The sequence below is a fragment of the Streptomyces sp. LHD-70 genome (assembly GCF_031157275.1).
In the GTDB taxonomy this organism is placed as follows: Bacteria; Actinomycetota; Actinomycetes; order Streptomycetales; family Streptomycetaceae; genus Streptomyces.
Window position 1 is genome coordinate 1 of the sequence record NZ_JAVIFW010000006.1, and the last position, 57671, is coordinate 57671.

Annotated in this window: 43 protein-coding genes, 1 tRNA gene, 2 rRNA genes and 3 pseudogenes (1 of these 49 running past the window's edge); 25 read left to right on the forward strand and 24 right to left on the reverse strand. The window is 71.1% G+C overall.

The annotated features are described in order from the left end of the window. From RCO28_RS13090 to RCO28_RS13105, 4 genes are all read left to right on the forward strand, one after another. Positions 1-97: ribosomal RNA gene (locus RCO28_RS13090) — 23S ribosomal RNA — on the forward strand; the annotation flags it as partial. Positions 98-184: 87 nt separating this feature from the next. Then, positions 185-301 (forward strand): 5S ribosomal RNA (gene rrf / locus RCO28_RS13095). Between the two features lie 118 nt (positions 302-419). Further along, a complete protein-coding gene (locus RCO28_RS13100; protein WP_308941560.1) occupies positions 420-1082 on the forward strand; it encodes a DegT/DnrJ/EryC1/StrS family aminotransferase in 663 nt (220 codons plus the stop codon). A gap of 95 nt (positions 1083-1177) precedes the next feature. Next, positions 1178-1250: transfer RNA gene (locus tag RCO28_RS13105), tRNA-Thr, on the forward strand. A gap of 75 nt (positions 1251-1325) precedes the next feature. Here RCO28_RS13105 and RCO28_RS13110 read toward each other — a convergent pair. Continuing rightward, positions 1326-3995 carry a SpoIIE family protein phosphatase gene (locus RCO28_RS13110; RefSeq protein ID WP_308941248.1) on the reverse strand — a complete coding sequence of 890 codons (2670 nt, stop codon included), beginning with the start codon at positions 3993-3995 and terminating at the stop codon, positions 1326-1328. Positions 3996-4271: 276 nt separating this feature from the next. On the opposite strand from RCO28_RS13110, the gene RCO28_RS13115 reads away from it, so the two are divergent. The 10 genes from RCO28_RS13115 to RCO28_RS13160 all read left to right on the forward strand — a co-directional run bounded on the left by RCO28_RS13115 (position 4272) and on the right by RCO28_RS13160 (position 19322). Continuing rightward, positions 4272-9827: a HAMP domain-containing protein gene (locus RCO28_RS13115; RefSeq protein WP_308941249.1), complete on the forward strand. Its 5556-nt coding sequence runs from the start codon at positions 4272-4274 to the stop codon at positions 9825-9827. A 254-nt stretch (positions 9828-10081) separates the two neighbouring features. Next, on the forward strand, positions 10082-10765 hold the full coding sequence (locus tag RCO28_RS13120) for a response regulator (protein WP_308941250.1): 684 nt from the start codon (positions 10082-10084) through the stop codon (positions 10763-10765). A 117-nt stretch (positions 10766-10882) separates the two neighbouring features. Then, positions 10883-13618 (forward strand): DNA translocase FtsK, encoded by a 2736-nt coding sequence (locus tag RCO28_RS13125; RefSeq protein WP_308941251.1) that lies wholly within the window; start codon positions 10883-10885, stop codon positions 13616-13618. A gap of 248 nt (positions 13619-13866) precedes the next feature. Continuing rightward, positions 13867-14706: a RodZ domain-containing protein gene (locus tag RCO28_RS13130; RefSeq protein WP_308941561.1), complete on the forward strand. Its 840-nt coding sequence runs from the start codon at positions 13867-13869 to the stop codon at positions 14704-14706. Positions 14707-14833: 127 nt separating this feature from the next. Beyond that, positions 14834-16306: a 30S ribosomal protein S12 methylthiotransferase RimO gene (gene rimO, locus RCO28_RS13135; RefSeq protein WP_308941252.1), complete on the forward strand. Its 1473-nt coding sequence runs from the start codon at positions 14834-14836 to the stop codon at positions 16304-16306. Continuing rightward, positions 16303-16959 (forward strand): CDP-diacylglycerol--glycerol-3-phosphate 3-phosphatidyltransferase, encoded by a 657-nt coding sequence (gene pgsA / locus RCO28_RS13140; protein WP_308941253.1) that lies wholly within the window; start codon positions 16303-16305, stop codon positions 16957-16959. Before rimO ends, pgsA begins: the two co-directional genes overlap by 4 nt. Then, entirely contained in the window at positions 16956-17486 is a 531-nt protein-coding gene (locus tag RCO28_RS13145) for a CinA family protein (RefSeq protein ID WP_308941254.1), read from the forward strand. The genes pgsA and RCO28_RS13145 overlap by 4 nt, the downstream gene beginning before the upstream one ends. A gap of 109 nt (positions 17487-17595) precedes the next feature. Beyond that, on the forward strand, positions 17596-17997 hold the full coding sequence (locus tag RCO28_RS13150; RefSeq protein ID WP_308941255.1) for a helix-turn-helix transcriptional regulator: 402 nt from the start codon (positions 17596-17598) through the stop codon (positions 17995-17997). 271 nt (positions 17998-18268) lie between these two features. Further along, positions 18269-18739, forward strand: coding sequence for a DNA starvation/stationary phase protection protein (locus RCO28_RS13155; RefSeq protein ID WP_308941256.1), 471 nt, complete (start codon positions 18269-18271; stop codon positions 18737-18739). Between the two features lie 214 nt (positions 18740-18953). Then, positions 18954-19322: a hypothetical protein gene (locus tag RCO28_RS13160; protein WP_308941257.1), complete on the forward strand. Its 369-nt coding sequence runs from the start codon at positions 18954-18956 to the stop codon at positions 19320-19322. Here RCO28_RS13160 and RCO28_RS13165 read toward each other — a convergent pair. The 3 genes from RCO28_RS13165 to RCO28_RS13175 all read right to left on the reverse strand — a co-directional run bounded on the left by RCO28_RS13165 (position 19270) and on the right by RCO28_RS13175 (position 25660). After that, positions 19270-20055, reverse strand: coding sequence for an SDR family NAD(P)-dependent oxidoreductase (locus RCO28_RS13165; protein WP_308941258.1), 786 nt, complete (start codon positions 20053-20055; stop codon positions 19270-19272). The two genes, RCO28_RS13160 and RCO28_RS13165, sit on opposite strands and share 53 nt — an antisense overlap. Before the next feature lie 31 nt (positions 20056-20086). Continuing rightward, a complete protein-coding gene (locus RCO28_RS13170) occupies positions 20087-20923 on the reverse strand; it encodes a DNA-formamidopyrimidine glycosylase family protein (RefSeq protein WP_308941259.1) in 837 nt (278 codons plus the stop codon). Between the two features lie 78 nt (positions 20924-21001). Beyond that, the gene (locus RCO28_RS13175; RefSeq protein WP_308941260.1) at positions 21002-25660 is read right to left on the reverse strand and encodes an ATP-dependent helicase; all 4659 of its coding nucleotides are present in this window, start codon (positions 25658-25660) and stop codon (positions 21002-21004) included. Between the two features lie 119 nt (positions 25661-25779). On the opposite strand from RCO28_RS13175, the gene RCO28_RS13180 reads away from it, so the two are divergent. The 3 genes from RCO28_RS13180 to RCO28_RS13190 are packed head-to-tail and all read left to right on the forward strand — an operon-like array spanning position 25780 to position 27919. Then, entirely contained in the window at positions 25780-26841 is a 1062-nt protein-coding gene (locus RCO28_RS13180; RefSeq protein ID WP_308941261.1) for an AraC family transcriptional regulator, read from the forward strand. Between the two features lie 29 nt (positions 26842-26870). Beyond that, positions 26871-27617: an AzlC family ABC transporter permease gene (locus tag RCO28_RS13185; RefSeq protein WP_308941562.1), complete on the forward strand. Its 747-nt coding sequence runs from the start codon at positions 26871-26873 to the stop codon at positions 27615-27617. Then, complete coding sequence (locus RCO28_RS13190) at positions 27614-27919, forward strand: AzlD domain-containing protein (protein WP_308941262.1); 306 nt, start codon at positions 27614-27616, stop codon at positions 27917-27919. Before RCO28_RS13185 ends, RCO28_RS13190 begins: the two co-directional genes overlap by 4 nt. Positions 27920-28035: 116 nt before the next feature. Here RCO28_RS13190 and RCO28_RS13195 read toward each other — a convergent pair whose 3' ends face one another. Continuing rightward, positions 28036-29004, reverse strand: coding sequence for a hypothetical protein (locus tag RCO28_RS13195; protein ID WP_308941263.1), 969 nt, complete (start codon positions 29002-29004; stop codon positions 28036-28038). Positions 29005-29448: 444 nt separating this feature from the next. Here RCO28_RS13195 and RCO28_RS13200 point away from each other — a divergent pair, with 444 nt between their 5' ends. After that, positions 29449-30228: a LamG domain-containing protein gene (locus RCO28_RS13200; protein ID WP_308941264.1), complete on the forward strand. Its 780-nt coding sequence runs from the start codon at positions 29449-29451 to the stop codon at positions 30226-30228. A 354-nt stretch (positions 30229-30582) separates the two neighbouring features. Further along, the gene (locus tag RCO28_RS13205) at positions 30583-31221 is read left to right on the forward strand and encodes a sigma-70 family RNA polymerase sigma factor (protein ID WP_374991154.1); all 639 of its coding nucleotides are present in this window, start codon (positions 30583-30585) and stop codon (positions 31219-31221) included. Between the two features lie 3 nt (positions 31222-31224). On the opposite strand, the gene RCO28_RS13210 is transcribed toward RCO28_RS13205, so the two are convergent. Beyond that, positions 31225-32169: a hypothetical protein gene (locus RCO28_RS13210; RefSeq protein ID WP_308941265.1), complete on the reverse strand. Its 945-nt coding sequence runs from the start codon at positions 32167-32169 to the stop codon at positions 31225-31227. Between the two features lie 330 nt (positions 32170-32499). Here RCO28_RS13210 and RCO28_RS13215 point away from each other — a divergent pair, with 330 nt between their 5' ends. Continuing rightward, entirely contained in the window at positions 32500-36903 is a 4404-nt protein-coding gene (locus RCO28_RS13215) for an FtsK/SpoIIIE domain-containing protein (RefSeq protein WP_308941564.1), read from the forward strand. 89 nt (positions 36904-36992) lie between these two features. Here the strand turns inward: RCO28_RS13215 and RCO28_RS13220 are convergent, their stop codons facing one another. The 4 genes from RCO28_RS13220 to RCO28_RS13235 all read right to left on the reverse strand — a co-directional run bounded on the left by RCO28_RS13220 (position 36993) and on the right by RCO28_RS13235 (position 39569). Beyond that, on the reverse strand, positions 36993-38156 hold the full coding sequence (locus RCO28_RS13220) for a hypothetical protein (protein ID WP_308941266.1): 1164 nt from the start codon (positions 38154-38156) through the stop codon (positions 36993-36995). A gap of 9 nt (positions 38157-38165) precedes the next feature. Next, complete coding sequence (locus RCO28_RS13225; protein ID WP_308941267.1) at positions 38166-38903, reverse strand: hypothetical protein; 738 nt, start codon at positions 38901-38903, stop codon at positions 38166-38168. Next, positions 38890-39180 (reverse strand): hypothetical protein, encoded by a 291-nt coding sequence (locus tag RCO28_RS13230; protein WP_308941268.1) that lies wholly within the window; start codon positions 39178-39180, stop codon positions 38890-38892. The genes RCO28_RS13225 and RCO28_RS13230 overlap by 14 nt, the downstream gene beginning before the upstream one ends. Positions 39181-39269: 89 nt before the next feature. Further along, a complete protein-coding gene (locus tag RCO28_RS13235; RefSeq protein WP_308941269.1) occupies positions 39270-39569 on the reverse strand; it encodes a WXG100 family type VII secretion target in 300 nt (99 codons plus the stop codon). A 244-nt stretch (positions 39570-39813) separates the two neighbouring features. Between RCO28_RS13235 and RCO28_RS13240 the strand changes: the two genes are divergently transcribed. Both RCO28_RS13240 and RCO28_RS13245 read left to right on the forward strand, forming a co-directional pair. Next, positions 39814-40032 carry a DUF3046 domain-containing protein gene (locus RCO28_RS13240; protein WP_282538189.1) on the forward strand — a complete coding sequence of 73 codons (219 nt, stop codon included), beginning with the start codon at positions 39814-39816 and terminating at the stop codon, positions 40030-40032. Positions 40033-40506: 474 nt separating this feature from the next. After that, on the forward strand, positions 40507-41673 hold the full coding sequence (locus RCO28_RS13245) for an AI-2E family transporter (protein WP_308941565.1): 1167 nt from the start codon (positions 40507-40509) through the stop codon (positions 41671-41673). Between the two features lie 141 nt (positions 41674-41814). On the opposite strand, the gene RCO28_RS13250 is transcribed toward RCO28_RS13245, so the two are convergent. The 4 genes from RCO28_RS13250 to RCO28_RS13265 all read right to left on the reverse strand — a co-directional run bounded on the left by RCO28_RS13250 (position 41815) and on the right by RCO28_RS13265 (position 45996). Then, on the reverse strand, positions 41815-42609 hold the full coding sequence (locus RCO28_RS13250; RefSeq protein WP_308941270.1) for a cytochrome d ubiquinol oxidase subunit II: 795 nt from the start codon (positions 42607-42609) through the stop codon (positions 41815-41817). An 8-nt stretch (positions 42610-42617) separates the two neighbouring features. Then, on the reverse strand, positions 42618-43925 hold the full coding sequence (locus RCO28_RS13255) for a cytochrome ubiquinol oxidase subunit I (protein ID WP_308941271.1): 1308 nt from the start codon (positions 43923-43925) through the stop codon (positions 42618-42620). Positions 43926-44050: 125 nt separating this feature from the next. Continuing rightward, positions 44051-44770 (reverse strand): response regulator transcription factor, encoded by a 720-nt coding sequence (locus RCO28_RS13260; protein WP_308941272.1) that lies wholly within the window; start codon positions 44768-44770, stop codon positions 44051-44053. Then, entirely contained in the window at positions 44767-45996 is a 1230-nt protein-coding gene (locus RCO28_RS13265; RefSeq protein WP_308941273.1) for a sensor histidine kinase, read from the reverse strand. Before RCO28_RS13265 ends, RCO28_RS13260 begins: the two co-directional genes overlap by 4 nt. A 61-nt stretch (positions 45997-46057) precedes the next feature. Between RCO28_RS13265 and RCO28_RS13270 the strand changes: the two are divergent. Next, a pseudogene (locus tag RCO28_RS13270) lies at positions 46058-46606 on the forward strand (alpha/beta fold hydrolase); the annotation flags it as partial. Positions 46607-46655: 49 nt separating this feature from the next. Here RCO28_RS13270 and RCO28_RS13275 read toward each other — a convergent pair. After that, positions 46656-47165: pseudogene (locus RCO28_RS13275) on the reverse strand (class I SAM-dependent methyltransferase); the annotation flags it as partial. 18 nt (positions 47166-47183) lie between these two features. Further along, the gene (locus RCO28_RS13280) at positions 47184-47807 is read right to left on the reverse strand and encodes a LysE family translocator (protein ID WP_308941274.1); all 624 of its coding nucleotides are present in this window, start codon (positions 47805-47807) and stop codon (positions 47184-47186) included. 323 nt (positions 47808-48130) lie between these two features. On the opposite strand from RCO28_RS13280, the gene recA reads away from it, so the two are divergent. Both recA and recX read left to right on the forward strand, forming a co-directional pair. Then, complete coding sequence (gene recA, locus RCO28_RS13285; RefSeq protein WP_308941275.1) at positions 48131-49273, forward strand: recombinase RecA; 1143 nt, start codon at positions 48131-48133, stop codon at positions 49271-49273. 3 nt (positions 49274-49276) lie between these two features. After that, entirely contained in the window at positions 49277-50209 is a 933-nt protein-coding gene (recX, locus tag RCO28_RS13290; protein ID WP_308941276.1) for a recombination regulator RecX, read from the forward strand. Positions 50210-50341: 132 nt separating this feature from the next. Here the strand turns inward: recX and RCO28_RS13295 are convergent, their stop codons facing one another. The 8 genes and pseudogenes from RCO28_RS13295 to RCO28_RS13325 form a co-directional block, all read right to left on the reverse strand. Further along, a complete protein-coding gene (locus RCO28_RS13295; RefSeq protein WP_308941566.1) occupies positions 50342-50788 on the reverse strand; it encodes a rhodanese-like domain-containing protein in 447 nt (148 codons plus the stop codon). A gap of 20 nt (positions 50789-50808) precedes the next feature. Then, on the reverse strand, positions 50809-51348 hold the full coding sequence (locus RCO28_RS13300; RefSeq protein ID WP_308941567.1) for a cysteine dioxygenase: 540 nt from the start codon (positions 51346-51348) through the stop codon (positions 50809-50811). Between the two features lie 134 nt (positions 51349-51482). Continuing rightward, complete coding sequence (locus tag RCO28_RS39335) at positions 51483-52265, reverse strand: putative leader peptide (protein ID WP_374991162.1); 783 nt, start codon at positions 52263-52265, stop codon at positions 51483-51485. Between the two features lie 76 nt (positions 52266-52341). Continuing rightward, a pseudogene (locus RCO28_RS13305) lies at positions 52342-53928 on the reverse strand (FAD-dependent monooxygenase); the annotation flags it as partial. 175 nt (positions 53929-54103) lie between these two features. Next, the gene (locus RCO28_RS13310; RefSeq protein WP_308941277.1) at positions 54104-55060 is read right to left on the reverse strand and encodes an amino acid ABC transporter permease; all 957 of its coding nucleotides are present in this window, start codon (positions 55058-55060) and stop codon (positions 54104-54106) included. Beyond that, positions 55057-55704, reverse strand: a complete 648-nt coding sequence (locus RCO28_RS13315) for an amino acid ABC transporter permease (RefSeq protein WP_308941278.1) — start codon at positions 55702-55704, stop codon at positions 55057-55059. Before RCO28_RS13315 ends, RCO28_RS13310 begins: the two co-directional genes overlap by 4 nt. A gap of 142 nt (positions 55705-55846) precedes the next feature. Continuing rightward, complete coding sequence (locus tag RCO28_RS13320; RefSeq protein ID WP_308941279.1) at positions 55847-56767, reverse strand: glutamate ABC transporter substrate-binding protein; 921 nt, start codon at positions 56765-56767, stop codon at positions 55847-55849. 159 nt (positions 56768-56926) lie between these two features. Continuing rightward, a protein-coding gene (locus tag RCO28_RS13325) for an amino acid ABC transporter ATP-binding protein (RefSeq protein ID WP_282538203.1) crosses the window boundary here: on the reverse strand, positions 56927-57671 show its 3' portion. The gene runs 32 nt beyond the window's last position; 745 of the gene's 777 nt are visible here — the last part of the coding sequence; its start codon lies off the right edge, out of view — the gene reads right to left on this strand; the stop codon is at positions 56927-56929.

Genomic DNA, 57671 nt, shown 5'->3' on the forward strand with positions numbered 1-57671 from the left:
TTAAGGCTCCCAGTAGACGACTGGGTTGATAGGCCGGATGTGGAAGCACCGTAAGGTGTGGAGCTGACCGGTACTAATAGGCCGAGGGCTTGTCCTCAGTTGCTCGCGTCCACTGTGTTGGTTCTGAAACCACGAACAACCCCACCCATGGTCACGGGTGGTGCGGTTGACAGTTTCATAGTGTTTCGGTGGTCATAGCGTGAGGGAAACGCCCGGTTACATTCCGAACCCGGAAGCTAAGCCTCACAGCGCCGATGGTACTGCAGGGGGGACCCTGTGGGAGAGTAGGACGCCGCCGAACTAATTTTGATGAAGACGCTGGTCCCTGAACTTCGGTTCGGGGACCAGCGTCTTTTTGTTTTGCGTCACCTCGTGTTCACGTTGGGCCACCAACATCGCGAGGTATGGGGACAGTTGGAATGCTCAAGGCTGCCGGTGTCGGACTCGGTGACGAGGTCATCGTGCCGGCGTACGGGAACGCCGACGTGGCCGAAGCGGTCGTCCTGGCCGGAGGGATGCCCGTGTTCGCGGACATCGACCCGGCGACGTACTGCCTGGATGCAGCGGCAGTTGAAGCCGTAGCCACGGCTCGGACCGCTGCCGTGATCGTCGTTCATCGCTTCGGACGCCCCGCGGACATGGGGCAGTTGGGCGAAGTCGGGCGCCGGCGCGGGCTGCTCGTCCTCGAACAGGGCGAGAGCAGCGAGTCGTACGGCGAAGTGACGCGGAGGCAGGCGCACGCCAAGTACCTCGACGGGCGGCTCACCGGAGTGCGGACGCCCGAGCCTGCGCGCGGGCACACGTATCAGGAGTACGTCGTGCGCGTGCCCGGGAACGGGCGGCCCGACCGGGATGCCTTCGCACGGGCCATAAAGGGCAAGGGAGTTGACTGCCGTGTTCCGGTGAAGACACCTGTGCACCGGCTGCCGGAGTTCCGGCGGGATGTCGTACTGCCCGAGACCGAGCGGGCCGCCGACGAGACGCTCGCTCTGCCCATTCAGGGAAGCATGACGCGGCGGGAACTTCAGCGGCTCGTGTCCGCGTGCAATGCGCTCGGAGGACTGCTGCAGCCCGCGTTCTGAGCGTGATTAGCCGGTGCGTGCCGGTGGTTCGAGGCATCCTTCGAAACGGGGTATGATCTATTCCGTTGCCGCGCGGGAGACCGCGAGGACAACAGGCCCCTATAGCTCAGTCGGTAGAGCGTCTCCATGGTAAGGAGAAGGTCTGCGGTTCGATTCCGCATGGGGGCTCCGACAGAGAAGGCCCCGCCCGTTGATTCGGGCGGGGCCTTTTCGCGTTGTACGGGGGGAAGTTGAGCCCCCGGGTCAGTCCTGGTGGGGCTCCGGGACGCGCATCGCGAGGATCGCCATGTCGTCCGACGGGGCGTCCGAGGCGAAGCGTTCGACGGCGCGCATGATGCGGGCCGCGACGGCGCCGGCGGTCAGGCCCGTGCACGTGGTGAGGACGTCGGCGAGGCCGTCGTCGCCCAGCATGCGCGTGCCCTCGCGGCGCTCCGTGACGCCGTCGGTGACGCAGAGCAGGACGTCGCCTGGGTCGAGCGTCGTCGTCTGCTCGTACAGCTCCAGGTCGTCCATGACGCCGAGGAGCGGCTGGGGTTCCGCGTACGGCTCGACCGTGCCGTCCTGGCGGAGGCGGAGCGGGAGCGGGTGGCCCGCGCAGACGATCTTGAGGATGGCGGAGCCGTCCTCCTGCGGCCACAACTCGCCGTAGAGCAGCGTCAGGAAGCGGCTGCGGGCGCCCTCGTCGAGGATGGCGGCGTTGAGGCGCTCCAGGACGGCCGGGCCGCCGAAGCCCTCGCGGGCCAGGAGCCGGAGGGCGTGCCGGGCCAGGCCGGTGACGGCGGCGGCCTCCGGGCCCGTACCGCAGACGTCGCCGATGGCGAAGCCGTACGCGCCGTCGCGGATGGGGAACAGGTCGTAGAAGTCGCCGCCGACCTCGTTGCCCTCGCCGGCCGCGCGGTAGATGACCTCGACCTCGACGCCGGGGACCTCGGGGAGCTCCGGCGGCAGCAGGCTGCGCTGGAGGGACTGGCTGATGGCCATGCGCTCCGAGTACAGGCGGGCGTTGTCGAGGGCGAGGGCGGCCCTGCGGGAGAGGTCCTCGGCGAGTTCGAGGATCTCCTGGCGGAAGTGCTCCTCGGTGGGCTTGCCGAGCGTGAGCATGCCGATGACGCGGTTGCGGGCGACCAGGGGCAGGACGACGGTCTCGCCGCCGACCGCGGCCGCCGTGGCGAGGGACGTGCCGATGCCGGTGCCGAGGCGGGGCGGTTCGCCCAGGCCCAGGCTGCGCATGGAGGTGCGCAGGGCGGCCTGGTGCGCGGCGTCGGCGGGGGCGCTCCACACGCGGGCGCCCGGGGTCGGGACGGGGTCGGGCGGGGCGATGCGGGAGAGCAGGGCCTTGAGGCCGTCGATGCGCTCCTCGTCCTCGTGCAATACGTACGAGAGATACGGCTCGGAGGACTGGTCGGCGATCGTGTAGACCGCGCACCAGGTGGCGAGGGTGGGGACCGTCATCTGGGCCATGAGCGCCAGCGTCTGGTCGCGGTCGAGGGTGCCGGCCAGGAGGTCGGAGGCCTCGACGAGGAAGGAGAGGGAGCCTCTGCGGAGCCGCTCCAGCTCGCCGAGGCGGGCCGACTCGACGGCGAGGGCGATGCGGTCGGCGGCGAACTGGAGGCGCAGGGCCTCCTCGTTGGAGTACCGGCCGGGGGATTCCGCGGCGACGCCGAGGGAGCCGGTGAGGCGGCCCTCGACCTTCAGCGGGACCGTGACGACGGAGCGCATCCCGGTGCCGTTGAGGAGCGGGGAGGCGCCGGGGACGACGGTGAGGTCCTCGTGCACGGAGGGCATCCGGGCGGATCCGTACCGTCCCGTTCCGGCTTCGACGGGGACGCGGGCGAAGCGCTGGCGGGCGGAGGGGAGGCCGGTGGAGGCGCGGACCTCCAACTCCGTCTCGTCGTCCGTGGCGAGGAGCAGGAAGGCGGCGTCGCCGTCGAGCATGTCGCGGGCGCGTTCGACGGTGCGCTGGAGGAGGCCGTCGAGGTCGTCGGGCGCGGGGGAGCCGATGAACGCGTCGAAGGGGTCGGCGCCGGTCTGGCCGTCGGGGACGGAGGCGGCGTCGGGGGCGGGGCCGCGCAACGGCGTCTGCAGGACGGCGCGTTCGTGGTCGCGGACGAGGAGGCAGACCGTGGAGGGCTCGCCGTCGGTGTCGCGTACGCGGAGGTGGGAGGCGTAGACCGGCACGACGCGGCCGTCGGCGCCGCGGATGCCGTAACTGCCTTCCCAGCGGGAGAGTTGGAGGGCCTCGGCGATGCCGGTGCCGGTGCCGGGGGTGTGCGGCCAGGCGGCGAGGTCGGTCAGGGGCTTGCCGTTGACTTTTTCCGCCGGGTACCCGAAGAGTGTCTCGGCGTCCTCGTTCCAGGCGGAGACGTTGCCGGTGCGGTCGATCTGGACTACGGCCACGCGGACCCGGGTGTCGGCGAGCGGCAGGAGGTCGGTGGCGATCACGGGGCCTGCCGTGCGGGTGCCCACCATGCGTTCCGGGAGGTCGAGTTGGAACCAGACCTGCTTGTGGGTGGGGGTGTAGTCCACGCCCCAGCGGGCGGCGAGCGCTGCGCAGAGTTGCAGGCCGCGGCCGCCTTCGCGGTCGGGGCTGCCCATGGTGTGCACGGACTGCTGGAGCGGGATCTCGCGTTCCGGGTAGCGGTCGGCGACCTCGATGCGTACCGAGTCGTCGGAGCGCAGGCACAGGACGTCGGCGGTGGTGCCGGCGTGCACGACGGCGTTGGTGACGAGCTCGCTGGTGAGGACGACCGCGTCGTCGACGATGTCGGCGTGGCCCCAGCCCTGAAGGGTGTCGCGGACGAACGTCCTGGCGGATGCCACGGACCGTCCGAGGGGGTCGAAGGTGGCAGCCGCCCGCGCGGTGATCACACTGCTCCTAGTTCGAGTGTCGACGCCGAGATCTCCCATGCCCATGCTGCGGCCGCCCCTCCGATGCGCGTCTGCCCGCCGTTGTGCCTTCCGCCGCCCAGGCCGGGCGTACCGGGGTGGTTGGACAGCCGGATGCCAGGTTACTTACCTTCGCGGTCTATGCGGATGCCGGTCGACAGTGTTTCCGCCCGGAGGGTGCGGGGACGCTGTGCAAAGCTGCCGAACTGTTATGGCCTGGTTCAGGCATGGTGAAACACTGGGCAGGTTCCGAATGAAGGCGGAGCACCCCAGCAAGTGGTCGACCCCTGCGGGAGGGACACAGTGGAGTCTGGCGCGGCGGCGCGTGGTACTGGCACGCGCGCAAAAGGCGGCCCGTCCCGAAGCAAACAGCGAAGTGGGACCACCGCGGTCGACACCGCGGCTCTGAACCGGCTGCTCACGGCGCTCGTCGCGATGCGTGACGGCAATTTCCGGAAGCGTCTGACCGTCTCCAACGACGGTGTGATGGCCGAGATCGCGGCCGTGTTCAACGAGGTCGCGGACCGCAATCTGCACCTGACCGGCGAGCTGGCGCGGGTGCGGCGCGTGGTCGGGCGTGAGGGAAAGCTCACGGAGCGCCTGGAGCACGGTGCCGGCGAGGGCTCGTGGGTGGCGGCGATCGACGCGTCCAACGCGCTCGTGGACGATCTTGTACGTCCGGTCTCCGAGGTCGGCCGGGTGCTCTCCGCGGTTGCGGAGGGTGACCTGGAGCAGCGTATGGAGCTCAAGGCGCCCGCTCCCGACGGGGTGGCCCAGCATCCGCTGCGGGGTGAGTTCCTGAAGGTCGGCCGTACGGTCAACAACCTTGTCGACCAGCTGTCGCGGTTCACCGACGAGGTGACGCGGGTGGCCAGCGAGGTCGGTACGGAGGGCAAGCTCGGCGGTCAGGCCCGGGTGCGCGGTATGTCCGGTTCGTGGAAGGACCTCACGGATTCGGTCAACACCATGGCGTACCGGCTCACCGCGCAGGTACGTGACATTGCTCTCGTCACGACGGCCGTGGCCAAGGGTGATCTGTCACGCAAGGTGACCGTTCATGTCGCGGGCGAGATGCTCGAGCTGAAGAACACCGTGAACACGATGGTGGACCAGCTGTCGTCGTTCTCGTCCGAGGTGACCCGGGTCGCGCGCGAGGTCGGTACCGAGGGTGAGCTGGGCGGCCAGGCGAAGGTGCCGGGCGTGGCCGGTGTGTGGAAGGACCTCACCGACTCGGTGAACCTGATGGCCGGCAACCTCACGGCGCAGGTGCGCGGCATCGCGCAGGTGACGACGGCGGTGGCGAGCGGTGATCTGTCGCAGAAGGTGACGGTCAACGCACGCGGCGAAGTGGCCCAACTCGCCGAAACGATCAACCAGATGACGGAGACGCTGCGCACGTTCGCCGACGAGGTGACCCGTGTGGCGAACGAGGTCGGCGCCGACGGCCAGCTCGGCGGTCAGGCCAATGTGCCGGGCGCGGCGGGCACGTGGAAGGACCTCACCGACTCGGTGAACACGGTTTTCCGGAACCTGACGACGCAGGTGCGGGACATCGCGACGGTGACGACGGCGGTGGCCAACGGCGACCTGTCGCAGAAGGTCACCGTCGATGTCGCCGGTGAGATGCTGGAGTTGAAGAACACCGTCAACACGATGGTGGACCAGCTGTCGGCCTTCGGTTCCGAAGTCACGCGGGTGGCACGGGAGATCGGTGTCGAGGGTGAGCTGGGCGGCCAGGCGCAGGTGGTCGGCGCGGCCGGTACGTGGAAGGACCTGACGGACTCGGTCAACACGGCCTTCCGCAACCTGACGGGCCAGGTGCGCAACATCGCCCAGGTGACGACGGCGGTGGCCAACGGCGACCTGTCGCAGAAGGTCACCGTGGACGTGTCCGGCGAGATGCTCCAGCTGAAGAACACCGTGAACACGATGGTGGACCAGCTGTCGAGCTTCGCCGACCAGGTGACCCGTATGGCCCGTGACGTGGGTACGGAGGGCCGCCTCGGCGGTCAGGCGCGCGTGGACGGCGTCAGTGGTACGTGGAAGGAACTGACCGACTCCGTCAACTTCATGGCGGGGAACCTGACTTCACAGGTGCGGCAGATCGCGCAGGTCACGACGGCGGTGGCGCGGGGTGACCTGTCGCAGAAGATCGACGTGGACGCGCGCGGCGAGATCCTGGAGCTGAAGAACACCATCAACACGATGGTCGACCAGCTCTCCGCGTTCGCGGACCAGGTGACGCGGGTGGCCCGCGAGGTGGGTACGGAGGGCCGGCTCGGCGGTCAGGCGCAGGTGCCCGGTGTGGCCGGTGTGTGGCGTGACCTGACGGACTCCGTGAACGGCATGGCGGGCAACCTGACGGGCCAGGTGCGCAACATCGCGCAGGTGGCGACGGCGGTGGCCCGCGGTGACCTGTCGCAGAAGATCGACGTGGACGCGCGTGGCGAGATCCTGGAGCTGAAGAACACCCTCAACACGATGGTGGACCAGCTGTCGGCCTTCGCCGAGCAGGTCACGCGGGTGGCCCGCGAGGTGGGTACGGACGGCATCCTCGGCGGCCAGGCCGAGGTGCAGGGCGTGGCGGGTACGTGGAAGGACCTCACGCAGTCCGTGAACGGCATGGCCAACAACCTCACCTCGCAGGTGCGGAACATCGCCGAGGTCACGACGGCGGTCGCCAACGGTGACCTGTCGAAGAAGATCACCGTCGACGCGAAGGGCGAGATCCTCGAACTCGTCACCACGGTGAACACGATGGTGGACCAGCTGTCGTCGTTCGCCGAGCAGGTGACGCGGGTCGCCCGAGAGGTGGGCACGGAAGGCCAGTTGGGCGGTCAGGCGCGGGTGCCGGGTGTCATCGGCATCTGGAAGGACCTGAGCGACAACGTGAACCTGATGGCCAACAACCTGACCAGTCAGGTGCGGAACATCTCCCAGGTCGCCACGGCGGTCGCCAACGGTGACCTGACGAAGAAGGTCACGGTGGAGGCGCGCGGCGAGGTCGCGCAGCTCGCGGACACGGTCAACATCATGGTGACGACGCTGAGTTCGTTCGCCGACGAGGTGACCCGAGTCGCCCGCGAGGTGGGCACGGACGGCATCCTGGGCGGTCAGGCGCGGGTGCCGGGCGTCGCCGGTACGTGGAAGGACCTCACCGAGTCGGTGAACTCGATGGCGTCCAACCTGACCGGTCAGGTGCGCAACATCGCGATGGTCACGACGGCCATCGCCAAGGGTGACCTGACGAAGAAGATCGACATCGATGCGCGCGGCGAGATCCTGGAGCTGAAGACGACCATCAACACGATGGTCGACCAGCTCTCCAGTTTCGCCGAGCAGGTGACCCGGGTGGCCCGAGAGGTGGGCACCGAGGGCCAGTTGGGCGGTCAGGCGCGGGTGCGGGACGTGGACGGCACGTGGCGCGACCTGACGGAGTCCGTGAACGAGATGGCCGGGAACCTGACCCGGCAGGTGCGCGCCATCGCGGCGGTCGCGACAGCGGTGACCCGCGGCGACCTGAACCTGAAGATCGACGTGGACGCCTCGGGCGAGATCCAGGTGCTGCAGGACAACATCAACACGATGATCGCCAACCTGCGTGACACCACGATCGCGAACAAGGAGCAGGACTGGCTCAAGGGCAACCTGGCCCGTATCTCCGGTCTGATGCAGGGCCGCCGTGACCTGGAGGACGTCGCGGGCCTGATCATGAGCGAGCTGACGCCGGTGGTGTCGGCGCAGCACGGCGCGTTCTTCGTGGCCACGCCCACGGACGACGGCACGGAGCTGGCGGTCGAGGACGACGACGAGGCGTACGAGCTGCGGATGATGGGCAGTTACGGCTACTCGATGGGCTCGATGCCGACGTCCTTCAAGCCCGGCGAGACACTGATCGGCACGGCCGCCACGGAGCGGCGCACCATCCTGGTGGAGAACGCCCCGTCCGGCTATCTGAAGATCGCCTCCGGTCTGGGGGACGCGCCGCCGGCCCAGGTGATCGTGCTGCCGGTGCTGTTCGAGGCCAAGGTGCTCGGCGTGATCGAGCTGGCGTCGTTCCAGCCGTTCACGCAGATCCAGCGGGACTTCCTGAGCCAGATCGCCGAGATGATCGCGACGTCCGTGAACACCATCTCCGTCAATACGAAGACGGAGGTGCTGCTCAAGCAGTCGCAGGAGCTGACCGAGCAACTCCGGGAGCGTTCGGCCGAGTTGGAGAACCGGCAGAAGGCGCTGCAGGCCTCCAACGCGGAGCTGGAGGAGAAGGCCGAGCTGCTCGCCCAGCAGAACCGCGACATCGAGGTGAAGAACACCGAGATCGAGGAGGCGCGGCAGGTCCTGGAGGAGCGTGCCGAGCAGCTGGCGATCTCGATGCGCTACAAGTCGGAGTTCCTGGCGAACATGTCGCACGAGCTGCGCACGCCGCTGAACTCGCTGCTGATCCTCGCCAAGCTGCTCGCCGACAACGCGGAGGGCAACCTCTCGCCGAAGCAGGTGGAGTTCGCGGAGACCATTCACGGGGCGGGTTCGGACCTGCTGCAGCTGATCAACGACATCCTGGACCTGTCGAAGGTCGAGGCGGGCAAGATGGACGTCTCGCCGACGCGGATCGCCCTCGTACAGCTGGTGGACTATGTGGAGGCGACGTTCCGGCCGCTGACGGCGGAGAAGGGACTCGACTTCTCCGTACGGGTCTCGCCGGAGCTGCCCGCGACGCTGAACACGGACGAGCAGCGGCTGCTTCAGGTGCTGCGCAACCTCCTGGCGAACGCGGTGAAATTCACCGAGAGCGGTGCGGTCGAGCTGGTGATCCGGCCGGCCAACTCCGATGTGCCGGACGGCATTCGGGAGCAGCTGCTCGAGGCGGGCTCGCTGCGCGAGGCGGACGCGGACCTGATCGCGTTCTCGGTGACCGACACCGGGATCGGCATCGCGGGCAGCAAGATGCGCGTGATCTTCGAGGCGTTCAAGCAGGCGGACGGCACGACGAGCCGCAAGTACGGCGGTACGGGCCTCGGCCTGTCGATCAGCCGGGAGATCGCGCGGCTGCTCGGCGGCGAGATCCACGCGGCGAGCGAGCCGGGCCGTGGTTCGACGTTCACGCTGTACCTGCCGCTGCACCCGAGCGAGCTGCCGCCGCAGGGCTACTCGCAGCTGCCGCCGGTCCTGCCGGCCGGGATGGCGTCCATGGCTCAGGCGCTGCCCGCGGCGCCGGAGGAGGACGAGGCTCCCGTGGTGGAGGAGAGCGCGCCCGAGCCGGCCGTGCAGCCGCAGGCGCAGGCGCCGACGGCGACCTCCGGGACGTTGTTCCGGCGGCGCAGGCGCAGCGTGCAGGCCCCGGAGCAGCGCCCCGCACTGCCCGGCCAGCCGGCCCCCTCGGCGTCCTCCGCGTCCGCATCGTCCTCGGCCGCCGCACCGCAGTCCTCGCCCGAGCAGTGGCCCGCGGACGAGCCGGAGGAGAGCGCGCGCCCGACGTTCCACTTCGGCGGCGAGAAGGTCCTGATCGTCGACGACGACATCCGCAATGTGTTCGCGCTGACGAGCGTCCTCGAGCAGTACGGCCTGTCGGTGCTGTACGCGGAGAACGGCCGGGAGGGCATCGAGGTCCTGGAGCAGCACGACGACACGACGCTGGTCCTGATGGACATCATGATGCCGGAGATGGACGGCTACGCGACGACGACGGCGATCCGCAGGATGCCGCAGTTCGCCGGGCTGCCGATCATCGCGCTCACCGCGAAGGCGATGAAGGGCGACCGGGAGAAGGCCATCCAGTCCGGTGCGTCCGACTACGTGACGAAGCCGGTCGACCCGGATCATCTTCTTTCGGTCATGGAGCAGTGGATGAGCGGAGAGTGACATGTCATGACGTATTCGCGGACAGGCCAGGCGTAGTTGCTGACTGAACGTGGCCGATTCCGTGTAAGGCTGCGGGGATCGGGGAACTTTCCCGGTTCCCGCGCCGTTTCTGCTACGGGCACAGTGACATCGCGGTGACAGGGTGTGGCGACGAGTGGGGTGCAGTTACCATGACCGGCACAAGGACGGGCGGCGAGACGGAGTCGTCCCCTGGGGCGGCGACCGGTGCTCAGCCGGGACGAGGAGGACGGGCCATGGTGCAGAAGGCCAAGATCCTCCTGGTCGATGACCGGCCGGAGAATCTGCTTGCGCTGGAGGCCATCCTCTCCGCGCTCGATCAGACGCTGGTGCGGGCATCGTCCGGGGAGGAAGCGCTCAAGGCACTGCTCACGGACGACTTCGCGGTCATCCTGCTCGACGTCCAGATGCCGGGCATGGACGGCTTCGAGACCGCCGCGCACATCAAGCGCCGCGAGCGGACCCGGGACATCCCGATCATCTTCCTCACGGCCATCAACCACGGCCCCCACCACACCTTCCGCGGATACGCGGCGGGCGCGGTGGACTACATCTCGAAGCCCTTCGACCCGTGGGTGCTGCGCGCCAAGGTCTCGGTGTTCGTCGAGCTGTACATGAAGAACTGCCAACTCCGCGAGCAGGCCGCCCTGCTGCGCCTCCAGCTGGAGGGCGGCGGCAAGACCGCCGTCGGCGAGGCCCAGGAGTCCACCGGGCTCCTCGCAGAGCTCTCCGCCCGCCTCGCCGCGGTCGAGGAGCAGGCGGAGGCGCTCTCCAAGCAGCTCGACGACGACTCGGCGGATGCCGCCGCCGTCGCCACCGCCGCCCACCTGGAGCGCAAACTCACCGGCCTGCGCAGGGCACTTGACGCCCTCGAGCCCGGCGCCGACAGCGGTGCGCCCACGCTGCCCACGCAGAACTGACGGAAGCGGACCGGCCGCTGAGGACATGTCAGTCGCCGGACCCCGCAAGGGCGACACGGACGGGTGAAGCGGTGGGCACACGTGTCCGCCGTGGCCCGCGCAGGTAACCTCACCCTCATGGCCTCACGTCCGTCCGCAGCCAAGAAGGCGCCCGCGAAGAAGGCGGCCGCCCCCAAGAAGGCTCCGGCTAAGAAGGCCGTGGCGAAGAAGGCGCCCGCGAAGAAGGCTCCCGCCAGGAAGGCGGCGGCGAAGAAGCCCGCACCGAAGCCGGCCCCCAACCCCACCGGCGGCGTGTACAAGTTCGCGCGCGCCTGCTGGCTCGGCCTCGCCCACGCCGTCGGAGCCATGTTCCGCGGCATAGGGCGCGGAGCGAAGGGACTCGACCCGGCCCACCGCAAGGACGGGCTCGCGCTGCTGCTGCTCGGCCTCGCCCTGATCTGCGCGGCCGGCACCTGGTCGAACCTGCGCGGCCCCGTCGGCGACCTCGTCGAGATGCTCGTCACCGGCGCCTTCGGCCGGCTCGACCTGCTCGTACCGCTGCTGCTCGGCGCCATCGCCGTACGCCTCATCCGCCACCCCGAGAAGCCCGACGCCAACGGGCGGATCGTCATCGGCCTGTCCGCGCTCGTCATCGGCGTGCTCGGGCAGGTCCACATGGCCTGCGGGTCGCCGGGGCGCGGCGAGGGCATCGAGGCCATAAGGGACGCGGGCGGGCTGATCGGCTGGGGTGTCTCCCGGCCACTGGTCTTCGCGATGGGCGAGGTCCTCGCCGTACCGCTGCTCGTGCTGCTCACCGTCTTCGGCCTGCTCGTCGTCACCGCGACGCCCGTGAACGCCATTCCGCAGCGGCTGCGCCAGCTCGGCGAGACGCTGGGCATCGTCCAACCCGAGCCCGCCGCCGAGCAGTTCACCGCGGACGACGCGCGCTACGACGAGCAGTGGCGCGAGTCCCTGCCCGCCAAGTCGAAGCGCCGCGGCCGCCAGAGCCCGCCGGACGCGTACGACCCCGACCACGCCGAGGAAGAGGCGCTCAGCAAGCGCAGCCGACGGCCCCGACGCCCCAGCGCGCAGCCCGACTTCGACAAGCCGATGGACGCCGTGGACGTGGCCGCCGCTGCCGCCGCCGCACTCGACGGCGCGGTCCTGCACGGCATGCCGCCCTCGCCGCTCGTCGCCGACCTCACCCAGGGCGTCTCACCCGCCGAGCGCCCCGAGGAGACCACGCCGACGCCGGTCCCGACGGCCCGCCGCACGGAGCGGAAGCCCGTACCCGAGGACTCCGACACCGGCGAGCGCTCCGTCCCCGACCTCACCAAGTCGTCCCCCGCGGCGCCCCGCGATCTGCCGCCGCGCGCCGAGCAGTTGCAGCTCTCCGGCGACATCACGTACGCACTGCCCTCCCTCGACCTGCTGACCCGCGGCGGCCCCGGCAAGTCCCGCAGCGCCGCCAACGACGCGGTGGTGGAGTCGCTGTCCACGGTCTTCACCGAGTTCAAGGTCGACGCGGCCGTCACCGGCTTCACCCGCGGCCCGACCGTCACGCGGTACGAGGTCGAGCTCGGCCCCGCCGTGAAGGTCGAGAAGATCACGGCCCTGACGAAGAACATCGCGTACGCCGTGGCCTCGCCGGACGTGCGGATCATCAGCCCCATCCCCGGCAAGTCCGCCGTCGGTATCGAAATCCCCAACACCGACCGCGAGATGGTCAACCTCGGGGACGTGCTGCGCCTCGCCGACGCCGCCGAGGACGACCACCCGATGCTGGTCGCACTCGGCAAGGACGTCGAGGGCGGCTATGTCATGGCGAACATGGCGAAGATGCCGCACATCCTCGTCGCCGGCGCCACCGGCTCCGGAAAGTCCTCCTGCATCAACTGCCTGATCACCTCGATCATGGTCCGCGCGACGCCCGAGGACGTCCGGATGGTCCTGGTCGACCCCAAGCGCGTGGAGCTCACCGCGTACGAGGGCATCCCGCACCTGATCACCCCGATCATCACCAACCCGAAGCGGGCCGCCGAGGCGCTGCAGTGGGTCGTACGAGAGATGGATCTGCGCTACGACGACCTCGCGGCGTACGGCTTCCGGCACATCGACGACTTCAACGAGGCCGTCCGCAACGGCAAGGTGGAGCCGCCCGCGGGCAGTGAGCGCGAGCTGCAGCCGTACCCGTACCTCCTGGTGATCGTGGACGAGCTCGCCGACCTGATGATGGTGGCGCCGCGGGACGTCGAGGACGCGATCGTGCGGATCACGCAGCTCGCGCGGGCCGCCGGCATCCACCTGGTGCTCGCCACCCAGCGGCCCTCCGTCGATGTCGTCACCGGTCTGATCAAGGCCAACGTGCCGTCCCGTCTCGCCTTCGCCACCTCCTCGCTCGCCGACAGCCGCGTCATCCTCGACCAGCCCGGCGCCGAGAAGCTGATCGGCAAGGGCGACGGACTCTTCCTGCCGATGGGGGCGAACAAGCCGACGCGGATGCAGGGCGCCTTCGTCACCGAAGCCGAGGTCGCCGCGGTCGTGCAGCACTGCAAGGATCAGATGGCGCCGGTCTTCCGCGAGGACGTCACCGTCGGCACCAAGCAGAAGAAAGAGATCGACGAGGACATCGGCGACGACCTCGACCTGCTCTGCCAGGCGGCCGAGCTGGTCGTCTCCACCCAGTTCGGGTCGACCTCGATGCTGCAGCGCAAGCTCCGCGTGGGCTTCGCGAAGGCGGGCCGCCTGATGGACCTCATGGAGTCGCGGAACATCGTCGGGCCCAGCGAGGGATCCAAGGCGCGTGACGTTCTTGTGAAGCCTGACGAACTGGATGGAGTGCTCGCCGTGATCCGCGGGGAGGCTCAACCGTAGTAACCCGTCAGCCGAGACTCCACTGAAAGGATTCGGCAGGCAACCGTTTCCCTTTCCCGTACGTCAAGTTGGAAAGAGTCGGAGGGGAGACGGAAGGATGCCTTACCGGCGGTTCGTCACTGGTGAGACCGGCCGTACCGATCGCGTACGAATGGCGTACAAACTGCATCCGCCCGCTTGCCCCACCCTTTCGTAACCCCCCTAGACTGAACGTCCAGCAGGTGGCTGCACGCTCGAAAGGCGCCCTCGTGTCCATCGGCAACTCTCCTGAAGAAGACCGTCCTTCGATCCACGAAGACGACCGGCCTTCGGTCGGCCGTGCCCTCCAGCAGGCGAGAATCGACGCGGGCCGCACCGTCGAAGAAGTCAGCGCGGCGACGCGGGTGCGCGTCCCGATCGTGCACGCCATCGAGCAGGAGGACTTCTCCCGCTGCGGCGGCGATGTGTACGCGCGCGGCCACATCCGCACCCTCGCACGCGCCGTGGGCGTCGACCCCGAACCACTGGTAGCGCAGTACGACGCCGAACACGGCGGCCGGCCCGAGCCCACGCCCGCCGCACCGCTCTTCGAGGCCGAGCGCATCCGGGCCGAACCGCGGCGGCCCAACTGGACCGCGGCCATGGTCGCCGCCATCGTCGCGGTGATCGGCTTCGTCGGCTTCACGCTGTTCAACGGCGGGGGCGACGGCCAGGGTTCGAAGAACCCGGTCGCCGAGGGCTCCCCGTCGAGCGGCGACACCGAGTCGAAGCCCGCCCCCAACAAGCCCGACCCCAAGCCGGACCCGACGGACAGCGCGATCGCGGGCGCCCCGAAGGACAAGGTCACCGTGATGGTCACCGCCGACGACGGCCGCAGCTGGATCTCGGCGAAGGACCACAACGGCGCGATCATGTTCGACGGCCTGCTCGAGGAGGGCCAGTCCAAGTCCTTCACGGACAAGCAGAAGATCGACCTCGTGCTCGGTGACGCAGGAGCGATCAAGCTCTTCGTCAACGGCAAGGAGGTCAAGGACGAGTTCAAGCCCGGCCAGGTCGAGCGCCTGTCGTACACCCGCGGTGACAACGGCGGAGCGCCCGAGGTCGGCTGACCCCGGACGCCGCCGCGAGGCCCGGTTCCCCTTGGGGACCGGGCCTCGCGCTTGCCGCAGGGCCGCTCGCGTACCGCCGGGAACCTCGCGGCAGGGCGGCCGGTGGGGACGAAGTACGCTTGACCCCATGCCCGAACGCCGTACCGTCGCTCTCGTCACTCTTGGCTGCGCCCGTAACGAGGTGGACTCGGAGGAACTCGCAGGCCGCTTGGAGGCGGACGGCTGGCAACTCGTCGAGGACGCCTCGGACGCCGATGTAGCCGTGGTCAACACCTGCGGATTCGTCGACGCCGCCAAGAAGGACTCCGTCGACGCCCTGCTCGAAGCCAATGACCTCAAGGATCACGGCAGGACCCAGGCCGTCGTGGCCGTGGGCTGCATGGCCGAGCGGTACGGCAAGGAGCTCGCCGACGCCCTGCCCGAGGCCGACGGCGTGCTCGGTTTCGACGACTACTCCGACATCTCCGGCCGCCTGAACACCATCCTCAGCGGCGGCAACGTGGAGGCGCACGCCCCGCGCGACCGCCGCAAGCTGCTGCCGCTGAGCCCCGTCGAGCGCCAGTCCGGCGCCGATGATGTGGCGCTGCCCGGGCACGCCCAGGCGCCCGAGAACGAGCCCGCAGACCTGCCGGAAGGACTGGCTCCGGCGTCCGGTCCGCGCGCCCCGCTGCGCCGCCGCATGGGCAGCTCGCCGGTGGCCTCGGTGAAGCTCGCCTCCGGCTGTGACCGCCGCTGCTCGTTCTGCGCGATCCCGTCCTTCCGCGGCTCATTCATCTCGCGACGCCCCAGCGACGTACTCAACGAGACGCGCTGGCTCGCCGAGCAGGGCGTCAAGGAGATCATGCTGGTCTCCGAGAACAACACCTCGTACGGCAAGGACCTCGGGGACATCCGGCTGCTCGAGTCGCTGCTGCCCGAGCTCGCCGAGGTCGACGGGATCGAGCGTGTGCGGGTCAGCTACCTCCAGCCCGCCGAGATGCGGCCCGGCCTCATCGACGTGCTGACCTCGACCCCGAAGGTCGCGCCCTACTTCGACCTGTCCTTCCAGCACTCCGCGCCCGGCGTGCTGCGCGCGATGCGGCGCTTCGGCGACACCGACCGGTTCCTGGAGCTGCTCGACCAGATCCGGAGCAAGGCCCCGCAGGCCGGTGCCCGGTCCAACTTCATCGTGGGCTTCCCCGGCGAGACCGAGGAGGACGTGGCCGAGCTGGAGCGCTTCCTGAACGGGGCGCGCCTGGACGCGATCGGCGTCTTCGGGTACTCCGACGAGGACGGCACCGAGGCCGCCACGTACGAGAACAAGCTGGACGAGGACGTCGTCGCCGAGCGGCTCGCGCGGATCTCGCAGCTGGCCGAGGAGCTGACGGCGCAGCGGGCCGAGGAGCGCGTCGGCCAGACGCTGAGCGTCCTGGTGGAGTCGCTTGACGGCGAGGACGGCGCCTTCGGCCGGGCCGCGCACCAGGCGCCCGAGACGGACGGCCAGGTGGTGTTCGCGGACGGTGCGGGCTTGACTGTCGGTCGTATGGTCGAGGCGAAGGTGGTCGGAACTCTGGGTGTCGACCTGGTGGTGGAGCGGGTTTCTGAGGAGGCGGGCAGATGACCGGAGTCCCGGCATCGGCGGCGGGTGGCACCGGCCGGCAGCCGGCACCCGGCGGCAAGCTGGGGGCTGCGGCCGTCAATCAGGCCAGCCTGTGGAACATCGCGAACATCCTGACGATGGTGCGGCTCGTGCTCGTGCCGGTCTTCGTCGCGCTGATGCTCGCCGAGGGCGGGTACGACCCGGCCTGGCGCGCGTTCGCCTGGGCCGCGTTCGCCATCGCCATGATCACCGACGTCTTCGACGGGCACCTGGCGCGTACGTACAACCTCGTCACCGACTTCGGGAAGATCGCCGATCCGATCGCGGACAAGGCGATCATGGGCGCCGCACTGATCTGTCTCTCCTGGCTCGGCGATCTGCCGTGGTGGGTGACCGGCGTGATCCTCGGCCGGGAACTCGGCATCACGCTGCTGCGCTTCTGGGTGATCCGCTACGGCGTGATTCCGGCCAGTCGCGGCGGCAAGCTGAAGACGCTCTCGCAGGGCATCGCGGTCGGGATGTACGTCCTCGCACTGACCGGGCCGCTCGCGACGCTGCGGTTCTGGGTGATGGCCCTCGCGGTCGTCCTGACCGTGGCCACCGGCCTCGACTACATCCGGCAGGCGATCGTCCTTCGACGCCAGGGACAGGCCGCCGAGGAGCACGCGGCGTGACCGACTCCAGGGCGGCCGAGGTGCTGGGGCTGCTCGCCCGGCGCGGCCGGACCCTGGCTGTCGCTGAGTCTCTGACCGGCGGACTTGTCGCCGCGGAGCTCACTTCCGTGCCGGGTGCATCGGCTTCGTTCCGCGGTTCCGTGACGGCGTACGCGACGGAACTCAAGCAGGGTGTGCTCGGTGTCGACGGAGCCCTTCTGGCCGAGCGCGGAGCGGTCGATCCCGACGTGGCGCGGCAGATGGCGCGGGGGGTGCGCGAGGCGCTCGGCGCGGACTGGGGGATCGCCACCACCGGGGTCGCCGGCCCCAAGCCACAGGACGGAAAACCCGTCGGAACGGTGTATGTCGCAGTGATCGGTCCCGGCCACCGGGACGGAGACGTATCCGGCAAAGTCGTCGCGCTGCGGTTGAACGGCGATCGTTCGGAAATCCGTAGAGAGAGTGTACGGAGCGTGCTCGACCTGCTCGCAGACGAACTCATCGCGAACGAGCGGGCACAGGATACGGAACAGAACGGGGGGAATTGATGTTTGCAGCCCTGAGTGAACACGACATCGCTCCCCGCACGGCCGTCGCGCAAGGCGGTACGGTGGGGCGTGAAGGATGCGGCTACGCGGTCCGAGGAGGGAGCCACCGATGATTCTGCTCCGTCGCCTGCTGGGTGACGTGCTGCGTCGGCAGCGCCAGCGCCAGGGCCGTACTCTGCGCGAAGTCTCCTCGTCCGCCCGAGTCTCGCTCGGCTATCTCTCCGAGGTGGAGCGGGGGCAGAAGGAGGCTTCCTCCGAGCTGCTCTCCGCGATCTGCGACGCGCTTGACGTACGGATGTCCGAGCTCATGCGGGAAGTGAGCGATGAGCTCTCCCTCGCCGAGCTGGCCGAGTCGGCTGCCGCGGGCGAGTCCGCGCCGGTTCGCGAACCGGTGCCTGCTGTGCCTGCCGGAGTGCGTCCCATGCTCAATTCGGTGTCCGTGACGGGTGTGCCACCCGAGCGCGTGACGATCAAGGCACCCGCGGAAGCTGTGGATGTCGTAGCGGCCTGAGGGTGATCCAGGGCTGGGGCTTCTCTTCCGGCCTCAGCGCGTGAACTCCTGTCTTCTTCGAAGGCCCCGACCGGATCTGTCCGGTCGGGGCCTTCGTCGTGCTGTGTGGGGAGGCCGTGCTCGGTGGGGGAGTCGTGCTCTGTGGGATGTCGTTCTCTGTGGGGGAGTCTCGGTATTCGCTTCGAAGTGCCCGGGTTTGGGGCTCTGTGGGATGGTTGAGGGGGACGGCCGCCTGCCATCGAGTGCCATCGATTCCTCTGGGAGGACACGCATGTACGTCGTGAAGAGCCCGTTGTCCGACGCCGACCTGAAGACGGTCGGCGAAGCCTTGCAGGGCGCCCTGGTCGACCTGGTGGATCTGTCGCTGGTCGCCAAGCAGGTGCACTGGAATGTCGTCGGCCCCCGGTTCCGCTCCGTACACCTGCAGCTCGACGAGGTCGTCGACACTGCGCGGCTGCACTCCGACACCGTCGCGGAGCGGGCGGCCACGCTCGGGGTCTCGCCGGACGGCAGGTCGGCGACGGTGGCGCAGAGCAGCGGGATCGGTGACGTGCCGGACGGCTGGGTCAAGGACGCGGACGCCGTGCAGACGCTCGTGGACGCGCTCGGCGCGGTGATCGGGCGGATGCGGGAGCGGATCGACGCGACTGGTGAGGCCGACCCCGTCAGCCAGGACATCTTCATCGGCATCACGGCCGACCTGGAGAAGCATCACTGGATGTTCCAGGCGGAGAACAGGTGAGGTCGAGAGGGCGGGTTCCCCGGGCGTCCCGGGTGCCCCGGGTGTCCCGGGTCAGCCGCTGGTCGCGGGGCCGCGGCCGGATGGGCCGGGTTCGCCGCTGAACGCCGTTGTTCTTGTGGGGGGTTGCTGTGCTTCTGATGCTTCTGATGTCTCCTGCGCGCCGTCCCGTCGAGTGATCGCGCGGCGGGTACGGCATCGGCCGGAGGAGGCTGCCATGACGTGGCTCGGGCGGGAAGCGGGAGCGAGGTCGCTGCGCGGTGCGGTCCTCGTTGCCGTGGCGCTGGTGCTCGGGGCGGCGTGGTGGTGGGCCGCCCTGCGGCTCGTGCTCGCGCCGGGCCGTACGGGAGTCGTGGAGGGTGCGGTCTTCGCCGGTGGGTGGGGGCTGAGCGTGCTGCCGGTGCACTCCGTGCCGTTCACGCGCGCGGTGAGCGCGCGCCGGCGGGCGCGGCAGGAAGCCGCGTGCTGGCGGGCCGAGGCCGGGCACTGGCGTGCCGAGGCGGGTCGGCTGCGCGGCGACGTCAGGCGGGCGGTCACCAGGGCATGGCGACGCCGCCGTTCGGGCGGAGGATCTGGCCCGTCGTGAACGCCGCCGCGTCCGAGGCCAGATGCAGCACGGCGTGCGCCACGTCCTCGGGCGTACCGACCCGGCCGAGCGGCGACATCCGGGACATCAGCGCCTCGGTGTGCAGCTGCTCCTCGTCGTTGTTGCGCCGCTCGGTCATGGGCGTACGGATCCAGCCCGGTGCGACGGCGTTGACGCGGATGCCGTGCCGGCCGACCTCGGTGGCCAGGGTCTTGGTGAGCTGGACGACCGCGGCCTTGGCGGCGCCGTAGCAGAGGAGTCCGGGGCCGCCCGTGTCGACGGCGCCCGAGGCCATCGTGACGATCGAGCCCGGTCGGCCCGCGTCGATCATGGCTCGGGCCGCTGCCTGGCACGCGTACAGAACGCCCTTGAAGTTGATGGCCAGGACCCGGTCCAGGTCTGCGTCCGTGGTCTCCAGGACGGGGCTGCTGTGCATGATGCCGGCCACGGCCGCCAGTACGTCCAGGCCGTCCTCCTGCTGCGCCGTCCTGATCGCCGTCTCCACCTGCGCGCGGTCGGAGACGTCGAGCGTGTGCGTACGGGCCGTGCCGCCCGCGTTCTTGATGGCGGTGGCCGTCTCGTGCAGGCCCTGGGCGTCGCGGTCCGCGCAGTGCACGACGGCGCCTGCTTCGGCGAGCAGTACGGCACTCGCGCGTCCGATTCCGCTCGCGGCGCCCGTGACGAACGCGGTACGGCCGGTCAGGTCCTGGGCGGTGCGCACGGAGGTCGGCATGGTCGGACGGTACGAAGGATCTGACGGAGCGTCAATTGGTGGGGTGGGGCTGCGTGGTGGAGGTGTGCGCCGGGGTGGGGCCCTGTTGGCAGGTGGCGCACCAGTAGGTGACGCGGTCGCGGTTGTTGTTCTCGCCGCCCTGTTCGGCCGAGCGCACCGGGGTGCCGCAGCGCAGGCAGGGGCGCGGGGCGCGGCCGTACACGTAAAGGCGCTGGTCGCGGCGGCCCGTGGTGGAGCGGTCCGGGCGGTCGAGGTTGGCCTCCAGGAGCCGCTTCGCCGCGGCCACCAGGCGTACGGGGACGTCCTCGGGCAGCTCGCCGACCGGGAGCCAGGGCGTGGCGCGGGCCAGGAAGCAGAGCTCCGATTTGTAGACATTGCCGATGCCCGCGAGGTTGCGCTGGTCGAGCAGGGCGTCGCCGAGGGGGCGGGCCGGGTCCGCGAGGAGGTTGCGCACGGCCTGGTCCGGATCCCAGTCGGGGCCGAGCAGGTCGGGGCCCAGGTGGCCGACCGCGCGGCTCTCGTCGGTGGTGCGCAGGAGTTCCAGTACGGGGAGGCGGTACCCGACGGCTGTGTGGTGGTCGTTGCCGAGGATGGCGCGGATCTGGTGGGCGGGGCCGCCGCGCCAGCGCTCGCCCGCTGCGTACACCTTCCACGAGCCGTCCATCCGGAGGTGCGAGTGCAGGGTGAGGCCGCCCTCGATGCGGGTCAGCAGGTGCTTGCCGCGCGGGGTGACGTCCAGGACCGTGCGGCCGGTGAGGTCTGCGGTGGCGTATTGGGGGACGCGCAGGTCGGAGCGGGTGAGGACCTCGCCGGCGAGTGCACTGTGCAGTCGGCGGGCCGCCTGGTGGACCGTGTCTCCTTCGGGCATGTCGTCATCATCCAGGGGATGGGGTGGTGGGTGGCTGTTGGTGGGCGGTGGGCGGCTGATGGTGGGCGGCGAGTGGTGTCAGGCGCGGAGGCGGAGGCCTCTTGGGGTGGCGATGAAACCTGCGGCCTCCAGGAGGGGGCCGTGGGGGGAGGTGAGGGCCGCCGTCCCGTTGATCCGCTCCACGGTGACCGTGCCCAAGGCGCCCGCGCGGGCGGCCGAGGCGAGGGCTTCCGTGGCCGCGTGAAGTCTGGAGTCGTCGAGGGAGGCGGGGTCTTCCGGGTCGGTGGGCCAGGCGAGCAGGGTCTTGCCGCCGCGCTCCATGTACAGCGTGAGCTCGCCGTCCACCAGGACGACCAGCGAGCCTGCCTTGCGGCCCGGTTTGTGGCCCGCGCCGGTGGGTGGCTCGGGCCAGGCGAGTGCCGCGCCGTACGCGTTGGCGGGGTCGGCGGCGGCCAGGACGACCGCGCGCTCGGTGCCCGCGGGAGCGTCGCCGCGGTCGCGGGCGTTGGCGGCCGCACGCAGCCGGTCCACCGCGCCGTCCATCGCGAACTGTGCGGCGCCCAGGCCCTCCACCACGTACCCGCGCCGCGCCTGCCCGCTGTCCTCGAACGCCGACAGGACGCGGTACGTCGCGGAGAAGCCGCCCTCCACGCCCTCGGCGCCGACCGCGCCGCGCGTCACGACGCCGTGCCGGTCCAGGAGCGTGCGGGCCAGGGCGTGCGCGCGCCGGGTCGCGTCGGGCTCGTGGCCGGGGAGCAGCGACCAGCGGCCCGCGACCGTGGGCGGGCCGGTGCGGGAGACCGGGCGGGCGCCGGTGCGGGCGGCGGCTGTGAGCGAGCCGTACCGCCCGCGCGGGACGTTGCGTCGGGCGCGGTGTGCCGTGGAGCCCGCGGTGCGGCCGGAGCCGAGGAGGGAGCGCATGGGGGCGAGGGTGTCGTTGGTGAGCCGACCCGACCAGGCCAACTCCCAGATGGCGTCCGCCAGTTCCGGATCGGTGGCTTCGGGGTGCGTGGTGGCGCGGACCTGGTCGGCGATCTGGCGGAAGAACAGTCCGTACCCACCGGAGAGGGCGGTCAGGACGGACTCCTGCAGGGCCGTGATCTCCAAGGGGTGCGGTTCGGGGAGCAGCAGGGGCGCGGTATCGGCGAGGTAGAGGGAGACCCAGCCGTCCTTGCCGGGCAGGGCGCCCGCGCCGGCCCACAACACCTCGCCCGTGGTGGTGAGTTCGTCAAGGAGCGCCGGGATGTAGTCGCGCACGCGGGACGGCAGGATCAGCTTCTCCAGGGCGGACGCGGGGACCGAGGCGCCCTGCAACTGCTCGATGGCGCGCACCAAACCGTCGATCCCGCGCAGGCCGTGACTGCCCACGTGCTGCCACTGGGGCAGGAAGCCGGCGAGCGCGGCCGGTGGCACCGGCTCCAGTTCGTGCCGGAGCGCGGCGAGGGAGCGGCGGCGGAGCCTGCGCAGGACCGTGGCGTCACACCACTCCTGGCCGATGCCCGCAGGGTGAAACTCGCCCTGGACGACCCGTCCGCCCGCCGCGAGTCGGTGCAGCGCGCCGTCCGTGACGGCGGCGCCGAGGCCGAAGCGGGCGGCGGCCGCGGCGGAGGTGAACGGGCCGTGCGTGCGTGCGAACCGCGCGAGGAGGTCGCCCAGGGGGTCCTTGACCGGCTCGGTGAAGGCCTCCGGGACACCCACCGGCAGGGCCGTGCCGAGCGCGTCGCGCAGGCGGCCCGCGTCCTCGACCGCCGCCCAGTGGCCGGTGCCCGCGATACGGACCCGGATGGCGCGGCGGGCGCCGGCCAGCTCCTCCGCCCAGTGGGGTTCGGCGCCGCGCAGCGCCAACTCGGCGTCGGTGAGCGGGCCGAGGAGGCGGAGCAGGTCGGCGACGCCCTCCACGTCCTTGATGCGGCGGTCGTCGGTGAGCCACTGCAGCTCGCGTTCGAGCTCGGTGAGGACGTCCGCGTCGAGCAGCTCGCGGAGCTCCGCCTGGCCGAGCAGCTCGGCCAGGAGCCGCGAGTCCAGGGAGAGGGCGGCGGCGCGGCGTTCGGCGAGCGGGGAGTCGCCCTCGTACAGGAACTGCGCCACGTAACCGAAGAGCAGGGAGCGGGCGAAGGGGGAGGGCTCCGGTGTGGTGACCTCGACCAGGCGGACGCGGCGGGACTCGATGTCCCCCATCAGCTCGACCAGGCCCGGTACGTCGAAGACGTCCTGGAGGCATTCGCGCACCGCTTCGAGGACGATCGGGAACGAGCCGAACTCGCTGGCCACTTCCAGGAGTTGGGCGGCGCGCTGGCGCTGCTGCCACAGGGGTGTGCGCTTGCCGGGGCTGCGGCGCGGCAGCAGCAGCGCGCGGGCGGCGCACTCCCGGAACCGGGAGGCGAACAGGGCCGAGCCGCCCACCTGGTCCGTGACGACCTGGTCGATCTCGCCCTTGTCGAAGGCGACGTCCGCGGCGCTCACCGGTGCCTGCTCGTCGTCGTACTCCAGGCCGGGTTTGGCCGGGTCCTGGTCGAGCAGGTCGAGGCTCATCAGGTCGGCGTCGGGCAGGCGCAGGACCAGGCCGTCGTCGGCGTGCATGGCCTGGGCGTCCATGCCGAAGCGCTCGGTGAGCTTGGCGCCGAGGGCGAGCGCCCACGGGGCGTGCACCTGGGCGCCGAAGGGGGAGTGGACGACGATCCGCCAGTCACCCAGCTCGTCGCGGAAGCGCTCCACCACGATCGTGCGGTCGTCGGGCACGTGGCCGCAGGCCTTGCGCTGCTCTTCCAGATACGACAGGACGTTCTCGGCGGCCCAGCGGTCCAGGCCCGCCTCGGCCAGGCGGTGGTGGGCCTCCTCCTCGGTGAGGGCGCCGATCTCGCGCAGGAACGCGCCGAGCGCGCGGCCCAGTTCGAGCGGACGGCCCAGCTGGTCGCCCTTCCAGAACGGCAGCCGGCCCGGCACTCCGGGGGCGGGGGAGACCAGGACGCGGTCCCGGGTGATGTCCTCGATGCGCCAGGAGCTCGTGCCGAGGGTGAAGACGTCCCCGACGCGGGACTCGTACACCATCTCCTCGTCGAGCTCGCCGACGCGGCCGCCGCCCTTCTTGGGGTCCGAACCGGCGAGGAACACCCCGAACAGGCCGCGGTCCGGGATCGTGCCGCCCGACGTGACCGCCAGGCGCTGCGCCCCCGGGCGTCCTGTGACCGTGCCCGCCACCCGGTCCCACACCACGCGCGGGCGCAGCTCGGCGAAGGCGTCCGAGGGATAGCGCCCGGCGAGCATGTCCAGGACGGCCGTGAACGCCGACTCGGGCAGGGCCGCGAACGGCGCCGCGCGGCGCACCGTCGCCAGCAGGTCGTCCACCTGCCAGGTGTCCAACGCGACCATGGCGACCAGCTGTTGGGCCAGGACGTCCAGCGGGTTGGCCGGGACGCGCAGCGACTCGATGGCGCCGGACCGCATCCGCTCGGTGACGACCGCGGACTGCACCAGGTCCCCTCGGTACTTCGGGAACACCACGCCCGTGGAGACCGCCCCCACCTGGTGTCCGGCGCGGCCCACGCGCTGCAGGCCCGAGGCGACCGACGGCGGCGACTCGACCTGCACGACGAGGTCGACCGCGCCCATGTCGATGCCCAGCTCCAGGCTCGACGTGGCGACCACGGCGGGGAGCCTGCCCGCCTTCAGGTCCTCCTCGACGAGGGCGCGCTGCTCCTTGGACACCGACCCGTGGTGGGCGCGCGCGAGGACCGGCGGGGCGCCCTTGGCCGCACCGGACTCCGCCATCAGCTCGGCGGGCGAGTGGTCCTCGGGCAGCGGCTCGCCGGTGGCCCGCTCGTACGCGATCTCGTTGAGGCGGTTGCACAGGCGCTCCGCCAGGCGGCGGGAGTTGGCGAACACGATCGTCGACCGATGTGCCTGCACCAGGTCGGCGATGCGCTCCTCCACATGCGGCCAGATCGAGGGGCGCTCCCCCTGCGCGTCGTCCGCGTCGCTCGCCGGGGAGCCGCCCAACTCGCCCAGATCCTCGACCGGGACGACCACCGACAGGTCGAACTCCTTGCCCGACGGCGGCTGCACGATCTCCACCCGGCGCTGCGGGGAGAGATAGCGCGCGACCTCGTCCACCGGGCGCACCGTCGCCGACAGGCCGATGCGGCGGGCGGGGCGCGGCAGCAGTTCGTCGAGCCGCTCCAGGGAGAGCGACAGGTGGGCGCCGCGCTTGGTGCCCGCGACGGCGTGCACCTCGTCCAGGATGACCGTCTCGATGCCGGTGAGGGCCTCGCGCGTGGACGACGTCAGCATCAGGAACAGCGACTCGGGCGTGGTGATGAGGATGTCCGGCGGCTTCGTGGCGAGGGAGCGGCGCTCGGCGGCCGGGGTGTCGCCCGAGCGGATGCCGACCTTCACCTCGGGCTCGGGCCGGCCGAGGCGCACGGACTCCTGCCGGATGCCGGTCAGCGGCGAGCGGAGGTTGCGCTCCACGTCCACCGCGAGGGCCTTGAGCGGGGACACGTACAGGACGCGGCAGCGCTTCTTCGGGTCCGCGGGCGGCGGCGTGCTCGCGAGGCCGTCGAGCGCGGAGAGGAACGCGGCCAGGGTCTTGCCCGAGCCCGTCGGCGCGACGACCAGCACGTCCGAGCCCTCGCCGATCGCCCGCCAAGCGCCCTCCTGGGCGGATGTGGGCGCGGAGAAGGCTCCCGTGAACCAGCTGCGGGTCGCGGGGGAGAACGAGTCGAGCGCTGTCCGTGCCATGCTCCCCATCGTGCACCGCCCCACTGACAATCGCCCCGACCTGGGGAAACGCGGGTCGGCTCGGGCGTTCGGCCGCCCGGCCGCGGGAGGGCTCGCCGCCGCTTTGGGAGAATGCCGGTATGGGGATGGGCGAGGACGAGTGGGCGAGGTACTGGCAGCACGAGCAGCTGCCGGGCATCGACCTGCTCCGCGCCCGGTACGTCCGGCACTCCTTCCCCCGGCACAGCCACGAGGGCTATGTGTTCGGAGCGGTCAGCGGCGGCGTCGAGGACGTCGTGCTGCCCGACCGCACCGTGCACGCGGCCCCCGGCAGCCTCGTGATGATCAACCCCGAGGTGCCGCACTCGGCACGTGCCGGGGTCCCCGAGGGCTGGGCCTACGCCACGCTGTACCCCTCCACGGAGGTCGTCGCCGAGATCGCCGCCGAGACGACCGCCCTGCGCGGCACCGTCGGCTTCGCCGAGGTCGACGTGGCCGACCCGCACGGCGCGCGGATGATCAGGGAGGTGCACCGGGCCGCCGAGGAGGGCAACGCGCTCGCGGCCGACAGCGTGCTGCGGATCCTCGTGGCCAGGCTGCTGCGCCGGTACGGCAGCTCGCTGCCCGCCCGCACCCAGCGCTCCGCGGGCTTCCGCAACGCCGCACGCGCGCGTGACGTCCTTGAGACCCGGATGGCAGAACCGCCCGCCCTCGAAGAGCTCGCCGCGGAACTCGGCACCAGCCCGTTCGCGCTCCTGCGCGCCTTCAAGCAGCAGTACGGGATGCCTCCGCACACCTGGCTGACCAACGCGCGCGTGCGGCGGGCCCGCGCGCTGCTCGACGCCGGCACCGCTCCCGCCGACGCCGCGGCCGCCGTGGGGTTCACCGACCAGCCCCACTTGAACCGGCACTTCACGCGCATCGTCGGGGTGCCGCCGGGGGCGTACCAGCGCGAGCGCCGGGAGCGCGGGGTCCTACCGCTGACCGCGCCCCAGCCGACGCGGAAGGCAGGGCCTCCGCCCGCGCCCGACACGGCCGGGAAGGCCGGGCCTCCGCCCGCGCCCGGGCCTCCGCCCGCGTCCGAGCCCCTGACCGTGCCCGAGCCGCCGCCCGGGTCCGGCCCCTTGTCGCCGATCGACCGGCACCGCGCGGTGCGCAAGAACGTACAAGACCGGGCGGAGCCGTTCACCGTACGTTCCTAGGCGTGGCAGAACAGACAGCATCCGCAGCAATACGTCCCGGGGACGACCCCGTCGGCGACCAGGGCGTCCCGTCCGACCAGAGCGCGCCGAAGCCGGACTCCGCCGTGGTCCGGGACGCGCTCGGTGTGGGCGTGGCCGTCGGGCTCTCCGGCTTCGCCTTCGGTGTGACCTCCGTCGGCAACGGCCTCAGCCTTCTTCAGACCTGCGCCCTGAGCCTTCTTGTCTTCACCGGCGCCTCTCAGTTCGCGCTCGTCGGTGCGCTCGCCGGTGGCGGCAATCCGGTGACGGCGGCGGCCGGGGCCTTCTTCCTGGGCGTGCGGAACGCGTTCTACGGGTTGCGGCTCTCACAACTGCTGCAACTTCCGCGCTTCGTAAGGCCGTTCGCCGCGCACTGGGTGATCGACGAGACCACCGCCGTGACGCTGGCCCAGCCGACCAGGCGCGCCCGCCGCATCGGGTTCACCGTCACCGGTCTCACCCTCTATGTGTTGTGGAACCTCACCACACTGCTCGGCGGTCTCGGCGCCGAGGCCATCGGCGACACCGACGCATGGGGCCTGGACGCGGCGGGACCCGCCACGTTCCTCGCCCTGCTCGCGCCGATGCTGCGCTCCACGACGGAACGCGCGGTGGCGCTGCTCGCCGTCGCCCTCGGCCTCGGGCTGCTCCCCGTGCTGCCCGAGGGCGTGCCCGTCCTGGTGGCCGCCCTTGCCGCGCCGCTCGTGCTCGTCGTGGAGGGCCGCAAGATCCGTGCCCGTGAGAAGGAGGACCGTTGAACATCTGGCTCGCCATCGCCCTGACCGTCGTCGGCTGCTACGCCGTCAAGCTGCTCGGCCTCCTGGTGCCCGCCGGAGTCCTCGAGCGGCCCCTCGTCCAACGCCTGGCCGCGCTGCTGCCCGTGGCGCTCCTGGCCGCCCTCACGGCGCAGCAGACGTTCGCGGAGGGGCAGCAGCTCGTCCTCGACGCCAAGGCCGCGGGTCTCGCCGCGGCCGGTGTGGCCTTCCTGCTGCGGGCCCCGTTCCTGTTGATCATCGGGGCTGCCGTGGTCGTCACCGCGGGGGTGCGGGCGCTCGGCTGACATCGGACGGTACGCGGGGCGGGCAGCACGCGCGCGTAGGCCGCGAGAACGGGCACCACGCACGCGTAGTGCCCGTTTTCACGTATCGCCCCGTCCGTCCGCCCGCCCGATCGTCGTCAGCTCAGCGCGCGCCCGTACGCCCGCAGGGTGCGCAGGGCGTCGATCGTCACGACCGGGCGCCACTCCAGGGCCGAACCGGGCGCCCACAGGCGCCAGTTGACCGGCCAGCCGCCGTCGTCCTGCTGCTCGCTCCCCAGGTGGTCCAGGGAGCGGCCCAGTTCCTCGTCGGTGAACCAGGCGCGGGCCAGGGACTCCGGCACGCGCGCGTAGTCGTGCGGGAAGTGGTGCTCGCCCGGGGCGTAGCCCGGTGCCACCGGGTACGTGTCGCGCTGCCGTGGATCGAGCACCGCGAGCCGCTGCTCCCGTACGAGCCGGCCGAGGCGGTCCGCGGCGGCCTGCGCGCGGGAGCGGTCGGGCGCCCCGTCGAGGAAGGCCACCGCGGCCTGGATCTCGTACGGGTGGGACGTGGTGAGCGACTCGACGGCGGTCCAGCAGTAGTCCGTGGCGCGGAACAGCCAGGCGTGCCACACCTCGTTGCGGTGCAGCAGGCCGACCACGGGGCCGGTGGCGAGCAGGTCGCTGGGCGGGTCGTCCACGACCGGCACGAACGGCGCCACGGGATAGCCGCGCTGGCTCGGGTGGATCGCGGGCAGGGCGCCGTCCGGCGTGGACAGCTCCGACAGGTGGCCGCACACCCGCTCCACGCGCCGGCCGCCGCAGCGCCCGATCGAGTCGAGTACGCGCAGGGCGTGCGCGGTGTGCAGCGGCTGGCTCACCGGGCCCCGCAGATCGGGCTCCAGGGCGTGGCCGTACCCGCCGTCCTGGGTGCGGTACGCGGAGAGCGCCTCCTCGACGGCGTCGGCGGAGCCGCCGAGGAAGTGGTGGGCGAACCTGCGCTGTTCGAGCACCCGCGCGGTGAGCCACACGAAGCGCTCGGCGCGGGCGAGCCGGGAGGGCCGAGCCAGCGCGGGGCGCGGAAGGCGCGCGGCCGCATCGGGCGTACCGGATGCTACGGATTCAGCCATGCCCTGAACCGTAGGGCGGCGGACGGCACCGTACGGCCGCTCCGGGCGCGGCCCACTCTCAGGGGCGGGACACCGGGGTCATGCGGTTGACGGCCTCGTGGGTCCGAAGAGGGCGCTGACCTGTGAAAGTCTTTCCTGTGGCGCCTCGTTCCGGACTGTTGTGCGGAAGGCGGTGGCCCGCCGTGTCCTGCCCGTGCGCATCCCCGTACGGCTCCGTGCTCTCGCGAAAACGGCCACCACGCGCGCGTACGGCGGGAGTCGGGCGTTCGGATTCAGCCGGTGGACGAGGACCGTCAGGCTCGCGAGGGCGAGGCTGCCACTGCGAGGTCGACCCGTGCCGGGGGATGAATCCGGCCGATTCCCCTCCCGGGGTGAACCGGTTGCGGGGAGCTGTCCGTGATCACAGAGGACAGCTTTGTTCCGCTCCACATTACGGGGAAGATCATGACGCGTAGATGGTCGCTCATTTCCTTGATCGCCGTGCTGGCCGCAGCACTGGCTTTCGTCGTCGTCCAGGTCGTGACCTGGGACTCGACCGACGAAGAGGCCTCAGGCCGCGGAAAGCCCGGCCCGTCGAAGGGCGGTGGCGGCGACGGCTCCGCATCGCTGCGAGGGGACGGCTGGTGGCCGCTGCACGGGTCGGGAACGGCCCGTGCCGGTGAGCGCGACGCCGTGGTCAACGGCCGTGCGCAGTGGGCGCAGGACGGCCCGAACGGCGGCGCGCTCAGCCTGGCGGGCATCGACGGTTTCGCCGACATCGGGACGCCGGTCATCGACACGGCCAAGAAGGACTACTCGGTCGCCGCCCGGGTGCGGCTCGCCACGGACCAGGGCTTCCGCACGGCCGTCTCCCAGGACGGACCGGGGATCAGCACCTTCTTCCTCCAGTACTCCGCGTCCGACGAGCGGTTCGCCTTCAGCTTCCCGGGCGCCCGGACACTCGCCGAGAAGACCGGCAAGCCGGAGACGGGCCGCTGGTACCACCTCGTCGGCACCTACAGCCAGGACGAGAAGACGATGAGGATCTACGTCGACGGAGCACTGGCCGGTGAGCGGAAGGCGTCCGCGCAGCCCAGGAAGCCGGGCAGCCTCGTGATCGGGCGCGCCAAGAGCGGCGGACGTCCGGTCGACTTCTGGAAGGGCGACATCGCCGATGTGCACGTCTACGAAAGGGAGTTGACCGCGGACGAGGTCTCCTCCCTCGCGTCCGGGGAACCGCAGTGACCGCGGACCTAGGGCCCGTCTCCCCGGCCCTACGGCCTGTCTCCCCGGCCCAAGGGCCTGCCTGTTCGGGCCCGTTCGGAGACGAGCAGGCCCAGAGCGGGCGCCGAGGGACGGGGAAACGGGCGCCTCACAGCAGACCGTCAGGCCCTGACCAGGGGCGACAGCGGGAACCACAGCTTCCGTGCGGGCGATTCCGGTCGAAATAAGCACACCCGCGGGCCCGTTCGGGCCCCCACGACACCGGTAGAAATGACCCACGGTATCCGCGTCCGATCGTGCCGCCACGCGCTCGGTCCTGCCACCGCCGGCCGTTTTCCGTCACCCCTCACAGAGCGACCGGAGAGGAACAGGCCCTTGTCGGCCAGGTTTTCACCCGAAGACCGCATCCCCCGCCAGGCCCGGGGGAGCGCCCTGCCTGACCAGCCCACCGACACCGCACCACCCCGCGCCGACAGACTCGGGCAAGAGGAGTTCCTGAGAGTCTTCTACCACTGCCACGGAAGCGAGTTGCTGCGGTTCGCCGCACGCCTCGAAGGCGACTGGCACCGCGCCGAGGACGTCCTGCAAGAGCTCGCGATCCGTGCCTGGCGCCACGCGCCCGAGCTCGGCGGCGGCAGCGACTCCATGCGTCCCTGGCTGTTCACCGTGCTGCGCAACCTCGTCATAGACGGGCACCGGGCCCGCCAGGCCCGGCCACCGGAGACCGACGACCCGGAACTCACCCAGCTCCCGGTCTCCGACGAGGTCGACCGCGTCCTGACCGCCCACGTACTGGTGGAGGCGCTGCGGGACCTCCCTCCGCTCCACCGTGAAGTCCTCCTGCACGTGCACTACATGGGCCGGAGCGTGACCCAGACGGCCGCCGTGCTCGGCGTGCCTCCCGGAACCGTCAAGTCGCGCACGTACTACGCGGCCCGTGCTCTGCGGCGTGCGCTGACCGATCGCGGACTGGACGTCCACGAAGTGCGGGAGGCGGGCCGGAACGCCGCGTGAGCCTCATCCGAGAATCCCGGCGTGCCGGTCGATCAGGAGACCGAGCGGGCCGGTGTCGAGGGTGCCGTCGGCACCGGCCCGCCAGCGCCACGCGGCGGGCGCCTCGCCCAGGACGAGCACCGCGTCGCCGGGCCGCAGTGCGTCCAACGCGCCCTCCCGACGGGGGAGTTGGGAGGCCTCCACCAGGAAGAGGTGCGGCGCGTCCCCCTCCACGGCCACCTGACTGCGGCCCTCGATCAGCCGGAAGATCTGGGTGACGTCGGAGGCGGCACCGCCCGACGGGGCCACGGGCGCCCCCGCGGTTCGGGCGAGGGCCTCCTCCACGCTGGCCGCCGTGTACAGCCGCGACGAGCGCAGCGCGGCACCGTTCAGGGTCTCGTCCGTGGCCAGGGACCCCACCAGGGTGACCTCGGCCAGGCCGCCCACCGGGCCGGTCAGCACCTCGGTGACGACGGCCCGCGCCCATCGGCGTACGTCCTCGTCCGGGCCCGCCACGGAGACGGACGGCGTGGCCCGGGAGAGGTCGACGAGCGCCCGGTCGGGCCCGACCGTCCCCACCGTGACGGTCAGCGCGTACGGGAGTGCCGGTTCGCCCTCGGGACCGGGCCGCTCCAGTGCCTCCCGGGTGGCGGTCCAGCGTTCGCCGGACTCGTCGGCCGTCCACGGCTCGGGCGTGCCGTCCTCCGTGCCGGCGAGCAGCAGGTCGAGCTTCTCCCCCGAGTAGAGGACGCCGTACAGATCGGGTAGGGCCCGGCCCGAGCGCAGGCATTCGCCGGTCAGGCGGCGCAGTCCCGCGTCGATGACGTCGAGCGCCTCCCGGTCCAGGACGGCGGGACCGGCCGTGGCGGGCCTCGGCGGGCGGTTCCGCTTCTCGGTGACGATCAGCGCGGCCACCGCGCCGATCAGCGCCAGCCCCAGCAGAACTGCCAGAGCGACGTACCAGATCATCTTCTGACTCCTTGTCGGGACGCCTCGGCACCGGAAACCGGGGCGGTCGGTGACGGGACGCGCGCCACGGCCGCGGCGCGCACTCCCATGGGCACTACGGGCGGTGGCGGCGGATGGTTCACACTCGGCGGCGTTCGTTCCGCCGCGTCGTGTGCGCCGCTGTGTCGTGTGCGCCCTCGTGTCGTGCGCGCTGCCGTGTCGTCTGTGCCGGGCGCGCGGTGTGAACCGTCCGGGCTCCGGGTCCGTAGTCACAAAGGGCCCGGTACCCGCTGTGCGGTGCTTCTGCGGTCCCCGCAATCACGCCCAGCTGGAGGACGTCCTGTGTCGTTGATGTTGACCGTGGTCGAGGGAGGCGGTGACGCGTTCGACGTCCACCTCGACGCCGACCCCGACACCCCCGTGGGTGCTGTCGCCCGGACGCTGGCCGAGGCCGGCGGCGTCGCGCTGCCGCCGGACGGGTCGGGGTTGTACGTGGACGGCCGGCTGCTGCCCGCCGACCTGCTGCTGCGCGATGCGCCGCTGCACCACGCCGCCGTCGTGGGGCTCGGCCGGCCGGCCGCGTCCCAGTCGGCGGAGCCCGCGGGGCTCGTGGAGGTCAGCGCGGTCGGCGGGCCGGGCGCGGGCGCCGTGCACCGACTCGACATCGGCGAGTACCGCGTCGGCCTCGCGCAGGACGGCACCCCGCAGCTGCTCCGCCAGGCTCCCGCCCGGCCGTACGCCACGCTCCAGGTCGGCCCGCGCGGACGCTGCCGTATCGTCCCGGACGGTCCGCGCGGTGCGGGGGGCTCCCAACCGGCCGCGGGGGCGCTCCAGTTGGACCGGGAGGACATCGAGGAGGACGTGACCTGGCCGACGGGCGCGCACCTGCTCGTCGGCGACTGCCTGCTCGAACTGTCGCTGCCGCAGAGCCCGGACGCGGCCCTCGAACCTTCCGAGGACGGCACGGGGCGGGACTACAACCGGCCGCCGCGCCTGCGCCCGGCAGCGGTCGACACGCGCTTCACGCTCCCGTCGCCGCCGACTCCGCCCGCCCACCGGACCCTGCCGTGGATCGCCGCGGCCGTTCCCCTGCTGATGGCCGTGGCGGGATGGCTGATCTTCCAGCGGCCGTCGATGCTGCTGTTCGGGCTGCTGTCCCCGGTGGCCGTGGTCGGCAACTACCTGATGAACCGGCGCGGCGGGCGCCAGTCGTACGCCGAGGCCGTGTCCGCGTACGAGGAGAAGAAGGAGCGCATCGAGGGCGACGCGCGGGCCGCCCTGGAGGCCGAGCGGACGGCTCGCCGGCGCGGCTTCCCCGATCCCGCCGAGGTCATCCTCACCGCCGTCGGCCCGCGCCGCCGCCTGTGGGAGCGCCGCACCTCGGACGCGGACTTCCTCGAACTGCGCGTCGGCACCGCCGACCAGCCCTCCGACGTCGTCCTGCTCGACCCCACCAAGGACGAGCACCGCAGGCAGGAGCCCTGGACCGCCCTCGACGTCCCGGTCACCGTGCCGCTGCGCGAGCACCACGTCCTCGGCATCGCCGGATCGGGGCCGGCCGCGCACGCGGTGGCGCGCTGGGCCGTCGCCCAGGCCGCCGTCCTGCACAGCCCGCGCGACCTGCAGATCCATCTGCTCCTCGCGGCCAGCTCGGAGCGCGAACGCTGGGCCTGGATGCGCTGGCTGCCGCACGTACGGAAGAAGTCCGGTGACACCCTGGCCAGCATCGGGTCGGGAACCGAGACGTCCGCCCGCCGGATCGCGGAGCTCACGGCGCTGATCGCGGAGCGCCGCACGCAGCACGACAAGCGGAACCCGGTCGACGGCCCCGACGTGCTCGTCGTGCTCGACGGCGCCCGGCGACTGCGCTCACTGCCCGGCGTCGTGCAGATCCTGCGCGACGGGCCCGCCGTAGGCGTCCGCGCGATCTGCCTCGACGCCGAGGAACGGCTGCTGCCCGAGGAGTGCCAGGCCGTAGTCGCCGAGGAGCCCGGCGGCACGCTGCGCGCGGGCCGCTCCGGTGCGGGCACGGTCACCGGCATCCGGCCCGACCTGGTCTCGCTCGACTGGTGCCGCTCCCTTGCCCGCGCCCTGGGCCCGCTGCGCGACCCGGGCGGCTCGGACGAGGAGGCCGCCGTACTCCCGGGCTCCGCACGCCTGTTGGACGTGCTGTCCCTCGACCCGCCGCAGGCCCATGACATCCGCGCCCGTTGGCAGGCCGGCGGGCGCTCCACCCGTGCCGCGGTCGGCGTCTCCCTCGACGGGCCGTTCTACCTCGACCTGCGCAGGGACGGACCGCACGGCCTGGTGGCCGGAACCACGGGCTCCGGCAAGTCCGAGCTCCTGCAGACGCTCGTGGCGTCCCTCGCCGTGGCGAACCGGCCGGACGCGATGACGTTCGTCCTCGTCGACTACAAGGGCGGCTCCGCGTTCAAGGATTGCGTGCGCCTTCCGCACACCGTCGGCATGGTGACCGACCTGGACGCCCATCTCGTCGAACGTGCCCTGGTGTCCCTCACGGCGGAACTCACCCGCCGCGAGCACATCCTCGCCCAGGCGGGCGCCAAGGACATCGAGGACTACGTGGACCTCCTGGAGCGGGAGCCGGGCGCGGGCCGTCCGCCGATGCCCCGACTCCTCATCGTCATCGACGAGTTCGCGTCGATGGTGCGGGACCTGCCCGACTTCGTGAAGGGCCTGGTCAACATCGCGCAGCGCGGACGCAGCCTCGGCATCCACCTGATCCTCGCCACGCAGCGGCCCAGCGGCGTCGTCTCCTCCGAGATCCGCGCGAACACCAACCTCCGGATCGCGCTGCGCGTGACGGACACCGGCGAGAGCCAGGACGTCCTCAACTCCCCTGACGCGGCCGGGATTTCGCAGAGCACCCCGGGACGCGCCTACGTGCGGCTCGGCCAGACCTCCCTCGTACCGTTCCAGGCCGGGCGGGTCGGCGGCCGCAGGCCCGGCGCCTCCGCGTCCGCGCTCCCGGAGCCCCGGGCCGTCGTCGTCGGCTGGGACCAGCTCGGCGAGCCGCTGCCGCCGCGGCCCCGTCGTGCCGTGCGCGGGGGAGGCGACGTCGAGACCGACCTCACCGACCTGGTCGAGGCCATCCGCGGCGCCGACCACGAACTCGGCATCCCCGCACAGCACAGCCCCTGGCTGCCGCCACTGCCGCTGCGCCTGGTCGCCCACGACCTTCCGGCCGCGCCAGCCGCCGCCGGCTACGACCTCGCGCCGGTCGCGTACGGCGTCGTGGACCTGCCCGCCGAGCAGGCGCGCCGCCCGCTGGTGATCGACCCGGCCACCCTGGGGCATCTGCATGTCGTCGGCTCCCCGCGCCAGGGCAGGTCGCAGACGCTGCGCACCATCGCCGGCTCCCTGGCCCGCGCCCACTCCCCGGCCCAGCTGCACATGTACGGCATCGACTGCGGCAACGGCGCGCTGCTCGCCATGGAGGGACTGCCGCACTGCGGCGCCGTCACCCAGCGCACCCAGCCCGACCGGGTGGCCCGGCTCCTGGCCCGGCTCACGGCGGAACTCGGCCGCCGCCAGGAACTCCTCGCCGCCCGCGGCAGCGCCGACCTGCCCGAACTCCGGCGCGCCCTGCCGGAGGACGAACGGCCCCCGCACATCGTGGTGTTCCTCGACCGCTGGGAGGTCTTCGACAAGACGCTCGGCGAGTACGACGCGGGCAACCTCCTGAACGGGATGCTCTCCCTGCTCAGGGACGGCGCCAGCGCAGGCATCCACCTGATCATGAGCGGCGACCGCGCGCTGTTCTCCAGCCGCGTCGGCAACTCCACCGAGGACAAGCTGGTCCTCAAGCTCAACGACAAGTCCGAGTACGGCCTGATCGGCGTGACCCAGCGCAAGGTGCCCGACGAGATCCCGCCGGGCCGGGCGCTGCGCGCCGCCGACAAGGCCGAGGTGCAGATCGCACTGCTCACCGAGGATCCCGGAGGCCAGGCGCAGGCCGCCGCACTCCAGGAGATCGCGGCCATGTGCCGGGAGCGGGCCGCCGCCCTGCCGGCCCGCACGCGCCCGTTCCGCGTCGACATGCTGCCGGACCGGATCGGCTACGACGAGGCCATGGCGTACGTGCACGAGCCGCGGCCGCGCCGGGCGCTCGCCGGTGTTGGCGGCGACGAACTGACCGCCCACGGACCGGACTTCTCCCTGACGCCGACCTTCCTCGTCGCGGGCCCGGCCCGCTCGGGACGCAGTACCGTGCTTGCGACCCTTGCGCTGTCCCTGCTGTCCGCGGGGACCTCCGTCGTGATCGGGGCGCCCGCCCGCTCCCCGCTGCGTGACCTCGCCGGGCGGCCCGGTGTGCTCGCCGTGTTCGACGAGGCGGACATCGCGCCGGACGCCTTGGAGACGGCGCTCGCCTCGGCACCGGACGGGGCCGTGGTACTCCTCGACGACGCCGATCTGCTGCTGAAGACCAAGGCGGAAGCGGTCCTCACCCAGATCGCCAAGACGGGCGCGGAGACCGGCCGCGGCCTGGTCGTCGCGGGGCAGACCGACCGGCTCTCGTCCGGGTTCTCCGGCTGGCACGCGGAGGCCCGCCGGAACCGGTGCGGTCTGCTCCTGAAGCCGCAGAACATGAGCGACGGCGAGCTGATCGGCGTCAAGGTGCCCCGCAGCCGCCTGGGCGCGGCCCGTACGGGAAGGGCGATCCTGCATCTCGCGGACGGGGTGCTGCGGACGGTGCAGGTGCCGGAGACGGCGCTCGGTCCCGACGTGAACTGACCGTTCGTACGGATGAGTTGAGGCCCCCGCCGACGACGGCGGGGGCCTCAACGCGTGGGTGGGGCGCTGCTAAGGGGCGGGGCCCGGCCTCAGGTCGCGTGCACCTTGGCGTCGTCCGCCAGGTCGAAGTACTCCAGGAACGAGTAGATGACCCCGCCGACGCTGAGGATGAGTCCCGACCCGCTGATCAAGGCCTCCAGCACATCCATGGCCGGTTTGGGGACATGCGTGATGCTCTGGACGACTTGCCCGATGCCGTTGAGGATGTCGAACTCGATCCCCGCCGCCCCCGGGGCCGGCGCCCACCAGATGAGGTTCTTGAACCACTGCCCCAGGGGGACCTTCCCCAGGGCGCCGAGGCCCTTTCCGGCCCACATGGCGAACCCGCCCAGGCCGAGGCCCACGATTCCCGTGACGATGCCGATTACATCCCATTCCTTCGTATCAAAGCCTTTTGCGATCGAGAGGAGGACCGAACCGGCTCCGAAGATGAGCGCGCCGGCGCCGAACACGACACCGATGGGGCCGGTGATCACCATGGCCACGACGCCGAGAACGGCGCTGACCACGGAGAACACCAGGTTCAGCAGGTCCCCGATCTTCTCCCAGAAGTTCTTCCCCTCGACCGCCTCGTCCTCGGCCTCCTCCAACTCCCGCTTGGCCAGGGCCGCGTCGGAGGTACGGAGGTCCTGCGCGTCGAGGGCAAGCAGCCGGGCGGCCTCCAGCTCCGACTCCGCCGACTCGACGGACTGCTGCGCATCGGACTTCGCCTGCTGAGCGTCGGTCAGGGCGCGCCGGGCGCTGCTGCGGGCCTCCTCGTCGTCGGGCGGCGGGACGTCCGCGCTGTCGAGGCTGTCCACGTGGGCGCTCGCCGACGCCGCCACCAGGATGGCCGCGTCCAGCTGCTCCTTCGCCGTACGGCCCTGGTCGAGGGCCCGGTCCGCCTGTTGCTGTGTCTCCCGGAGGCTGTCCGCGTACCGGTTGATCGCGCCTGCGGCCACCTCGTAGGACGACTGGAGCTTGCCCACCTGCACGGGCAGGTCACCGAGCTTCGTCCACAGCTTCTCGATGGACTCGCCCTCGCCGAGCTCCTGGGAGTCGAGCCGGGAGACGACGGACCGGGCGGACAGGGCGTCCTCGGAGACGGAGCGGTACTGCGTGGCGAGTTGTTCGAGGATCTCGGGGTCGCCGGGTGTCGGGTCCTCCGAGAAGCCGAACACCGACTCCCAGTCGGCCAGCGGTGGGCGTGCCATGTCCCGACCTCACTTCCCGCTCTCGGCGCCGACCGCTGCCGCGGCGTCCGTGTCCGCGTCCGCGGGGGCCTCGGAGTCGTGGAACCGGAAGGTCGAGGCGATCGCGTCGAACACCTCGAAGAACTTCTCCGCCAGGCTGATGTTCGGAGTCGTACTGGCGAGCACCATCAGGTCCCGGCTCGACGGCACGGGGATCACGACCTGGTGCACGGCGGTGCGGATCGTGGCCTGCCCGAAGTAGTCGAAGTCCTCCAGGGAGGTCATCCGTCCCACGGGGCCCACCTCGGGCAACTCCATGATCTCCACACGGTTCAGGCCCGAACCCCGGCCGACGGACTTCCGGTTGTTCTGCACCCCGGCGGCGAGCATGATCTCCGCCAGATCGGTCGGCTCATCGTCGGGAATCCGCGTCCGCAGCACCATGGCCGACGCGTTCAGCGTGCTGGCGTCCGGGAGGAACGCGATCAGACAGCCGACCTGCAGCGCACCCTGGGCGTAGGCCTCGCGCGCACTCTTACGGGTCTGCCGGATCAGCCGGTCCACCTGCTCGGGCTCCGCGCCCGCCCCCTTCGCCTGCTCCTCGACACGGCGCCGGATCGCGGCGTCCCTGGTGTGCGGGTCGAGGTCCAGGTGCGACCAGGTGGACGGGTACTTCAGCGTGTAGCGCGCCGGCGCGTCCGGCGGTCGCTGGTCGGAGAGCAGCAGCCGCGGCTGCCCGGCCCCCTCCTGTGTTTCATGCGGATTCATCCAGCGCCTTCGCAGCCTTGTTGTCCGTGTCGGTGAAGTTGTCGACGATGCCCTGCGCGGTCTCCTTGAACGTGTCCACGTTCTCCTTGACCCGCTCGTGGCCGGCCGACCAGGCGCCGTCGAAGCCGTTGACGGCCGAGATCAGACCGGAGTCGCCCACGTCCTCGTCCGAGCCGACGTTGCCCAACTTCGCGGTCTTCTCGATCCGTTCACGGATGTCCTTCAACGCGTCCATGGTGTCGGTGAGTTCGTCGACCGGGATGTGAATGCGCGACATGAGGTCCCCTTCTCTCCTCGCGCTCTCGCCTCGCAGCGGCCGGGTCCCCTGGCGCCGTGACGCCACGGGACCCGGCCGTCGCCGAGCAGTCAGCCGATGGCGCCGGACGTCTGGCTGTCCGTGTCGACGAAGGCGTCGGCGACCTGCTGGATGAACTCGCTGACGCCCTGCAGGCCCTCGATCGCCTCCTGCGTGCCGTTCTTGTACTCCTCCCAGAACGGACGGAACTTGGTCTCGGAGCCGGGGGTCGCGTAGGCCGCCTCGACCATCTCCTCCATCTTGGTGTTCGCCTCGTGGAGGCTCTGCTGCATCAGTTCCTTCTGCGTCTTCAGCCAGGTGGACGCCTCGCGCATCTCGTCAGGGCTGATCTTGATGTTGCCGTCGGCCATGTCCGTTCCTCTCCTCGTTCGGTCCGTTCCCGGGCTACGGACCCCCAGAGGCACGCGCACCCGTTACCGGGCACTACGGAACGTCCGGCAGCTCGGTTCACCGCTGTTGCGAAACGGTGACAAACCGAGGCATCGCCCCCGGCCCGCCGGACTCCTGCTTGCCGGTGCCGACTTCTCCCGCGCCACCATGGATGCTTGGTGCGAGGGGGCGGCCCCCGGGTGAGTGTGGAGCGGAGCGGATTGCATGCGGTTGACGGTCTTCTGGCAGCGGATGGAGGAGCACTTCGGTGCTTCGTACGCCGATTCGTTCGCGCGCGATCATGTGATGTCCGAGCTCGGCGGGCGGACCGTGCACCAGGCGCTCGACGCCGGCTGGGAGACGAAGGACGTCTGGCGCGCGGTGTGCAACGCGATGGGCGTCCCGGCCGACAAACGGGGCACCCTGCCGGAGGAAAAGCGCTGACGCGCGGTGACGGTTTTCGACGGCTCACGCGCGGTGAGGATTACCGAGGCGGCTCACGTGCGGTGAGGATTACCGAGGCGGCTCACGTGCGGTGAGGATTACCGAGGCGGCTCACGTGCGGTGAGGATTACCGAGGCGGCTCACGCGCGGTGAGGAATCCGGAGGCGGCTCACGTGCGGTGAGGAATCCGGGGGCGGCTCACGTGCGGTGAGGATTACCGAGGTGGCTCACGCACGTGAGGATTCCCGAGGCGGCTCACGCGCGGTGACGGTTGTCTCGGCGGGTGGCTGCCGCTGCACGTGACCCCGGCCGGATGAGGTGCATCACGCCGGGACGGCTGCCGGATTGTCAGTGGCGTACGCGAGACTGGTCGACGTGGCAGCCAGCAAATCACCCAGTGAGACCGTCGCGCAGGACAGCGGCCCGCCCTCGACGCCCCCCGAAGGGCCCGCCTCGGCGTGGGCAGGACAGCGCATGCCGCGGTGGCTGCCGCGCGCCATGGTGCTCGCGCTGGCCCTGTTCGCCTGCTTCCAGCTCGGCAGCTGGGCCTTCCACCAGCTGACCGGCCTGTTGATCAACATCCTGATCGCGTTCTTCCTCGCGCTCGCCGTGGAGCCCGCGGTGAGCAGGATGGCGCACCGCGGCATGCGCCGTGGCCTGGCCACCGCCCTGGTCTTCCTCGGCGTGATCGTCACGGGAGCGGGCTTCGTCGCCATGCTCGGCTCGATGCTCGCCGGGCAGATCGTGGAGATGGTCGAGGACTTCCCGCAGTACCTCGACTCCGTGATCAGCTGGATCAACACCACGTTCCACACGGAGCTGTCCCGGGTCGAGCTGCAGGACAGCCTGGTGCACTCGGACTGGCTGCAGAAGTACGTGCAGAACAGTGCGACGGGCGTCCTGGACGTCTCGGCGCAGGTCCTGGGCGGGCTCTTCCAGCTCCTGACGATCCTGCTCTTCTCGTTCTACTTCGCGGCGGACGGCCCCCGTCTGCGCCGCGCGCTGTGCTCGGTGCTGCCGCCCGCCAAGCAGGCGGAGGTGCTGCGCGCCTGGGAGATCGCCGTCGACAAGACGGGCGGTTATCTGTACTCCCGAGGTCTGATGGCCCTGATCTCCGGCGTCGCGCACTACATCCTGCTGGCGGCGCTCGGCGTCTCGTACGCGCCCGCGCTCGCGGTGTGGGTCGGCCTGGTCTCGCAGTTCCTGCCCACGATCGGCACTTATCTGGCGGGCGCCCTGCCGATGCTGATCGCGTTCACGGTCGACCCCTGGTACGCGCTGTGGGTGCTCATCTTCGTGGTGGTCTACCAGCAGTTCGAGAACTACATGCTGCAGCCCAAGCTGACCGCCAAGACCGTCGACATCCACCCGGCGGTGGCGTTCGGCTCGGTCATCGTGGGCACGGCCCTGCTCGGCGCGGTCGGCGCCCTGGTCGCGATCCCCGCCGTGGCGACGCTCCAGGCGTTCCTCGGCGCCTATGTGCGGCGGTACGACGTGACGGACGACCCGCGCGTGCACGGCCACCGCAGGCGTGGCGCAGGCCCGCCGCTCGTCCGGCTGAGACAGGCCCTGAGCACGCGCAGCGACGCACCCCCGCCGCCCCAGCAGCGCACCGGGGAACCGCCGGACCAGCTCCGCTGAGCTGGTCCGGGCGAACGGGTCCCGGGCATCGCCGTAGCGCCTGATCAGTTCCCGTACGGGGAGTCCGGCGCCCGGTCAGGCCGAGGTGTGCCCGCGCGGCGGGACAGTCGGAGCGGTAGGCGCGCTCGGACGTACGCAGGCTCAGATGTACGAGGGTCTGGTCACGCGATGACGGAACGTGTGCCACGTCCACGCCTGCACGGCGAGCAGCAGCGGCGTCACCACCAGGAGCGCCGGCACCAGGAACGCGAGCGTGGTGCCGTCCGCGGCCGACTCCGTGAGCGGCAGCGCGGCACCCGCGGACAGCGGCAGCGCGACCATCAGCGGACCGGTCAGGGCGAACGTCTGCCAGGGCCGCCCGCCGCGACCCACCAGCACGCGCGCGCGTGCGTACGGATCTCCGGTCAGGCGCATCGCGGCGAAGCCGAGACCGTGGGCCGCGAACAGGGCGGCGACGGCGAGCGCTGTGAGCACCGCCACGGGACCGGTCGCCGTGGTGTCGGCGGAACCGGTGAACAGCGCGGCCAGCAACCAGCCCCAGGCGAGCGCGACGGCCCAACTCCCGCACACCACGGCGCCGTCGCACCCCGCCCGCCACCAGGAGCCGCCCGCACGGCCGCGCAGCCACAGCCCCGCGTCGCGCACCACCCATCCCGCGAGGAGCGGCACCACGACGGCGAACTGCCCGCTCAGCAGCTCGCCCTCGAGCTCCGGGAAGCAGCCGATGAGCAGCCCCGCCGTGGCGACCAGCCACACCTCGTTGCCGAGGAAGAACGGCGCGAACGACGTGAGCACCAGGCGCCGTTCGCCGTCACCACGCCCGAGATAGGGCGCGAGCATGCCGGTGCCGATGTCGGCGCCGCCGAGCACGAAGTACCCGGCCGCGAAGAACGCAAGGAGGCCGACGGCCAGGGTTTCGAGGGTCGAGGTGTCCATGGCGCTCCTCAGTAGCTCGCGGCGGCGAGAGAGTCGGCAGGGTCCCGTTCTGCGGCCCGCTCGTCGTGGCCGAGCCCGCGGTCGACGGGCCCCACGCGCGCGTGCCGCACGAGCAGCCACACATTGACGGCGGCGAGCAGTGCGAACAGGGCGGTGAAGACGATCAACGAGGTGCGCATCGCGCCGGGCGACACCGAGGAGACCGCGTCCTCGGTCTTCAACAGGCCGTACACGACCCAGGGTTGACGTCCCGCCTCACGGAACACCCAGCCGCTGATCATCGCCACGTACGGCAGCGGAACCGCCGCCATGAGCACCAGGTGCCAGAGCCGGAAGCGGAAGACGGCCTTCTTGAAGCAGGCGAGCACGAAACCGCCGATGCACAGGTACATCATCAGCGCGAAGGCGAGCAGCATCAGAATTCCCGCACCGCGCGTCCAGGCCTCCGAAGGGACGTAGTCACCGGGGCCGAAACGGGCCACCATGTCGGCCTGGAGACGGGCCACTTCAGCCGCCTTGCTGCTGAAAACCGCCTCCTTCATGGGCTGCATCACGGCGAACTGCACCCCGCCGAAGGCCGCCGCGACGAACAGCGCGGGAAGCGACACGAACACCCCGATACGCAGGCTGCGCCCGAAGAACTCCCACTCCGGGGAGCGCTTGAACAGGTGGTACGCGCTCACCCCCGCCATGAAGAACCCCGCGGTGAGCAGCGCGCCCGCCACTATGTGCCCGAACGCGAGGAGCGTGCTCGGGTTGGTGAACACCGCCGCAGCGTCCCCGATGACCAGCCTGCCGTCCGACTCCCGGTACCCCACAGGGTTGTTGAGGAAGCCGTTCGCGACGAGGATCCAGTACGCGGAGGCGTACGCGGTGAGGGTGACCACCCAGATCAGCGCCAGGTGGACCCAGCGGTTGAACCGGTGCCAGCCGAAGATCCACAGGCCGAGGAAAGTCGACTCCACAAAGAAGGCGACGACTGTTTCGAGCGCCATGGAGGCCCCGAAAACGTCCCCTGCGTAGTGCGTCAGACCGCTCCAGCTCAGGCCGAACTGAAACTCCATGACGATGCCGGTGACGATGCCGACCGCGTAGTTGATGACGTACAGCTGCCCCCAGAACCGCACCATGCGCGCGTGCAGCACGCTGCCGCTCAGCGTCGCCCGCGTCTGCAGGCACGCCACCAGCGTGGCGAGGCCGAGCGTGAGGGCCACGAACAGGAAGTGGCCGCCCGCGGTGAGGGCGAACTGCAGCCGCGCCAGGTCGAGGGTCTCCGGGGCCGCTGGGCCGCTCGCGAAAGTCAGGGATGGGTCCACCCCGCCAGCTTCCGCGTACGGCTCCGGTGCCGGCGTCGGCCGCCGGTGGACAGTCCGCGTACCCCCTCAGTTGCGGGTGCCGTCCCGGGCGTACTCCGAAAGTTGCGGGCACGCGCGGTGGCGGATCAGGTCAGCCAGCCGGGGGTGATCATCCCGGACTCGTAGGCGAGGATGACCAGTTGGGCCCGGTCGCGTACGTCCAGCTTGGTCATGATCCGGCTCACGTGCGTCTTCGCCGTGGCGGGGGACAGGACGAGGCGCCGGGCGATCTCGTCGTTGGAGAGTCCGGCGCCGACCAGGCCCATCACCTCCCGCTCGCGCTCCGTGAGCGCGTTGAGGCGGGGGCCGGGGTCGGGCTGCCTGCTGCGGCCCGCGAACTCGGCGATGAGGCGGCGGGTCACGGCGGGTGCGATCAGCGCGTCGCCGCGCGCCACGACGCGCACCCCGTGCAGCAGCTCCATCGGCTCGGTGTCCTTGACCAGGAACCCGGAGGCACCGGCGCGCAGCGCCCCGTACACGTAGTCGTCCACGTCGAAGGTCGTGAGGATGACGACGCGCACGCTCTCCAGGGACGTGTCCCCGGTGATGCGGCGGGTGGCCTCCAGGCCGTCGACACCCGGCATCCGGATGTCCATCAGGACCACGTCGGGGAGCAGCCGGCGGGCGAGCGCGAGCGCCTGCTCGCCGTCGGCCGCCTCGCCGACCACCTCGATGTCGTCCTCGTCCTCCAGGATCGAACGAAAACCCGCTCTTACCAGTGTCTGGTCGTCGGCGAGGACGACGCGGACCGCCCTCCCGCCCTCCGGCCCGGTGCCGGATTCCGTCGGCCCCTGTGTGGCTGTCACAGCTCCCCCTCGAACGGCGGCCCGAGCGGCAGCCGGGCACTCACCCGGAAGCCGTCCGCCGTGTTGCGTGCCGTCAGTTCGCCGCCGAACGCCTTGGCGCGCTCGGCCATGCCCCGGATTCCGCTGCCGTGCGCCGACTCGTCGGACGAGCCCTGCCCGTCGTCGTCGATCCGCACCCGCAGGTCCTCGTCGGAGTAGAGGAGCGTGACCGTCGCGCGACACGCGCGCGCGTGCCGGGTCACGTTGGTGAGCGACTCCTGCACGATCCGGTAGGCCGCCAGGTCGAGCGGCGGCGGCAGCGGGCGGGGCGTGCCGACCGTCTCCGCGCGGACGTCGAGCCCCGCGCTTCGCGCTCCCGCGAGGAGCTCCGGCAGCCGATCGAGGCCCGCTGTGGGCGCCGTGGGCGCGCTCTCGTCGGCCCGGCGGAGCATGCCGAGGGTGGCGCGGAGTTCGTCCAGCGCGTGCTTGCTCGTGGACTTCACCGCTTCGAGCGCCTCCTCGGCTGTGGCGAGTTTGGCGCCGTCGGCAGCGTCCTCCGAGGGCCGGGGGTGACGCTTGGAGAGGCGGTGCAGGGCGGCGCTGGACTGCACATTGATCAGCGACACGCTGTGCCCCAGTACGTCGTGGAGTTCGCGCGCGATCCGCAGCCGCTCCTCCGACGCGCTCTGCTGGGCCCGAGCCTCCTGCTCCCGCTCGGCGGCAAGGGCACGTTGGCGGACCTCCTCCACATAGGCGGCACGCGTGCGTTGTGCACGAGCGAGCACGAGGAGGCTGAGCAGCCAGCCCGCCAGCATCACGATCGCCATGTCGTCGACCTTGCGCTGCCCCGGCTCCTGCAGCACCTCGCCGTACACGACCAACAGCATCGCCATGACGCCCAGCGCGGCAGCCGCGGCGAAGCGGCCGTCCACGGCGGCGGTGTAGAGGGCGATGACGAACGCGAGCATCACCGGGGCGTCGTTCGCGCTGATCGGGTAGTACACCGCGCACGCGAGGAGCGTGACGACGGCGACGCTGATGGGCCGACGGCGCCGGAAGTGCAGCGCAACGCAGCCCACCCCGAGCAGCGACCAGCCCGTCACGGCCTGCCAGAACGACTCGGACGTGTTCCGCATCCCCCACAGCGCACCACCCAGGACGACGGCGGCGACGGCCAGCGTCACCGCGAGATCGTTGGCACGCGAGGAGCGTCGCTGTCCGGGCGGGCCGGTCGGGAAGAGGGCCATGTCCGGAAGGATATTCCGGGCGGGCACCGCTCGGACCGGCCAGAAATCGGCACCCCTTAGGGCGCACCTCTTGGGGGTCTCCCTGGGTGGTGCCATCGCCCAGCGCGTCGCGCTGCGCCACCCGGAACGCGTCCGCACGCTCACCACGATGGCCGCCGTCCCCGCCGACGTCTCGGGCCTCGCAACCCTGCGATACATCCGCATCGGAACCCTGTCCAAGTTCGCCCGCCTGCGCTTCCCCGAAACCGCCGACGGAGCCGTCGATGCGGGGGTCGCCGTGCCCCGTCTCCTGGCCTCGCCCCGCCGCCCGTTCGACGAGGAGGCCGCACTCGACGCCGCCCGGCGCAACCTCGACAACGGCCTGCCTGACCGGCAGGCCCAGAGCCGCCAGATCGGCGCCCAGTGGGACGGGCCGTCGATCGACGCCATCGCCAGACCCGCACTCGTACTCCACGGCGAGGACGACCCTCTGATCAAACCGGCCGCAGCACGCGCGATAGCGGCGCGCATCCCAGGCGCCCTCCTGACGCTCCTGCCCGAGGTCGGCCACGAACTGCCCGCACGCGCGTGGGACACCATCGCCGACGAGATCCGCACACTCGCCGCGTGAGCCGTCGACGACAGCGAGAGGCGGCGCCGGTGGCGTGCCGCGAAGGCGGTCAGGGGCGTGGGGCGAGGAACACGTACTCCCTTCCGGGCCGGTCGGGCGCAGCGCGTACGTCCTCCACTGGGTAGCCGTACGCGAGCAGGTCCCTCTCGATCTCCTCGCGCTCCCGGAAACGCAGCGTCGAATCGGAGGTCAGCGTCTGCCCGTCCGCCGCGAACACATAGGTCCAGCGGAACGTCACCAACGGCCAGGACGCGTGGGTCAGTTGGATCCAGCTCCTGCTGACCCTGCCGATGCCCGGGCATCCGTCACGTTGCAGGTGTTCTCGCGGGTCCACTTCTCCCACGCGCGTCGCGCCGGATCGCGGGTCTCGAAGACCAGCCGCCTGCCCGGGCGGCGGAAGGCCGGTCGCGTCACCGCAGATCTATCGCACGCGCTCACCTCCCGGTCTGGCCCGGGCGACGTCGAGGGACGCGAGGGCGGGGTCGACGCCGGTGACGTCGATCCCGCGGCCCGCCAGGAGGAGCGCGAACACGCCTGTGCCGCAGCCGATGTCGGCTACGGCCCCGCCCGGCAGCCATCAGGGCTGGGAGGTCGCGACCTTGACTCCGAAGCCGATCAGGACGACGCCCGTGACACGGTCCAGGGCGCGTCGTACGACCGGCTTCTCGAAGAAGGTGCGGGACTTGGCGAGGACCAGAACGTAGGCGCCGAGCCAGACCACGGTGAGGGCCGCGTGGATGAGGACCAGCAGGGTCATCCCCGGGTGCGGCGCCAGACCGGTCGGCGCGAGCGTGGGCAGGAGGCCGGTGTAGAGGACCGCGATCTTCGGGTTGAACACATTGCTGACCAGTCCCGTGCGCCACGGATTGCCGGACGGGGGTGGCGGAGCGCCCGCCTCTGAAGCCACCGCACGGTTGCGCCGGCTCTGCAGCAGCGCCTGGACACCGAGGAACCCGAGGTAGACGGCACCGGCGAGCTTCACGACCGTATAGGCGGTGGAAGAAGCGGCCAGGACGGCGGCCAGGCCGACCACGGTCAGCGCGCCCCAGACGAGCAGGCCCGCCGCGATGCCTCCGACCGTGCTCAGGCCGTCCCGCCGGCCGGACGCGATGGCCCGCTTCGTCACGACTGCCATGTCGGGGCCGGGAACCATGGTCAGGACAGCGAGCACACCCGTGGCCGCGAGGAGCTGAACGAACATGAGTTCACTCTCTCATCGGGGAGCGGGAGGGCTTCTCCTGCTCGGACGCCCGGCCTCCGACGTACGTCACGACCTCGCGCTCACCGAGCTTCACGGGGCGGACCATGGGCACTCCGTGGCGGGGCCGAGGTGCCGCGTGGTGCGCTTGACACGTAAATCGAACATCCATTCTTATGGGATCTCCGGCACCACTCCAGCCCCGGAATCTCGGGAGTTCCGGGGAGTTATCCACAGGCCGGGGCCGACGTCGAGGCGCATTGTCAGTGGCAGGGGATAGCGTCTTGGACGTGAAGCGATCGACTCAAGCAAATCGGGTGGAACCCATGGCAGGAACCGACCGCGAGAAGGCGCTGGACGCCGCGCTCGCACAGATTGAACGGCAATTCGGCAAGGGCGCTGTGATGCGCATGGGCGAGCGGCCGAACGAGCCCATCGAGGTCATCCCCACCGGATCGACCGCCCTCGACGTCGCCCTCGGCGTGGGCGGCATCCCGCGCGGCCGTGTGGTGGAGGTGTACGGACCGGAGTCCTCCGGTAAGACGACCCTGACCCTGCACGCCGTGGCCAACGCGCAGAAGGCCGGCGGCCAGGTGGCGTTCGTGGACGCGGAGCACGCCCTCGACCCGGAGTACGCGAAGAAGCTCGGCGTCGACATCGACAACCTCATCCTGTCCCAGCCGGACAACGGTGAGCAGGCTCTTGAGATCGTCGACATGCTGGTCCGCTCCGGCGCGCTCGACCTGATCGTCATCGACTCCGTGGCGGCCCTGGTTCCGCGCGCGGAGATCGAGGGTGAGATGGGCGACTCGCACGTGGGTCTGCAGGCTCGACTGATGAGCCAGGCGCTGCGGAAGATCACCAGCGCCCTGAACCAGTCCAAGACCACCGCGATCTTCATCAACCAGCTCCGCGAGAAGATCGGCGTGATGTTCGGCTCGCCGGAGACCACGACCGGTGGCCGTGCTCTGAAGTTCTACGCCTCGGTGCGTATCGACATCCGCCGCATCGAGACCCTCAAGGACGGCACGGACGCGGTCGGCAACCGCACCCGCGTCAAGGTCGTGAAGAACAAGGTGGCGCCGCCCTTCAAGCAGGCCGAGTTCGACATCCTCTACGGCCAGGGCATCAGCCGCGAGGGCGGCCTGATCGACATGGGCGTGGAGCACGGCTTCGTCCGCAAGGCCGGAGCCTGGTACACGTACGAGGGCGACCAGCTCGGCCAGGGCAAGGAGAACGCCCGTAACTTCCTGAAGGACAACCCGGATCTCGCCAACGAGATCGAGAAGAAGATCAAGGAGAAGCTGGGCGTCGGCGTGAAGCCGGCCGAGGCCGAGTCCGGCACGGACGCGGCGACCGTGGACGCGGCAGCCGACAAGGACGCCAAGGACACGAAGGACGCGGCCAAGTCGGTGCCCGCACCGGCCACCAAGGCCAAGTCGACCAAGGCCGCCCCGGCCAAGAGCTGAGCCGTGGTACGGCGAACGGACTGGCCGGAAGAACCCTTCGACGGGCCCTTCGACGGCCAGAGCCCGGGCGGGCAGCCCTTCCAGGGGCACGCCTCCGGCGACGGTGGTGACGGCGAACTCTTCGGCGGCGACGAGCAGTCGGGTCGCTCCCAGGCGTTCGGCACCGGCGAGGAATCCGACCGCTCCGGTGGTCGCGCGGGCCGAGGAGGCCTGAGCGGCGGGGGATACCGGGGCGGTCGAGGAGGGCGTTCCAGTGCCCGTGGGCGGCGTGCGTCCAGAAGCCGCGAAGGCGGCGACGGCGCCTTCGGCGAGGGGCGCGGTGGCAGCTTCGGCGACCGTGCGCCCAGAGGCGGAGGCCACGCCGGGGACCAGGACGGCGGCTCCCCCGACCCGTCGAGGGCCGGGAAGGGGGAATCGCGTACGCGAGAGCGCGACCTGCCACCGGAGGAGCGGGCACGGAACATCTGCCTGCGCCTGCTCACCGGTACCCCGCGCACCCGCAAGCAGCTCGCCGATGCCCTGCGCAAACGCGAGATCCCCGACGACGTGGCGGAGGAGGTCCTCTCCCGATTCGAGGAGGTCGGCCTCATCGACGACACTGCGTTCGCGGGAGCCTGGGTGGAGTCCCGGCATCACAGCCGAGGCCTGGCCCGCCGCGCACTCGCCCGCGAGCTGCGCACCAAGGGAGTCGACTCCACGGCGATCGACGAGGCAATGGAACAGCTCGACTCCGAGCAAGAAGAGGCCACAGCGCGCGAACTGGTCGACCGGAAACTCCGCTCGACCAGAGGCCTCGACCGGGACAAGCGCCTGCGCCGCCTCGCGGGCATGCTCGCCCGCAAGGGCTACCCGGAGGGCATGGCCCTGCGCGTGGTGCGCCGGGCGTTGGAACAAGAGGGGGAAGAGACAGACGACTTGGAGTACGGGGGGTTCTGAGCACGGCGCTCCGGGGCGCGCAGTCGCGAACGGAATGCCCTTGCCGGGACGCCGAGTTGGTGGTGCCGAGGCGGTGGTCGCCAGGCGGTGGTGCTGCGCCCCGCAGCGGGCGGCGGAGTGGTGTCGGGGGGCTCAGGTCGGCTCGGCGGCGGGGGCGGTGACCGGGAGGCCTGCCGCGCGCCAGGCCTGGAAGCCTCCGGTCAGGTCGGTGGCGCGGTACAACCCCAGCTGCTGGAGCGAGGCCGCCCCGAGGCTGGACGCGTAGCCCTCGTTGCAGATCACCACGACGTGCACATCGTGGGCGGTCGCCTCCGGGAGGCGGTGAGTGCCCTGCGGATCGAGGCGCCACTCCAGCTCGTTGCGCTCCACGACCAGGGCGCCGGGGATCAGGCCGTCGCGCTCGCGGAGCTCGGCGTACCGGATATCCACGAGCAGAGCCTCGCCCGCCTCGGCGGCAGTGTGCGCCTCATACGGTCCGATGCGGTCGAGGCCCGCGCGGACTTGCTCCAAGTGGGCGTCGATGGAAAGGGGTTGGGGACGGCCCGGCTCGGGGGCCGGGGCGGATGAAGGCGTGGGCACCGTGGCGGATGCGGGAGTGGTCACTGCCAGTCCTCCGGCTGCTCGACCTGCTCCAGCCTGAGCACCGCGCCGGTGCGGCTGAAGCGGCGGATCAAGGGGAGAGGGGGGTAGTAGGCGTGTACGGAGATGGCGTGCTCGGTGGTCGACTCGTTGAGGACCTCGTGCACATGGTGGGTGCCGAAGGCGCGGCCCCGGCCTGCGGGGAGGGCGCGTCGGCGGTCGACGTCGGCGGCGAGTTCGAGGGTATTCCAGCCTTCGCCGGGCAGCCGGACCGAGAGAGAGTTCTCCGTCAACTCGCCCTGGGCCGTGGTGAAGGCGCCGACCGACTCGGCGTGGTCGTGCCAGCCGGTGCCGGTACCGGGCGGCCAGGCGATGAGCCACGCCTCGCTGCCGCCGGGACCTTCGAGCCGTACCCAGGTGCGGCCCTCGGGGTCGAGGGGGAGCGAGGCGACCAGCTCGGCGTCGGCGGCGGTGCGGCGCACGAAGTCCAGGAGCTGGGCCGGGGTGGGGGCGGAACCGCCGGTGGCAGAGGGAGCGGAAGAGGGGGCGGAAGCGGGGATGGTCCTAACGGGACTCGTTGCCGGGGCTGCTGGAGTGGTCGTCGAAGACACGTAGGCCGTCCTGAGAAGTCGCGGGGAACGCGCAGGTACGCCGCTGGTTCGCGGGGTGGGGTGCGCGTGAGGGAAGGGCGAGTTCAGGACGGGTGACAGACGCAGCCCGCATAGCGGACGAGGTCCATGTGGACCCTCCGCCAAAGGCGTCGGCTGGTGTCGGTCATGGGGCGGAGTAGAGCACGGGGACCGGGACGGGTCAAACGGTGTCCGGTGGGTGAACGGGGGTGTCGGGGGTCAGGGGCGTCGTCCCCGGGCGGGCTGGGCCGAGGACGGCCGACGGCCGGGGACGGCGCGGACAGGTCGGGAGGGGGGCAGGCAGGCAGGGCTGGAGCAAGCGGCCGGGCCGGGGGCGGGTCAGCGGCGGCCCGGGGGGTTGGCGTCGTTGCTGCTGTCGCTGTCGCTGTCGCTGTCGCTGTCGCTGTCGCTGTCGCTGTCGCTGTCGGGGTTGGCGTCGCTGTCGGGGTTGGCGTCGGTATCGGCTTCGGCTGCCGCTTCGGCCCCGGCGCCAGCCCCGGGGACGGCGTCAGTGACCGTACCCGCATCGCCGTGGGCGCCGGGTTCGGGGCCGGAGCTGGCGTCGGCGTGGGGCTCGGCGTCGGTCGGGACTTCCCTGCCAACTCCGGCGTCCCCGTCCCGGTGGTCCCGGTGGTCCCGGTGGTCCCGGCCGCTCCGGTCACCCCGTTCCGCCTCGGCCTCGGCCTCGGCCTCGGGCTCCGCCTCCGCCTCCGCCTCGGCCTCCGCCGAAGTCTGGGCCTCGACCTTGACCTCGGACATGCCCCCGGCCTCGACCTCGACCTCAGACACGCCCCCGGACCAGACCTCGACCGTGCCTTCCGCCGCCGCGCCTCCGGTGCCACCGCCATCCACGCCAGCCACTCCGTTCACGCCACCCATGCCAGCCACGCCGTCTACGCCACCCACGCCGTCCACCGCATCCGCCGCACCCCCATGCACCCGGGACAAGGCCGACGGCCCCCCGCGCGCCGTGTCCGCCGCCGCGTACAGCTCCGCGGGGCGGACGCCGCCGAGGGCGGTGATCAGGTGGCCGTCGGGGCGGATGAGGAGGACGGCGTGGGCGCCGGCGCCGGGGTAGCGCTCGGCGACGAGGAGTTCGCCGCGTACCGGCAGGGCCGTCACCGCGGCGGCGAGGCGGGGCATGACCCCGGCGGTCATCCAGTGCCGGCGTTCCCAGACGCCGGTGCCGGGGGCGACGAGGACGACGAGGAAGTTGCCGCGCCCGAGCCGGTCGCGGAGGCGGGCCGTCGTGCCGTCGGGCACGGTGACCGGGACGTCGGCGACCGGAGCGCCGGGCGGGGTGACGGTGGCGACGGCCGACGGTGAGGAAGTGTCCGGTGAGAGAGGGGAGTTGGCGTAGGAAGGACCGGCACCGAGGGGGCCGCGGCCCACGTGGCCGTCGGTGAGGAGGGCGTCGTGGCCGCGGGCCGTACCGGGGACGTAGGCGCGCAGGCCGCCGCCTCCGCGCAGTATCGGCAGGGCCTGGTCGGCGGCGCGCAGGCGGGCGGCGACGGTGCTGCGGCGCTCGGCCTGGTAGCTGTCGAGGAGGGCGTCGGACTCGCCCTGGTGCCAGCACTGGGCGAGCTTCCAGGCGAGGTTGTCGGCGTCGCGCAGCCCTTCGTCGACGCCCTGGGTGCCGAGGGCGCCGAGCAGATGGGCGGCATCCCCGGCGAGGAAGCAGCGGCGCGAGCGCCAGGCACGGGCGAGGCGGTGGTGCACGGTGTGGACGCCGGTGTCGAGCAGGTCGTACGGCGGGGTGCTGCCACCGCACCAGCCGGCGAGGGTGTCACGGATCTTTGACAACAGAACTTCGGGAGTGACGAGTTCGCTGCGGGCGGGCAGCAGCCAGTCGAGGCGCCAGGCACCCTCGGGCAAGGGGCGTGCGGTGATTTCGGTGGCGGCGCCCGGCCACGGCGGGAGACGGTGCAGTACGGCCTCGCCGGGCCAGGGCAGGTCGGCGCGCAGGGCGGCGACGGCGTGCCGTTCGACGGCGGTGCGGCCGGGGAAGCGGATGTCGAGGAGCTTGCGCACGGTGGAGCGTGGGCCGTCGCAGCCGACGAGGTAACTCCCGCGCCACCAGGTGCTGTTGGGGCCGCGGGTGTGGGCCGACACTCCGTGGGCGTCCTGCTCCAGGGAGTCGAGGCGGCTGTCCGGCGAGAGCTTGACGAGCCGCTCGTCGGCGACGGCCTCGCGCAGGGCGGAGGTCAGGGTGTGCTGGGCGAGGTGGACGGGGGCGGGGCTCACCTCGTCGACGGTGAACGCGTGCCGGCGCATCTCCTGCTTGCGGCGGTAGGAGCGCCAGCCTGCCCAGCGGGCGTCGGAGAAGTCGCGCCCGGTGAGCCGGGCGACGAGGTCGGCGGTGTCCTCGCGGAGCACGGCGGTGCGGGCGAGGCGCTGTTCGTCCTTGCCGGGGCCCTCGTCCAGGACGATCGACGGGACGCCGGCGTGGGCGAGTGCGAGGGAGAGGGTGAGCCCGACGGGTCCCGCTCCGACGACGATCACCGGGTCCACGGCGCGGCGCCTCCTGCCAGGGATGAGGCCTTGAAGGGCGTGCTGGTACTGGCAGTTGGAGCGGGGTGCGCGATCACAGAACGTATGCAACCTATTGCCGGTGCTTGCGTCAAGTGACGGAGGCAGCGACGTGACGCCGCTGCCTCCGGGTTTGTTCAGTTGTGTCGACGGGGCGTCAGTTGTCCTTGCCCGGTGTCTTGTCGGTGTCCGTCGCCTTGTCGATGACGACCGTCTCGCCGCGGGGGTCGGGCACGATCACTGCCGCGCCCGGAGCGGGCGCCACCTCGGAAGCCGTCGGCTCCTTGGCCGAGGCCACGTTGATCCCCGTCTTGGCCCGCCGCCCCCGCTTCTCGATCCACGTCGCGAGCCACGAGAGCACCATGCAGAGCCCGATGTAGATCGCGCCGAAGACGGCGACCGTCTGGACGAACGGGTAAACGCCGTTGACGGGCGTGTTGTTGGCGATCAGGCGGGCCGAGTGCAGCAGCTCCGGGTAGAGGATCATGAAGCCGAGCGAGGTGTCCTTGAGGGTCACCACGAGCTGGCTGATGATCGTCGGCAGCATCGAGCGGATCGCCTGCGGGAACAGCACCAGCGTCATGACCTGGGACTTGCGCAGGCCGATCGCGTACGCCGCTTCCTTCTGGCCCTTCGGTACGGCGTTGACGCCGGCGCGCAGCACCTCCGCCTGGACGCAGCCGTTGTAGATCGTCAGGCCGACGACGAGGGCCCAGAACGGGGACATCGTGCCGAGGATGCCGACCCACAGGGCGAAGATCGTGATCAGCAGCGGGATCGAGCGGAAGAGGTCGATGAAGACGACCGCGATCCACCGGACCGGCTTGTGGTCGGAGAGCCGTGCCACACACAGGACGACCGCGAAGACCAGCGAGAAGACACCGGCGAGCGCGAACACCTGAAGGGTGGCGAGCAGCGCTTCGAGGATGTTCTGGCGGATGCCCGCGTAGTTGAAGATGTCCCACAGGGCGGGGTCGAACTCGCCCTTCTCGTTCAGGCGCAGGATCACCCAGGCGATGCCGCCGAGCAGTGCGGCGCTGCCGACGACGGTGTAGATGATGTTGCGGACCCGGGCCTTGGGGCCGGGGGCGTCGAAGAGAACGCTCGCGCTCATCGGGCGACCTCCAGGCGGTGCTCCAACAGCCGGAAGAGACCGTTGATGGCGTACGTGACGATCAGATACGCGAGGGTGATCCAGAGGAAGATCACCGCGATGTCGTAGCCGTCGTTGCTCAGGGTCTTGGAGACGTTGAACAGGTCGACGTTGTTGAAGGCACCCGCGATCGCCGTGTTCTTCGTCAGGGCGATGAAGATGCTCGACAGCGGCGGCACCACGGTGCGGGTGGCCTGCGGGAGCACGATCAGACGCATCGTCTGCGTGAAGGTCATGCCGATGGAGCGGGCGGCCTCGGCCTGGCCGAGCGGCACCGTGTTGATGCCGGAGCGCACCGCCTCGGCCACGAACGCGGAGGTGTAGAAGCCGCAGGCGGCGGTGGCGAGCAGGAAGGAGTCGAGGTCGGGGAAGAGGACCTTCGGCACCACGAAGAACGCCACGAGGAACAGCAGCGTGAGCGGGGTGTTCCGGAGCAGCGTGACCCAGAGGGTCCCGAATATCCGCAGCGGCGGCACGGGCGAGACCCGGAACCCGGCGATGATCACGCCGAGCACGATGGCCACCAGGGCGCTGGCCCCGGTCAGCTTCAGGGTCCCGATGAACCCCTCGCGGAACAGCGACAGGTTGTCGAGCAGTACGTTCATGAATTCTCCGCGAGGGGTTCGCGACGGTCGCAGGTCTTCGCGACGGGGCCCTGACGCACAGGGACGGGTCCGGCAGCGAGGCGCACATGGATCGCCCCGCCCCGCCGCGCCCGAGGGTGCGTACGGAGCGGGGCGGACAGCATTACTTCGGGTCGGTGAAGGCCGGCGGGTCCTTGTACTCGGAGCCGGACTTGCCGAGGGTGGCGTCGTACGCCTTCTTGTAGTCGCCGTTCTCCGTGTGCGCCGTGATGGCGTCCGCGACGGCCTTCTGCAGGGCCGCGTCGCCCTTCTTCAGGCCCACGCCGTACGGCTCGTCCGAGAAGGTCTCGCCGACGACCTTGAGCTTGCCCTCGTTCTGCGCGGCGTAGCCCATCAGGATCGCGTCGTCGGTGGTGACGGCGTCGATCTGGTTGTTGAGGAGCTGGGCCACGCACTCGGAGTACTTGGACAGCTCGGTCACCTTGGCGCCGTACTTGGGCTTCTTGATGTTCTGCAGCGGCGTGGAGCCGACGATCGAGCAGACCTTCTTGCCACGCACGGTCTCGGGGCCCTTGATGTCCTTCTCGTCCTTGCGGACCAGGAGGGAGGCGCCGGCCTGGAAGTACGGGCCGACGAAGTCGACCTGCTTCTTGCGCTCGTCGTTGATCGTGTACGTGCCGATCATCAGGTCGACGTCGCCCTTGGAGACCGCGGTCTCGCGGGCACCGGAGTCGACGGTCTTCCACTCGATCTGCTTCTCCGAGAAGCCGAGGTCCGCCGCGATCATCTTGGCGATCTCGATGTCGAAGCCGGAGTATTCCTTGGTGGACTGGTCCTGGAAGCCCAGGTACGGCTGGTCGGCCTTGGCGCCGATGATCAGCTTGCCGCGCTTCTTGGCCGCTTCAAAAACCGGGGAGTCGACCTTGGCGTCCTTGTTCACCTCGTACGAGAGGGACTTGGTGTCCGAGGTGTCCGGACCCTTCGGCTTGTCGCCGGCGGAGCCCGTCTTGCCGCCACAGGCGGTCGCGGTCAGGGCGAGGGCGGCCACGACGGCCGCGGTGGCTGCGGTTCTGCGGAGCTTCATGGTGCACATCCTTCGTGTCGTCAGGTGCTGAGGAGACGTGTGCGGGCGGGAGCCCTTCAGGGAGGAAGCCCTTGAAGGAGGGAGTCCTCGAAGGAGGGAGCCCGGCGCAGGGACGTCGGCGGGCGTCCGGGGCCTGGAACCCCGGCGGCCGCGGGTCCGTCAGTGGTGCAGGATCTTCGACAGGAAGTCCTTGGCCCGGTCGCTGCGCGGGTTGCTGAAGAACTCGTCGGGCGTGGCCTGTTCGACGATCCGGCCGTCGGCCATGAAGACCACGCGGTTCGCGGCGGAGCGGGCGAAGCCCATCTCGTGCGTGACCACGACCATCGTCATGCCGTCCCGGGCGAGCTGCTGCATCACCTCGAGCACCTCGTTGATCATCTCCGGGTCGAGCGCCGAGGTGGGCTCGTCGAAGAGCATGACCTTCGGGTCCATCGCCAGGGCACGGGCGATGGCGACGCGCTGCTGCTGGCCGCCGGAGAGCTGCGCCGGGTACTTGTCGGCCTGGGTGCCGACGCCGACACGGTCGAGCAGGGCGCGCGCCTTCTCCTCGGCCGCGGCCTTCTCCACCTTGCGGACCTTGACCTGGCCCAGCATCACGTTCTCGAGCACCGTCTTGTGCGCGAAGAGGTTGAAGGACTGGAAGACCATGCCGACGTCGGCGCGCAGCCTGGCCAGCTCCTTGCCCTCCTGGGGGAGCGGCTTGCCGTCGATGGTGATGCTGCCCGACTCGACGGTCTCCAGACGGTTGATCGCACGGCACAGCGTGGACTTGCCGGATCCGGACGGACCGATCACCACGACGACCTCGCCGCGGTCGATGGTCAGGTCGATGTCCTGGAGCACGTGCAGCGCGCCGAAGTGCTTGTTGACGTTCTTCAGCGCGACCAGCTCGTCCGCCGCGGGC

What these genes read in the sequence shown, in the direction of transcription:
- RCO28_RS13100 (WP_308941560.1), top strand. Translation starts at nt 420, where the DNA reads ATGCTCAAGGCTGCCGGTGTCGGACTCGGTGACGAGGTCATCGTGCCG.
- RCO28_RS13110 (WP_308941248.1), bottom strand. Translation starts at nt 3,995, where the DNA reads ATGGGCATGGGAGATCTCGGCGTCGACACTCGAACTAGGAGCAGTGTG.
- RCO28_RS13120 (WP_308941250.1), top strand. Translation starts at nt 10,082, where the DNA reads ATGGTGCAGAAGGCCAAGATCCTCCTGGTCGATGACCGGCCGGAGAAT.
- RCO28_RS13125 (WP_308941251.1), top strand. Translation starts at nt 10,883, where the DNA reads ATGGCCTCACGTCCGTCCGCAGCCAAGAAGGCGCCCGCGAAGAAGGCG.
- rimO (WP_308941252.1), top strand. Translation starts at nt 14,834, where the DNA reads ATGCCCGAACGCCGTACCGTCGCTCTCGTCACTCTTGGCTGCGCCCGT.
- pgsA (WP_308941253.1), top strand. Translation starts at nt 16,303, where the DNA reads ATGACCGGAGTCCCGGCATCGGCGGCGGGTGGCACCGGCCGGCAGCCG.
- RCO28_RS13150 (WP_308941255.1), top strand. Translation starts at nt 17,596, where the DNA reads ATGATTCTGCTCCGTCGCCTGCTGGGTGACGTGCTGCGTCGGCAGCGC.
- RCO28_RS13155 (WP_308941256.1), top strand. Translation starts at nt 18,269, where the DNA reads ATGTACGTCGTGAAGAGCCCGTTGTCCGACGCCGACCTGAAGACGGTC.
- RCO28_RS13160 (WP_308941257.1), top strand. Translation starts at nt 18,954, where the DNA reads ATGACGTGGCTCGGGCGGGAAGCGGGAGCGAGGTCGCTGCGCGGTGCG.
- RCO28_RS13165 (WP_308941258.1), bottom strand. Translation starts at nt 20,055, where the DNA reads ATGCCGACCTCCGTGCGCACCGCCCAGGACCTGACCGGCCGTACCGCG.
- RCO28_RS13170 (WP_308941259.1), bottom strand. Translation starts at nt 20,923, where the DNA reads ATGCCCGAAGGAGACACGGTCCACCAGGCGGCCCGCCGACTGCACAGT.
- RCO28_RS13175 (WP_308941260.1), bottom strand. Translation starts at nt 25,660, where the DNA reads ATGGCACGGACAGCGCTCGACTCGTTCTCCCCCGCGACCCGCAGCTGG.
- RCO28_RS13180 (WP_308941261.1), top strand. Translation starts at nt 25,780, where the DNA reads ATGGGGATGGGCGAGGACGAGTGGGCGAGGTACTGGCAGCACGAGCAG.
- RCO28_RS13195 (WP_308941263.1), bottom strand. Translation starts at nt 29,004, where the DNA reads ATGGCTGAATCCGTAGCATCCGGTACGCCCGATGCGGCCGCGCGCCTT.
- RCO28_RS13200 (WP_308941264.1), top strand. Translation starts at nt 29,449, where the DNA reads ATGACGCGTAGATGGTCGCTCATTTCCTTGATCGCCGTGCTGGCCGCA.
- RCO28_RS13210 (WP_308941265.1), bottom strand. Translation starts at nt 32,169, where the DNA reads ATGATCTGGTACGTCGCTCTGGCAGTTCTGCTGGGGCTGGCGCTGATC.
- RCO28_RS13215 (WP_308941564.1), top strand. Translation starts at nt 32,500, where the DNA reads ATGTTGACCGTGGTCGAGGGAGGCGGTGACGCGTTCGACGTCCACCTC.
- RCO28_RS13220 (WP_308941266.1), bottom strand. Translation starts at nt 38,156, where the DNA reads ATGGCACGCCCACCGCTGGCCGACTGGGAGTCGGTGTTCGGCTTCTCG.
- RCO28_RS13225 (WP_308941267.1), bottom strand. Translation starts at nt 38,903, where the DNA reads ATGAATCCGCATGAAACACAGGAGGGGGCCGGGCAGCCGCGGCTGCTG.
- RCO28_RS13230 (WP_308941268.1), bottom strand. Translation starts at nt 39,180, where the DNA reads ATGTCGCGCATTCACATCCCGGTCGACGAACTCACCGACACCATGGAC.
- RCO28_RS13235 (WP_308941269.1), bottom strand. Translation starts at nt 39,569, where the DNA reads ATGGCCGACGGCAACATCAAGATCAGCCCTGACGAGATGCGCGAGGCG.
- RCO28_RS13240 (WP_282538189.1), top strand. Translation starts at nt 39,814, where the DNA reads ATGCGGTTGACGGTCTTCTGGCAGCGGATGGAGGAGCACTTCGGTGCT.
- RCO28_RS13245 (WP_308941565.1), top strand. Translation starts at nt 40,507, where the DNA reads ATGCCGCGGTGGCTGCCGCGCGCCATGGTGCTCGCGCTGGCCCTGTTC.
- RCO28_RS13250 (WP_308941270.1), bottom strand. Translation starts at nt 42,609, where the DNA reads ATGGACACCTCGACCCTCGAAACCCTGGCCGTCGGCCTCCTTGCGTTC.
- RCO28_RS13265 (WP_308941273.1), bottom strand. Translation starts at nt 45,996, where the DNA reads ATGGCCCTCTTCCCGACCGGCCCGCCCGGACAGCGACGCTCCTCGCGT.
- RCO28_RS13280 (WP_308941274.1), bottom strand. Translation starts at nt 47,807, where the DNA reads ATGTTCGTTCAGCTCCTCGCGGCCACGGGTGTGCTCGCTGTCCTGACC.
- recA (WP_308941275.1), top strand. Translation starts at nt 48,131, where the DNA reads ATGGCAGGAACCGACCGCGAGAAGGCGCTGGACGCCGCGCTCGCACAG.
- RCO28_RS39335 (WP_374991162.1), bottom strand. Translation starts at nt 52,265, where the DNA reads ATGGCGGTGGCACCGGAGGCGCGGCGGCGGAAGGCACGGTCGAGGTCT.
- RCO28_RS13310 (WP_308941277.1), bottom strand. Translation starts at nt 55,060, where the DNA reads ATGAGCGCGAGCGTTCTCTTCGACGCCCCCGGCCCCAAGGCCCGGGTC.
- RCO28_RS13315 (WP_308941278.1), bottom strand. Translation starts at nt 55,704, where the DNA reads ATGAACGTACTGCTCGACAACCTGTCGCTGTTCCGCGAGGGGTTCATC.
- RCO28_RS13320 (WP_308941279.1), bottom strand. Translation starts at nt 56,767, where the DNA reads ATGAAGCTCCGCAGAACCGCAGCCACCGCGGCCGTCGTGGCCGCCCTC.